Annotated in this window: 67 protein-coding genes and 1 other annotated feature (2 of these 68 only partly in view); of the genes, 5 read left to right on the forward strand and 62 right to left on the reverse strand. The window is 47.0% G+C overall.

Annotated elements, in window-relative coordinates:
* The 3 genes from dapB to CHI14_RS26325 form a co-directional block, all read right to left on the reverse strand.
* On the reverse strand, nt 1-133 hold the beginning of the coding sequence (gene dapB, locus CHI14_RS26315) for a 4-hydroxy-tetrahydrodipicolinate reductase (RefSeq protein WP_095292823.1). It extends 671 nt beyond the left edge of the window; only the first 133 of its 804 coding nucleotides appear in the window; the start codon lies at nt 131-133; its stop codon lies off the left edge, out of view.
* Between the two features lie 84 nt (nt 134-217).
* The gene (locus CHI14_RS26320) at nt 218-742 is read right to left on the reverse strand and encodes a tetratricopeptide repeat protein (protein ID WP_095292825.1); all 525 of its coding nucleotides are present in this window, start codon (nt 740-742) and stop codon (nt 218-220) included.
* A 51-nt stretch (nt 743-793) separates the two neighbouring features.
* The gene (locus CHI14_RS26325; RefSeq protein ID WP_095292827.1) at nt 794-1,123 is read right to left on the reverse strand and encodes a nucleotide pyrophosphohydrolase; all 330 of its coding nucleotides are present in this window, start codon (nt 1,121-1,123) and stop codon (nt 794-796) included.
* Between the two features lie 170 nt (nt 1,124-1,293).
* On the opposite strand from CHI14_RS26325, the gene CHI14_RS26330 reads away from it, so the two are divergent.
* Entirely contained in the window at nt 1,294-2,163 is an 870-nt protein-coding gene (locus CHI14_RS26330; RefSeq protein WP_095292828.1) for a YitT family protein, read from the forward strand.
* Nucleotides 2,164-2,256: 93 nt separating this feature from the next.
* Here CHI14_RS26330 and CHI14_RS26335 read toward each other — a convergent pair whose 3' ends face one another.
* From CHI14_RS26335 to mtrB, 32 genes are all read right to left on the reverse strand, one after another.
* Nucleotides 2,257-3,126, reverse strand: a complete 870-nt coding sequence (locus CHI14_RS26335) for a sporulation protein YpjB (protein ID WP_170948282.1) — start codon at nt 3,124-3,126, stop codon at nt 2,257-2,259.
* 60 nt (nt 3,127-3,186) lie between these two features.
* Nucleotides 3,187-3,813 carry a DUF1405 domain-containing protein gene (locus tag CHI14_RS26340; protein WP_095292832.1) on the reverse strand — a complete coding sequence of 209 codons (627 nt, stop codon included), beginning with the start codon at nt 3,811-3,813 and terminating at the stop codon, nt 3,187-3,189.
* A 113-nt stretch (nt 3,814-3,926) separates the two neighbouring features.
* Nucleotides 3,927-4,808 carry a menaquinol-cytochrome c reductase cytochrome b/c subunit gene (locus CHI14_RS26345; protein ID WP_095292834.1) on the reverse strand — a complete coding sequence of 294 codons (882 nt, stop codon included), beginning with the start codon at nt 4,806-4,808 and terminating at the stop codon, nt 3,927-3,929.
* Nucleotides 4,809-4,829: 21 nt separating this feature from the next.
* Nucleotides 4,830-5,501, reverse strand: a complete 672-nt coding sequence (gene qcrB, locus CHI14_RS26350; protein ID WP_017687726.1) for a menaquinol-cytochrome c reductase cytochrome b subunit — start codon at nt 5,499-5,501, stop codon at nt 4,830-4,832.
* Nucleotides 5,502-5,516: 15 nt separating this feature from the next.
* Nucleotides 5,517-6,059: a QcrA and Rieske domain-containing protein gene (locus CHI14_RS26355; protein ID WP_095292836.1), complete on the reverse strand. Its 543-nt coding sequence runs from the start codon at nt 6,057-6,059 to the stop codon at nt 5,517-5,519.
* 192 nt (nt 6,060-6,251) lie between these two features.
* The gene (locus tag CHI14_RS26360; protein WP_249281249.1) at nt 6,252-6,821 is read right to left on the reverse strand and encodes a DUF2487 family protein; all 570 of its coding nucleotides are present in this window, start codon (nt 6,819-6,821) and stop codon (nt 6,252-6,254) included.
* Between the two features lie 7 nt (nt 6,822-6,828).
* Entirely contained in the window at nt 6,829-7,008 is a 180-nt protein-coding gene (locus CHI14_RS26365) for an IDEAL domain-containing protein (RefSeq protein ID WP_095292837.1), read from the reverse strand.
* A 23-nt stretch (nt 7,009-7,031) separates the two neighbouring features.
* The gene (locus tag CHI14_RS26370) at nt 7,032-7,538 is read right to left on the reverse strand and encodes a gamma carbonic anhydrase family protein (protein ID WP_095292839.1); all 507 of its coding nucleotides are present in this window, start codon (nt 7,536-7,538) and stop codon (nt 7,032-7,034) included.
* 46 nt (nt 7,539-7,584) lie between these two features.
* A complete protein-coding gene (locus CHI14_RS26375; RefSeq protein ID WP_095292840.1) occupies nt 7,585-8,703 on the reverse strand; it encodes a hypothetical protein in 1,119 nt (372 codons plus the stop codon).
* A gap of 235 nt (nt 8,704-8,938) precedes the next feature.
* Nucleotides 8,939-9,538 (reverse strand): histidine phosphatase family protein, encoded by a 600-nt coding sequence (locus tag CHI14_RS26380; RefSeq protein WP_095292842.1) that lies wholly within the window; start codon nt 9,536-9,538, stop codon nt 8,939-8,941.
* A gap of 37 nt (nt 9,539-9,575) precedes the next feature.
* A complete protein-coding gene (locus CHI14_RS26385; protein WP_095292844.1) occupies nt 9,576-10,211 on the reverse strand; it encodes an anti-sigma factor family protein in 636 nt (211 codons plus the stop codon).
* Nucleotides 10,208-10,801 carry an RNA polymerase sigma factor gene (locus CHI14_RS26390; protein ID WP_095292846.1) on the reverse strand — a complete coding sequence of 198 codons (594 nt, stop codon included), beginning with the start codon at nt 10,799-10,801 and terminating at the stop codon, nt 10,208-10,210. The genes CHI14_RS26385 and CHI14_RS26390 overlap by 4 nt, the downstream gene beginning before the upstream one ends.
* 644 nt (nt 10,802-11,445) lie before the next feature.
* Nucleotides 11,446-12,540, reverse strand: coding sequence for a prephenate dehydrogenase (locus tag CHI14_RS26395; protein WP_095292848.1), 1,095 nt, complete (start codon nt 12,538-12,540; stop codon nt 11,446-11,448).
* 26 nt (nt 12,541-12,566) lie between these two features.
* Nucleotides 12,567-13,667 carry a histidinol-phosphate transaminase gene (gene hisC, locus CHI14_RS26400; protein ID WP_095292850.1) on the reverse strand — a complete coding sequence of 367 codons (1,101 nt, stop codon included), beginning with the start codon at nt 13,665-13,667 and terminating at the stop codon, nt 12,567-12,569.
* A 74-nt stretch (nt 13,668-13,741) separates the two neighbouring features.
* Entirely contained in the window at nt 13,742-14,548 is an 807-nt protein-coding gene (trpA, locus tag CHI14_RS26405; RefSeq protein WP_095292851.1) for a tryptophan synthase subunit alpha, read from the reverse strand.
* Nucleotides 14,545-15,744: a tryptophan synthase subunit beta gene (gene trpB / locus CHI14_RS26410; protein ID WP_095292853.1), complete on the reverse strand. Its 1,200-nt coding sequence runs from the start codon at nt 15,742-15,744 to the stop codon at nt 14,545-14,547. Before trpB ends, trpA begins: the two co-directional genes overlap by 4 nt.
* Nucleotides 15,741-16,367, reverse strand: a complete 627-nt coding sequence (locus CHI14_RS26415) for a phosphoribosylanthranilate isomerase (protein ID WP_249281253.1) — start codon at nt 16,365-16,367, stop codon at nt 15,741-15,743. The genes trpB and CHI14_RS26415 overlap by 4 nt, the downstream gene beginning before the upstream one ends.
* Nucleotides 16,368-16,474: 107 nt before the next feature.
* On the reverse strand, nt 16,475-17,266 hold the full coding sequence (gene trpC, locus CHI14_RS26420) for an indole-3-glycerol phosphate synthase TrpC (RefSeq protein WP_095292856.1): 792 nt from the start codon (nt 17,264-17,266) through the stop codon (nt 16,475-16,477).
* A complete protein-coding gene (trpD, locus tag CHI14_RS26425; RefSeq protein ID WP_095292949.1) occupies nt 17,256-18,329 on the reverse strand; it encodes an anthranilate phosphoribosyltransferase in 1,074 nt (357 codons plus the stop codon). The genes trpC and trpD overlap by 11 nt, the downstream gene beginning before the upstream one ends.
* 35 nt (nt 18,330-18,364) lie before the next feature.
* Entirely contained in the window at nt 18,365-19,936 is a 1,572-nt protein-coding gene (trpE, locus tag CHI14_RS26430) for an anthranilate synthase component I (RefSeq protein ID WP_095292951.1), read from the reverse strand.
* Between the two features lie 521 nt (nt 19,937-20,457).
* The gene (gene aroH / locus CHI14_RS26435; RefSeq protein WP_095292857.1) at nt 20,458-20,835 is read right to left on the reverse strand and encodes a chorismate mutase; all 378 of its coding nucleotides are present in this window, start codon (nt 20,833-20,835) and stop codon (nt 20,458-20,460) included.
* Between the two features lie 2 nt (nt 20,836-20,837).
* Nucleotides 20,838-21,935, reverse strand: a complete 1,098-nt coding sequence (aroB, locus tag CHI14_RS26440; RefSeq protein WP_095292859.1) for a 3-dehydroquinate synthase — start codon at nt 21,933-21,935, stop codon at nt 20,838-20,840.
* Between the two features lies 1 nt (nt 21,936).
* Complete coding sequence (gene aroC / locus CHI14_RS26445; RefSeq protein WP_095292861.1) at nt 21,937-23,106, reverse strand: chorismate synthase; 1,170 nt, start codon at nt 23,104-23,106, stop codon at nt 21,937-21,939.
* Between the two features lie 251 nt (nt 23,107-23,357).
* Nucleotides 23,358-24,149, reverse strand: a complete 792-nt coding sequence (locus CHI14_RS26450) for a CheR family methyltransferase (protein ID WP_095292863.1) — start codon at nt 24,147-24,149, stop codon at nt 23,358-23,360.
* Nucleotides 24,150-24,173: 24 nt separating this feature from the next.
* Nucleotides 24,174-24,617: a nucleoside-diphosphate kinase gene (ndk, locus tag CHI14_RS26455; protein WP_095292865.1), complete on the reverse strand. Its 444-nt coding sequence runs from the start codon at nt 24,615-24,617 to the stop codon at nt 24,174-24,176.
* Nucleotides 24,618-24,774: 157 nt separating this feature from the next.
* Nucleotides 24,775-25,749 (reverse strand): polyprenyl synthetase family protein, encoded by a 975-nt coding sequence (locus tag CHI14_RS26460; protein ID WP_095292868.1) that lies wholly within the window; start codon nt 25,747-25,749, stop codon nt 24,775-24,777.
* 330 nt (nt 25,750-26,079) lie between these two features.
* Complete coding sequence (locus CHI14_RS26465; RefSeq protein ID WP_095292870.1) at nt 26,080-26,697, reverse strand: UbiX family flavin prenyltransferase; 618 nt, start codon at nt 26,695-26,697, stop codon at nt 26,080-26,082.
* 2 nt (nt 26,698-26,699) lie between these two features.
* The gene (locus CHI14_RS26470; RefSeq protein ID WP_095292872.1) at nt 26,700-27,566 is read right to left on the reverse strand and encodes a UbiA-like polyprenyltransferase; all 867 of its coding nucleotides are present in this window, start codon (nt 27,564-27,566) and stop codon (nt 26,700-26,702) included.
* Nucleotides 27,559-28,287: a demethylmenaquinone methyltransferase gene (locus CHI14_RS26475; protein ID WP_095292874.1), complete on the reverse strand. Its 729-nt coding sequence runs from the start codon at nt 28,285-28,287 to the stop codon at nt 27,559-27,561. Before CHI14_RS26475 ends, CHI14_RS26470 begins: the two co-directional genes overlap by 8 nt.
* 11 nt (nt 28,288-28,298) lie before the next feature.
* Entirely contained in the window at nt 28,299-29,162 is an 864-nt protein-coding gene (locus CHI14_RS26480; protein WP_095292876.1) for a heptaprenyl diphosphate synthase component 1, read from the reverse strand.
* Between the two features lie 101 nt (nt 29,163-29,263).
* Nucleotides 29,264-29,815, reverse strand: coding sequence for a hypothetical protein (locus CHI14_RS26485; RefSeq protein WP_095292878.1), 552 nt, complete (start codon nt 29,813-29,815; stop codon nt 29,264-29,266).
* Between the two features lie 204 nt (nt 29,816-30,019).
* On the reverse strand, nt 30,020-30,241 hold the full coding sequence (gene mtrB, locus CHI14_RS26490; protein ID WP_095292880.1) for a trp RNA-binding attenuation protein MtrB: 222 nt from the start codon (nt 30,239-30,241) through the stop codon (nt 30,020-30,022).
* A gap of 149 nt (nt 30,242-30,390) precedes the next feature.
* On the opposite strand from mtrB, the gene CHI14_RS30225 reads away from it, so the two are divergent.
* Nucleotides 30,391-30,552, forward strand: a complete 162-nt coding sequence (locus CHI14_RS30225; RefSeq protein WP_164764346.1) for a hypothetical protein — start codon at nt 30,391-30,393, stop codon at nt 30,550-30,552.
* Between the two features lie 66 nt (nt 30,553-30,618).
* On the opposite strand, the gene CHI14_RS26495 is transcribed toward CHI14_RS30225, so the two are convergent.
* The 5 genes from CHI14_RS26495 to spoIVA all read right to left on the reverse strand — a co-directional run bounded on the left by CHI14_RS26495 (nt 30,619) and on the right by spoIVA (nt 36,519).
* On the reverse strand, nt 30,619-30,891 hold the full coding sequence (locus tag CHI14_RS26495; protein ID WP_024630670.1) for an HU family DNA-binding protein: 273 nt from the start codon (nt 30,889-30,891) through the stop codon (nt 30,619-30,621).
* Nucleotides 30,892-31,109: 218 nt separating this feature from the next.
* Nucleotides 31,110-32,096: an ABC transporter permease gene (locus tag CHI14_RS26500; protein WP_095292881.1), complete on the reverse strand. Its 987-nt coding sequence runs from the start codon at nt 32,094-32,096 to the stop codon at nt 31,110-31,112.
* Entirely contained in the window at nt 32,093-33,610 is a 1,518-nt protein-coding gene (locus CHI14_RS26505; protein WP_095292883.1) for a sugar ABC transporter ATP-binding protein, read from the reverse strand. Before CHI14_RS26505 ends, CHI14_RS26500 begins: the two co-directional genes overlap by 4 nt.
* Nucleotides 33,611-33,722: 112 nt before the next feature.
* Nucleotides 33,723-34,820 carry a sugar ABC transporter substrate-binding protein gene (locus tag CHI14_RS26510; protein ID WP_095292884.1) on the reverse strand — a complete coding sequence of 366 codons (1,098 nt, stop codon included), beginning with the start codon at nt 34,818-34,820 and terminating at the stop codon, nt 33,723-33,725.
* 220 nt (nt 34,821-35,040) lie between these two features.
* Nucleotides 35,041-36,519: a stage IV sporulation protein A gene (gene spoIVA / locus CHI14_RS26515; protein WP_095292886.1), complete on the reverse strand. Its 1,479-nt coding sequence runs from the start codon at nt 36,517-36,519 to the stop codon at nt 35,041-35,043.
* Nucleotides 36,520-36,976: 457 nt separating this feature from the next.
* Between spoIVA and CHI14_RS26525 the strand changes: the two genes are divergently transcribed.
* Entirely contained in the window at nt 36,977-37,366 is a 390-nt protein-coding gene (locus tag CHI14_RS26525; RefSeq protein ID WP_095292890.1) for a tautomerase family protein, read from the forward strand.
* 99 nt (nt 37,367-37,465) lie between these two features.
* Here the strand turns inward: CHI14_RS26525 and CHI14_RS26530 are convergent, their stop codons facing one another.
* From CHI14_RS26530 to CHI14_RS26610, 18 genes are all read right to left on the reverse strand, one after another.
* Nucleotides 37,466-38,242 (reverse strand): DUF3939 domain-containing protein, encoded by a 777-nt coding sequence (locus CHI14_RS26530; protein ID WP_249281251.1) that lies wholly within the window; start codon nt 38,240-38,242, stop codon nt 37,466-37,468.
* Nucleotides 38,243-38,312: 70 nt separating this feature from the next.
* Nucleotides 38,313-38,666 (reverse strand): 2Fe-2S iron-sulfur cluster-binding protein, encoded by a 354-nt coding sequence (locus CHI14_RS26535; RefSeq protein WP_095292892.1) that lies wholly within the window; start codon nt 38,664-38,666, stop codon nt 38,313-38,315.
* A gap of 16 nt (nt 38,667-38,682) precedes the next feature.
* Complete coding sequence (locus CHI14_RS26540) at nt 38,683-39,330, reverse strand: hypothetical protein (RefSeq protein ID WP_249281252.1); 648 nt, start codon at nt 39,328-39,330, stop codon at nt 38,683-38,685.
* A 55-nt stretch (nt 39,331-39,385) separates the two neighbouring features.
* A complete protein-coding gene (locus CHI14_RS26545; protein ID WP_095292896.1) occupies nt 39,386-39,565 on the reverse strand; it encodes a DUF2768 family protein in 180 nt (59 codons plus the stop codon).
* A 170-nt stretch (nt 39,566-39,735) separates the two neighbouring features.
* A complete protein-coding gene (locus CHI14_RS26550) occupies nt 39,736-40,011 on the reverse strand; it encodes a stage VI sporulation protein F (protein ID WP_056696692.1) in 276 nt (91 codons plus the stop codon).
* Nucleotides 40,012-40,111: 100 nt separating this feature from the next.
* Nucleotides 40,112-41,152, reverse strand: coding sequence for an NAD(P)H-dependent glycerol-3-phosphate dehydrogenase (locus CHI14_RS26555; protein ID WP_095292897.1), 1,041 nt, complete (start codon nt 41,150-41,152; stop codon nt 40,112-40,114).
* Entirely contained in the window at nt 41,145-41,768 is a 624-nt protein-coding gene (gene plsY, locus CHI14_RS26560) for a glycerol-3-phosphate 1-O-acyltransferase PlsY (RefSeq protein ID WP_095292899.1), read from the reverse strand. The genes CHI14_RS26555 and plsY overlap by 8 nt, the downstream gene beginning before the upstream one ends.
* 11 nt (nt 41,769-41,779) lie before the next feature.
* The gene (gene der, locus CHI14_RS26565; RefSeq protein ID WP_095292901.1) at nt 41,780-43,102 is read right to left on the reverse strand and encodes a ribosome biogenesis GTPase Der; all 1,323 of its coding nucleotides are present in this window, start codon (nt 43,100-43,102) and stop codon (nt 41,780-41,782) included.
* Between the two features lie 183 nt (nt 43,103-43,285).
* Nucleotides 43,286-44,500 (reverse strand): 30S ribosomal protein S1, encoded by a 1,215-nt coding sequence (gene rpsA / locus CHI14_RS26570; RefSeq protein WP_095292903.1) that lies wholly within the window; start codon nt 44,498-44,500, stop codon nt 43,286-43,288.
* Between the two features lie 146 nt (nt 44,501-44,646).
* Nucleotides 44,647-45,234: a lysophospholipid acyltransferase family protein gene (locus tag CHI14_RS26575; protein ID WP_095292905.1), complete on the reverse strand. Its 588-nt coding sequence runs from the start codon at nt 45,232-45,234 to the stop codon at nt 44,647-44,649.
* Nucleotides 45,231-45,935, reverse strand: coding sequence for a (d)CMP kinase (gene cmk / locus CHI14_RS26580; protein ID WP_095292907.1), 705 nt, complete (start codon nt 45,933-45,935; stop codon nt 45,231-45,233). The genes CHI14_RS26575 and cmk overlap by 4 nt, the downstream gene beginning before the upstream one ends.
* A gap of 103 nt (nt 45,936-46,038) precedes the next feature.
* Nucleotides 46,039-46,263 (reverse strand): hypothetical protein, encoded by a 225-nt coding sequence (locus tag CHI14_RS26585; RefSeq protein WP_095292909.1) that lies wholly within the window; start codon nt 46,261-46,263, stop codon nt 46,039-46,041.
* A gap of 69 nt (nt 46,264-46,332) precedes the next feature.
* Nucleotides 46,333-46,986 (reverse strand): flagellar brake protein, encoded by a 654-nt coding sequence (locus tag CHI14_RS26590; RefSeq protein WP_095292911.1) that lies wholly within the window; start codon nt 46,984-46,986, stop codon nt 46,333-46,335.
* Between the two features lie 141 nt (nt 46,987-47,127).
* Nucleotides 47,128-48,474, reverse strand: a complete 1,347-nt coding sequence (gene ypeB / locus CHI14_RS26595) for a germination protein YpeB (protein ID WP_095292913.1) — start codon at nt 48,472-48,474, stop codon at nt 47,128-47,130.
* A 108-nt stretch (nt 48,475-48,582) separates the two neighbouring features.
* Nucleotides 48,583-48,753 carry a hypothetical protein gene (locus CHI14_RS30230; RefSeq protein WP_164764345.1) on the reverse strand — a complete coding sequence of 57 codons (171 nt, stop codon included), beginning with the start codon at nt 48,751-48,753 and terminating at the stop codon, nt 48,583-48,585.
* 117 nt (nt 48,754-48,870) lie between these two features.
* Complete coding sequence (gene prsW / locus CHI14_RS26600) at nt 48,871-49,566, reverse strand: glutamic-type intramembrane protease PrsW (RefSeq protein ID WP_095292915.1); 696 nt, start codon at nt 49,564-49,566, stop codon at nt 48,871-48,873.
* 41 nt (nt 49,567-49,607) lie between these two features.
* Nucleotides 49,608-50,222 (reverse strand): genetic competence negative regulator, encoded by a 615-nt coding sequence (locus CHI14_RS26605; RefSeq protein ID WP_095292917.1) that lies wholly within the window; start codon nt 50,220-50,222, stop codon nt 49,608-49,610.
* A 187-nt stretch (nt 50,223-50,409) separates the two neighbouring features.
* Entirely contained in the window at nt 50,410-50,763 is a 354-nt protein-coding gene (locus CHI14_RS26610; RefSeq protein WP_095292919.1) for a hypothetical protein, read from the reverse strand.
* A gap of 93 nt (nt 50,764-50,856) precedes the next feature.
* Here CHI14_RS26610 and CHI14_RS26615 point away from each other — a divergent pair, with 93 nt between their 5' ends.
* Nucleotides 50,857-51,741 carry a polysaccharide deacetylase family protein gene (locus tag CHI14_RS26615; RefSeq protein ID WP_095292921.1) on the forward strand — a complete coding sequence of 295 codons (885 nt, stop codon included), beginning with the start codon at nt 50,857-50,859 and terminating at the stop codon, nt 51,739-51,741.
* Nucleotides 51,742-51,783: 42 nt separating this feature from the next.
* Here the strand turns inward: CHI14_RS26615 and CHI14_RS26620 are convergent, their stop codons facing one another.
* Genes CHI14_RS26620 through CHI14_RS26630 form a run of 3 tightly spaced genes read right to left on the reverse strand, consistent with a single transcriptional unit; the run spans nt 51,784 to nt 53,623 of the window.
* Nucleotides 51,784-52,554 (reverse strand): metallophosphoesterase, encoded by a 771-nt coding sequence (locus tag CHI14_RS26620; protein ID WP_212677029.1) that lies wholly within the window; start codon nt 52,552-52,554, stop codon nt 51,784-51,786.
* A gap of 29 nt (nt 52,555-52,583) precedes the next feature.
* Entirely contained in the window at nt 52,584-53,033 is a 450-nt protein-coding gene (locus CHI14_RS26625; RefSeq protein ID WP_095292925.1) for a hypothetical protein, read from the reverse strand.
* Nucleotides 53,030-53,623, reverse strand: coding sequence for a type II CAAX endopeptidase family protein (locus CHI14_RS26630; RefSeq protein WP_095292927.1), 594 nt, complete (start codon nt 53,621-53,623; stop codon nt 53,030-53,032). Before CHI14_RS26630 ends, CHI14_RS26625 begins: the two co-directional genes overlap by 4 nt.
* 338 nt (nt 53,624-53,961) lie before the next feature.
* Nucleotides 53,962-54,193: a binding site (T-box leader), on the forward strand.
* Nucleotides 54,194-54,390: 197 nt separating this feature from the next.
* Between CHI14_RS26630 and serA the strand changes: the two genes are divergently transcribed.
* Nucleotides 54,391-55,986: a phosphoglycerate dehydrogenase gene (gene serA / locus CHI14_RS26635; protein ID WP_095292930.1), complete on the forward strand. Its 1,596-nt coding sequence runs from the start codon at nt 54,391-54,393 to the stop codon at nt 55,984-55,986.
* 65 nt (nt 55,987-56,051) lie between these two features.
* Here serA and CHI14_RS30235 read toward each other — a convergent pair.
* Nucleotides 56,052-56,535: part of a BclA C-terminal domain-containing protein coding region (locus CHI14_RS30235; RefSeq protein ID WP_481856457.1), annotated on the reverse strand (this coding region is incomplete at its 5' end). 518 nt of the annotated region lie beyond the right edge of the window; the window shows 484 of its 1,002 annotated nt.

Genomic DNA, 56,535 nt, shown 5'->3' on the forward strand with positions numbered 1-56,535 from the left:
CATCAATACCTGCGCCGGAGCGGTTAACCGCGGCAGCAAGCTCCAGTTCCGGGTCTTGAAGAACCAGCTTCACCACTTCCCGGCCCATTCGGCCAGCCGCTCCGATTACGGCAACTCTTATTACTTCACTCATCTTGGCTGCATCTCCTCACTGTATGTTGGTTCAGTCACTAGAAAATTCATTTCGTCAGCTTTCGCTTCAGATGAAATGAATTTCTTATTGAATAGAATTCTTACGTTGCTTGATTTGTTGGTACATTTGATGCAATTGTGCGTTCTGCGGATCCAGCGCTATCGCATCACGAACAGCCTTGATTGCACGATCAAATTCATTCAAATCGCTATAGGCCAGTGCAAGCATCACATGCGCTTCGACAGACAGCGGATCAAGCTTAACCGCTTCTTTCAGCAGAGCAGCAGCCGAAACATAACGTTCGTGTGTACCGCTGCCAGCCTGTTCCAGCAAAGCCTTCGCCTGTGTACTTAGCTGTTTGGCTTCCAATGTCTGCAGATGCAGAACATATTCTTCTGTGCCACCGGACAGCTCAGCTGCCTTACGGGCATGTTCCAGTGCCGGACCAAGGTGCTGGCTGCGGGCATGTGTAATGGAACAACGGTAGTGAAGCTCCGCATGTTCCGGGTAAGCAAGAATAGCCGATTCAAACCAACGGATCGCTTGCTCAAAATCATTTTGCAAAATACAGCGGTAAGCCTGCTGCATATAATCTTCCGGCTTCATCATCCAAGCTGTCCCTCCCCAATCGGGTGATGGTACAGCATATGTAATCTACGCCTAATCGGTGTTTTTTGGAGTCCACCGATTTGCATCGCGTGTATTAAATTTATGCATGACTTTGTCGTGCGCCTGCGCCAGGTCAATCCCGAGCGAGTTGGCAAAACAAATCGTGATAAACAAAATTTCCCCAAGCTCCAGCTCAATGGAATTGTCTGCTTCAGAAGCCTTCTTCGGCTTTTCACCGAACTCGTGATTGACTTCCCGAGCTAGCTCTCCCACTTCTTCCGACATACGCGCCAGCATGGCCAGCGGACTGAAGTAGCCTTCTTTGAACTGGGAAATGTAGAGGTCAACCTCGCGCTGCATTTCTGCGATGCTTTTCTCCATGAGAACGGATTCTCCTTTTGAAATTGTGTCGTATTTGTTCCTAATATATCAGTTATTTAGTTTGACTTCCACCATCCTGAGGCACAAATCATTTTTAAAGAATCAATAAATAGGTATACTAAGATGGCAAGTATTGCTTCATCATTAATTTACATATGGAGAGGGATCTAATGAGCACTGCCAAAACCTGGATTCAAATCAAACTGATACTCCCTATTTTGCTAGGTACTGCATTGTATGCTTTTGGACTGCTGTACTTCATTATCCCTAATCAACTAATGGAGGGCGGCGTCACCGGGGTTACCGTACTGCTTAATTATGCGTTTGGCCTCTCTCCGTCTCTCACGACCCTTATTATCAACGTCCCGTTATTTCTGATCGGACTCAAGATATTGGGTGGCAGACAGATGGTCTATACAGGGGTGGGCATTGGTGCCCTTACGGTGTTTCTGTGGTTGTTTGAGAAAATGATTCACTCTGGATGGATTGAGCCGCTGCACACGGAGAACGATCTCCTGCTGGCAGCCCTTTATGCAGGTGTCACTCTCGGGGCTGGGTTGGGTATCGTATTCCGCTCAGGCGGAACGACAGGTGGTTCAGATATCATTGCACGGATTCTCAATCGAAAATATGGATGGAGCATGGGCCGAATTTTGCTCGGTATCGATTTTATTATTATCGGCATCTCACTAATCTACATACCAAAAGAAAAAATACTCTATACGCTGGTTGCCGTCTTTATCGCTTCCAAGGTCATTGACTTCATTCAGGAAGGCGCTTATTCCGCGCGGGCATTCATGATCATTAGTGACCATGCGCCTGAAATTGCTGATCTGATTACCCGGGAAATGGACCGCGGAGTAACTCTTATTCCAGCCATCGGCGCCTACTCCAAACAAGCCAAACATGTCGCTTACTGCGTTATTTCACGTCAGGAATTCAGACGACTGCAAACCATTGTCAGATCTGTTGATCCCCGTGCCTTTGTTATTATCAGCGATGTTCATGACGTTCATGGAGAAGGCTTCAAGGAATCCTGAAACCAACCGAAATACATGCAAAAAACCTCTATCCCAGGGACAGCCAATTCGCTTCCTTGCGGTATAGAGGTTATTTTGGTTCGTGGTTGATGATCAGCGCCGGAAGGGAAAGATGCCTTGCTGCTGTGCACGATACTTCCGATATCCCGCATAAGTTAGTGCGGCCACAATGACGGAAGTGATGAATAATCCTGCCGCTCTCCGGTTTGGTCCCTGAACAAATGGAACAAAAGCACTCTCATCCTTCTCACGACCAAACAATTGATTAACCAGTTCTTCACCTTGGGATATCATGCTTTGCAGCTGAGTAATATCTGGCTGTTTAGCTCCAGTCAGCCCTTTGGTATGGGATAACCAGGCGTCCAGCTGAGCGATCTCGTAGGGTTCACGACGAATCATCGCTGCCGGTCGAATGGTTTCATAGTGTTCTTCAAGCAATGCATATCGGCTGGTGAGTGCAGCTGTTTTCTCATGCTGACTCACAGCAGTGGATATGGCCTGAAGGTCATCTTTTACAATTTTATAATATTGGAGCCATAAGGGTTTGGATGGATTAGCAAGACTGTCAGCAGCGAGCCGCAGCTTGGCAGAAGCCTGCTGAAGACCGGTGTCATCACTCTTAACGCGGACAGCTGCTTGTTTTACTTCCACAATCGTTTCGGATAAGGCATGAATGCCTTCGACCGTCGTCTGACCTTCAAACGAAATATGCTCCAACCGCTCGCTAATCCGCATAATACCGTTTCTGACTTCTTCGATATTATGATCCAAGGCATGCCTGTAGAGCGATGTCGCTTCCTGATTAAGCTGCTGAATGGAACTGTTGACAAGGGCTTGTTGATCCGCTTCCCCTTCATTCCCTTCACTTTGTGCAGATACACTGTATGACAAGTTCGTCCAAAACAACAGCGCCATGAACGATACTACCAATAACCCGGTTTTGTTCCAGAACATTCTCTTCATGGACATCCCCCCCATACCAATCTATGGCAGGGCACGACCACTTAGAACAAGCTTGCAAAATCAGGTTCGTTTAGCCTGTCTTAATGCCAGCCACGCACACAGAATGCTAACCAGGGTAAGCCCGAAAGTGAAATTGCGGACACCATCCAGATGCTGATAGAGAGCACTAGGCAGCCAAGGGAAAATATCATATGTATAGTCCATCGTATCGTTCAATAACGTCCATAGACTGGCAATAAGCAGCGCAGCCCATCTGAAACCAAAAAACCTGACATAAATCAACGCTTCAATAGCCATGGCACTGTGTGAGGCGATCAGCATCCAGTCCTGCCAATGCGGCGACCCACCCTGCATCCAACCCGCGAAAATAATCGAAACGGCCCAGACCCCATATTTCACCGATGTAACCACAGCGAGAGCTTGAATAACATGTCCGATTCGGTTGAGCACCACAGATTTAGGTTTATATAGAACCCACAGAAGACCAAGGGTAAAAAACAAACTCGCTGTGGGACTGTCCGGAACAAATACAACCTGCCATAGGGGCTGTTCCTCCAGTGTTAGTTTCAGCTGATCTCCGTACCATATGTACCCATACACGGTACCCACTGCATTACACCAAAACAGAAGCCACAGAAAATACCGATTGGTCAGAAACTCCCGGCTCCAGAAAAACGATAAAGACACGTTCGCTGCCCCTTCCTTCTTATACTTTCTATTGTCTTTATGAAGCGTTAATTGGTTAAACACTCAAAAAAACCTGACCGCAACAACAGTCAGGTTTTTGGCTTAATTTGATTTTACTGTTCTGCCTTCTGTTTCGCAAGCCATTCCGCCAGGTGATTGATATCGTCGTCTGTCAGACCTTGGGCGATGGCTTGATCATACATGGGCGGCATGCCGTTATATCCCTCTTTAATAATGGTCAAGATCTCTTCCTGGCTGTGTTTGTCACCAATACCACGAAGCGAAGGTCCACTAGCTCCCTTCAAATCAGCAGCATGGCAAGAAATACAACCTGCTTTTTTGAGCGTTTCCATTGCAGGGTCATCCTTGTCAACGATGGCCACTTCTTGTTGTTGGCCCGGGGCATTGGACGTCGGTAGACCTTGTTCATGCTTCTCGTGTGCCTCTTCCTCACGCTGAATATGCTCAGGCTTCTGGCCCGTCGCTTCAAGCTCGTGCTTGTAGTGCGTCCAAGCCACATTCGTGAGATAAAATACAGAGAGGATTGACAGAACCATGAGTGATGATGCAATTGGACGTTTGTAAAACCGTCTTTCCTTGCCTGTATCCAAGAACGGGGCAAGCAGTAACGCTCCAAAAGCAACCCCGCTGACACCCAGAACACCGAGCAGGACATAATCGCCTGACGCATACGGATATTTTAGATATTGGTACAGAAAAAGGAAATACCAGTCCGGCATCGGAATTACGGATGCACTTGGATTGGCCGGATAACCAAGCGGAGCAGGTTCAGAGATGGTCAGTACCAGGATACCCACCAGCACCACAACACCAACCATCCATTCCTTCAGCAGAAAGTTAGGTATAAATGCTTCTGATTTGCCTGGATACGCTGTATAGTCCGGTGGGGTAATAAACCCTGCCCCTTTACGGACGCGTGAATCACCGACAAAGATAATCTTCTCCTGATCATCAGGCTTGTGTCCGTGAGCCATTGCGATTCCTCCCTTCTCAAGTTATAGTGGTCCCGAAATGCCCTGTCTGCGGATCATGATGAAGTGTCCGACCAGAAGCACCAGAAGCACAGCGGGAAGGAAGAAGACGTGCAGAGCAAAGAATCGTGTTAGCGTCTGTGCACCTACAATGGTTCCACCTTGAAGGAATTCTTTAATGATCGGTCCCAACCATGGGACGGTATTGGCAATTTCCAAGGTAACTTTGGTTGCAAAATAGGCTTTGTTATCCCATGGCAGCAGGTACCCGGTCAATCCAAGACCCAGCATGACGAAAAAGATCAACATGCCGACAACCCAGTTCATCTCACGGGGCGCTTTATAAGAGCCTGTAAAGAATACACGCATCGTATGTAAAAACATCATTACGATTACCAGACTGGCTCCCCAGTGGTGCATGCCGCGCACAATTTGGCCGAAAGCTACCTTGGTCTGCAGATACTCGACGCTGGCATAAGCATTGATAATATCAGGTACGTAATACATCGTAAGAAACATTCCTGAAAGAATCTGAATTACGGTAATAAAGAACGTCAATCCACCAAAGCAGTATACGAATGCGGAAAAGTGGTGAGCCGGGTTTACGTGCTCTGGAACTTCATGATCCGCAACGTCCCTCCAGATTGGCGTGATATCGAGACGCTCGTCAATCCAGTCATAGACATTTTTAAACATCTGCGTTCACGCCTCCTATTTCACTCGGGTGTTCGGAACAATCTCGCCCAGGTATACCCAGCCCTGTTCCTCCTTGACCACATATTCATCCAGCGGTTTCGGGGCTACGGCAAGATTTTTTCCTTCCTTGTCATAGTGCGCGCCATGGCAGGGGCAATGATACTCATCAGGATAATTTTTGTCACTGTTCCAGCCGACTGTACAACCCAAATGTTTACAGATCGGTGAAAGCGCATAAATCTTCCCCTGCTCATCCTTACGAATCCATGCCACAAGCGAAGCATTACTCAGGTACCAGCCATCTTGCTGCTGCAGTTCAAATGTGAATTCTTGAGGTTCGTTCGTGATTTTGCTGATCTCAGCTACTTTGACAGAAGTGCCTTCTCCCTTGTGCTGCAAAATTGGGTCCACCGCAAAACGGACCATGGGAAGAATCGCACCGGCGGCCATATAGGCTGTAGCTCCACCAAGCGTGTACGTTAAAAACTGCCTGCGTGACATTTCCGTCCGGCTTGGCGGTTTGTTCGAGGCTTCGTGCTGGTCATGCTCACTGCTCATACTGTCTCCACCCCCCTTTTTCAACCAACTCTCTCATACGTTTTCATTATCAGAAATTCCACGACTTACTAGAACATACATAATCATATAGTAGCCCTAGAACACCGTCAAGAATTTGTCACACATTTTTAAGGTTCAATTGTAAGCGTTATTAAAAAAGTGTTGATAAATTGTCACAATTTCAGTCAGATGTTAATTTTTCCACATCTCGCGTACTTTTTCCCCGACATACCCTGCTATTTTTACTTCATCTATTTCCTCAACCATTTGAGAACGATTAAAAACCAGATCTGCAGATGAAATTTTATCTTTCTCCAAAAAACCATCTGATGTCATTATCACCACATATTTGAAGCCTGAGCGCTTCATTTGCTCGCATATGGTGTTTAATGCCATTGACATTTCCGGAAAAGCGAAATGGAACGCTGGATATGTCATGACCCTTCCTTTAAACGGGACTTCAATTAGATCCAGAAAATCTCTAAGCCTCTCTAGCGCTTCCGTGGCTTCAGCCGGCGAATGATTTCCCGTAAGACCGGTGAATGGAATAAGGCATGTATCCAGATAGAGTTGCAGTTCAGCCCAGCTGTCTTGAGTCATCTCACTGAATTTCAATTCCCTATTTCCCCTCTCTATCCATTTTATTCCCATATTATATATGAGCAAACGATGTAAATCTATAGAGTTATTCATAAAATCTCTCCCTAAAAACACAAAAGGAAATGCGTAATCACGCATTTCCTTCTTATATGGTTTAATCATCAGTTAATCAGTTTATCGTTTTCAGTTCATCCGTCAGACTCCGGAAAGCTACTTCGTCTCCGGTAGCCAACGCCTTGTCGATTTCCATATACAGCTTCTCGCTACGCTGTTTACGAAGCGCTTCGTCCCACACCATCTCAGCAGCCAGCCCCAACATGACTTCATACGTAACTTTCATTTTATCCAATAGGATGCACCTCCAAAACGGATTTAAGAGCTCCTATATTCCTTACCTTTGGCAACATAACCAAGTGAAGTCCTCGACATCCGCTCAAGGTCGGCATCCGTCAATTCACGGATCACTTTGGCTGGTGTTCCCAGAGCCAGGGTATAGGGCGGAATTTTTGTATTTTGAGTTACAACAGAACCGGCCCCAATCAGTGTGTATTCACCAATTTCGGCTCCATTGAGAAGGATGGCTCCCATACCGATCAGTGAGCCTGTTCCAATGTGACAACCATGAATAATCGCGGCATGCCCCACTGAAACGTCATCTCCCAGAATCAAAGGTTGATTCGTATTCACATGTCCAACAGCATTATCCTGAATGTTACAACGTTGTCCGATCCATATTGGCGCCAGATCGGCCCGTAATACGGCATTGAACCAGACCGTAGAATCTGCAGCTAACTTCAGGTCACCTATAAGTTTGGCCCCTTCAGCTACATACACCGAAGAATGAAGCTGCGGTTGTTGACCCTTGAATGGGATTAGCATATCAGTATCACTCCTTAATTTGGGAGTGATTTTAGCAACTTGTCCCCTAAATGTCAAACACCAGAGGAGTCGTGTCACCAGACAGCGATCGGCAGGTTGCAGCAAGCCGCAAGCCCCATGCTGTCATTTGCACGGTACTCTCACCCTCCTGCTCTCCGATGCGAAGCATCCCCAGATGCAGCATCATTTTGACAACTCTCGTTTCATAGATCGTCTCCGGTGTGTCGTAATAAAACGGCTGGATTAACGGGCCAATTTGTCGGAACAAGGACTCTGCGGTGGACCACCCAGGTGCACATTCTCCTGTCCAATACACAATGGAGGACAAGTTTGGAATAGCACCTTTATAAAGTCTTAACCAAAACCTAAATAGCTGTATCATCTCGGCTGTATTCTCTGCACCCAGTTTTTCCTCGCCGGCTGAAGTCAATTTCAGCAGCCCCTGTTCTTCCCGAACAAGCCGGTGGTGGAATGCATAGTCATATAGCAATGCAAACCGGTCAGGATAATCCTTGAAGGAACGACCGTAGCCAAACCTCCATCCCGCTTTTCCAACCAATGTTTCACTGACATGAAGATGGTCCATCACCTGCTGCTGAGAACGTCGGTACATCATGCCTTCTGCGTTCAACGTAATCTCATGCTGCTGCACAAATTGCAGGAACAACTTCAGATCGTCTACCAACAGATGGTATTCATCTCGATACATCGGTGGTTCATTTGTCGTTTTAATACCTGCCTTCAGGTGAGCGGATAACACATCCCGGAACCTCATTTTCAGATCCTGGGGTACCTGGTACAGGTATTTCGTATGCTGTGTTGTTCCATTGAATAACCATCCACTCTTGGTGAACCGAACGATAAGATCTCGCGGACTAGCGCCGGACTCGCTTTCTTTTTTGTCCATCGATTGACGTGCAATGGCGACTAGTTCCTCCATACCAAAGTATTGCCGAGGATCAAATAGCAGGTTGTTCAGGAAACGCAGATGCGCCACATTAAGTTCGCTGACCTGTTGCTCAAAAAATCGTCTACTGCCCAACGTTGTGAGAATACTCTGGATGAGTTCATGTTTGGAATTGGGTTTACACTCACACTGGTAATAGTCCGCTATTCGATTAAGCTGGCCGATATCGGCAAAAGTTAGCATATCCGCTAGATTCATGGGTCCATCGCCTCGCCGTTAACTACTATTGGGCTACTGATTCGGGGCCGGAGTAGTTTGGTTTTGTAAACATGTTTGACGGAATTTCCATGATCTAAACCTCATTTACCAAATCTTTTATCTTTTTATTCATCCTATGCCCGAACTTGTCTGCTCAGAAGAAAAATGAGATGCACAGAATGATACCAAACGACAGTTTCGCTGTTTCAAAACAAAAAAAACAACCTGAGTCCAATTACTCAGATTGTTTAGCCGCATCCAATGATAAATGTCGTGTGCAATTATATAACAAGGGACTCCAGTCATCCTGTTCTTTTTCCAGGATCGTAAGTGACAGGTTTCCAATTCGTTCCGTATAGCGGTCTTTGAACAAGGCAGACAACAGGTTTGCGAGAAAAGCGCCATGAGTTACAATCAAAACATTTTTGTCTTGATACGCAGCCCACAAATCTTCTAGAAACGCTAAAGCCCGAGTCTGTATATCAATAATCTGCTCCTGGCCCAGATCCAGCGTCTCCCAATCCATTCCCCAGCGGGTAATTCGTTCTTCCGAGGTTAAACCCTCGATCTGACCGAAACCTCTTTCTTTTAAACGCGCATCTGGCTCAAGCATAGGCACGTCTAGCAATCCAGAGATAATCTCTCCTGTCTCCTGGGCCCGCGATAAACCACTGGTAATGATATAGTCCCAATGATAATCCTCTGTCAACAAACGGTGTCCCAGACGTTCTGCCTGCTGACGCCCTTCGGCATTCAATGGTATGTCTGTCTGCCCTTGGATACGCCCTGCAGCGTTCCAATCGGTAAGACCGTGACGAATAAGCCCAATTCGCATCTCATCCCTCTTTTCTATACGGCGAACGCCTGGTTAACTATGCACGCGCACCTTGTTTACGTTTGTTCGTCGTTCGATGCATTCGCCCCAGCGAAAACAAAGCCATGCCAATAGCGAGTAGTGACAAGGCCATCCAGTATCCCGGATACGTAGGTCCCATACTTACGACAAAAGGTTCAATAATGCTTCCTCTGTCGGCCCCTGGCATGTCGTACTGATACATACTTGAAGCAGTCAGATCGCTTCCAGCAACAGCTGTTTCGAGAATCCCCGTAGAAACGACGCTTTGCTGTTCAGCTTCTGATACCCCAGACTTGAACATCGCCATGTATAAGAAACTGCATAAAAAAATGGCCAGAAACGCAGCAATCCACAGCGTCATATGCTTGCGGATCGCAGCAGAGAATCGATTCACTTTTGCCTCTTCAGGTAAAAGCCACGGGGACTCCGCATAAATGCGGTCCATTACGTTGCGATTGACTCTCTCTGCCTGCTGCTCTGTCACCGGTTCTGGTATGCTGTGCAGCAGCACCTGGGCTTCTTCCCAAACTTCAAACTGCTGGGAGCACTCCTCACAACCATCCAGATGAGCATGAAAAGCAAGCCGCTGCGGATGATTTGCCGGCAAGTCCCAGATCAGTGCAAACAAGTCCTGGGCTTCATTGCAATTCATCGGTTCTTCATCCCTTCATATGGCTCGTACACCGGTTCGAAGAAATAAGGTTCCAATTGGGTTTTTACGCTTGATCTTGCTCTGAACAATAACGATTTTACAGAACTGACGCTCTGCCCAAGAATATTCGCAATCTCCTGGTAGTCTAGTTGATCATATTCACGGAGTATGATGGCAGAACGCTGCTTCTCCGGTAAGTTGTTAATGGCATCTCTAACCAGCATGACCCGCTCACTGCGCAATACAGCATGCTCTGGGGCGTTCTCGGAAGGAGCAATGGGGACAACCCCGCTCTCTTCTAAAGGAACACTGCCACTGCGCTGTTTGCGCAGCTCACTCAGTACCGTATTTCTCGCAATGGTATATAACCACGTCGAGAATGAGGCATCCACCTCGCGGAATGAGTGTAAACTGCGGAACGCCTTATAGAAAGTCTCAGAACAGAGATCTTCCGCAAGCAACTCCATATTGGAACTTTTCAACATATGATATACGAAAGCCAGTATTTTACGCTGATAACGACGCATCAGCTCGGAATATAACTCCAGGTTACCTTCCTTGATCTCTCGAATCAACTGGGAATCCGTCATTTGAGTGCGACCCCTCCTCGCCCATCCATGTGCTTCTCCCCGTTCGACTCTATCCATGTATTACCGAACAGGCACAAAAAAGTTGCGGTTCTCACCGCATAAAACAGCGTAAAGCCATATCAGGCCTCTACGCCAAAATCCCCTATGTAATGGCAATTTCCCCAACGTTTCTACATTAACAGTATTTATTGTACAACGGTCAACAGCCTCCTGGCAAATTCTTTACGATTTACAAAAAGCCCGACCTGTCATTCTTATGCCTCTTATTTCACGAGTATGACGACATAAGAACCAAATTGGCAAAATTGCACATTGCACACTCATTAGACGCAGAGAGTTCCAAAAAGGTTTCAAAATTTTAATCTTTTTATTTCAGATCCTTTTTTGGAGGATTTTATGTTCTGAATTTATGTAAGTTATAATTTAATTTAACAATTTTTTATAAAGTGTTGACAAAATGAAAACGTATACATATAATAAAAGTACAGTATGGTTTCTCTCCACTCCTATCCAATAACTGTATTGCTCCACGTGAGCAATGGCCGCTTATGTAAGCGGTCTTTTTTTTGCCCTTCTTTAAGGACGTATCGTAACAACTGTTTATCAACACAAAAAAAGAGAGCGATAGCCCTCTTTTTTCTACCTCATACCCAGACCTGATATCCTAGGGAATCCAATAAAGACTTCGCACGTTCCATATCCTCTTCCTGTCGGAATGACAAACGCATGATTCCTGGTACATCGACCCGGTTCTCGATAATCTCCAGGTTGCTCAAGTTGATATCATGTGTCCCTAGCTCTGTTGCAATCTTACCAATCATCCCTGGTGCATCCTGCACGTCTGTATACAAGTCAAACAGCGGCGAGATCATGCCTTTACGCCGTTCTGGCAATACGCTGCGGAATTCACGGGCCTGACGGAATGCATCTTCGATTCCCGGGCCATTCTCGTTCTCCAGCATATCCGTAAAAGCAGACATCTGGCTGTTCCAGTCCTTCAATAGACCAAGGAGTACTTCACGATTGCTCAGCAGGATATCACGCCATACAATCGCATCACTGGATGCAATACGCGTGATATCACGGAACCCCCCTGCTGCCAACATTTTATACAGGGGATTCGATTCATTATATTCACGTACCTGATTCACGAGCGCAACCGCGATCACATGTGGCAAATGACTGATAGCTCCCACAATATCATCATGTAATAATGGCTCAACTCGGACGATCTGTGCCCGTGTATACGCCAGTAGCTCGGATAATCGGGCATATGCCTCTTCAGGGACATGTGCCGACGGAGTCAGAACATAGTACGCGTTCTCGAAAAGCACAGCCGAAGCCGCGTCAACACCAGCACGCTCAGATCCGGCCATCGGATGACCACCAATGAAGTAGGCATCGGTCATGCGTACATGCTCAGCACAAGCCGCAATCGAAGCTTTGGTGCTGCCAACATCCGTGATGATGCATCCCTTTTTCAAGGGCAGCTTCGCCAGTTGTTGAAAATATGATTCAAGCAAACCTACCGGAACGCACAAAAAAATAAAGTCGGCATCCTGCACCGCTTCTTCCAGAGAGAGTGTAGCGTCGTCCACTACACCACTCGCTATGTACTTGTCTTTCAATTCAGGTAGATGTGCATAGCCCATTACAGTTATTCCCGGCTTGCCTTTGAAGCAAAGCGCGAGAGAACCTCCAATGAGCCCCACACCAATCATTGCAATTTTTAATTTCATGAGACCTCACTCTTTCATCGCCGGTTTTAGTGGCTTGTTGTCGCCTTCTCAGCCAGCGTGTTCTCCAATGCCGTCACAAAAGCACGGTTCTGTTCTGGTTTGCCTACAGACACACGGATGTATGTTGGATAGACTTGGAATCCAGGGCGGACAATGATCCCTTGTTTGAGCAAGGATTGGAAAGCATCCTTAGATGGCATATCCAAATCGACCAAGATGAAGTTTCCTTGCGACGCGAAGAACGGCAATCCAAGACGGGCAAACTCGTTTTGCAGATAATCACGTTCAGATGCATTCTGCTTCGCACATTCCTGAACAAATGGTTGGTCCAAAAGTGCAGCCGTTGCTGCCACCTGGCCAAAACGCGACGTGTTGAACGGTTCACGTACACGGTTAATCAGGTCGATGACCTCCGGACGTGCAATGCCATATCCAATTCGTAGTGAAGCAAGGCCATAGATTTTGGAGAATGTCCGTAAAATGACCAGGTTCGGATAACGATCCAGCATGGAAATGGTTTGTGGATACGCCTCATCCGTTACAAACTCATAATAGGCCTCATCCACCACAACCATTACATGAGCAGGTACCCGATCCATAAATGCTACAAGTTCCTGTTCAGAGATAATTGTCCCTGTAGGGTTATTCGGATTACATACCCAGATGACTTTGGTTTTATCACTTATTTCCGCGAGCATGGAGGACAGGTCATGCGTTCCATCTTGAAGCGGAACTTCAATTGTCACTGCGCCCTCAATGTCTGCATTGCTTTTGTACACGGAGAACGTCTGATCCGCCATGATTGTCTCATCGCCCGGAAGGAAGAAGGCACGGGTAATTAATGCAATAATCTCGTCTGATCCGCAGCCAAAAATAATGTTGTTTCGTTCCACGCCCAAATGCTTTGCCAGCACCCCTGTCAGCTCAACGGCGCTGCCGTCAGGATACAGACTAACATGGGCCAACTCTTTCGTAATGGCTTCCAGTACGGCAGGAGAGCTGCCGTATGGATTCTCGTTGGAGGCCAGCTTGATCACTTGCTCAAGCCCCAGTTCACGTTTCACTTCTTCAATCGGTTTGCCCGGTTGGTACACAGGCAGATTGACAATCTGGGATTTCGGTTTCAACCCGACCGCCTCCTGTAGTTAAGTTATAAGTTACATGCCGAAACATGCAGGGGAAGTAACACGTCGTTATCTCCCTATCCTTTTAATTGTGCCACAAAGTTGCGAATTTGCAACAGCCCTGCCTCACGGGTATCCGGATTCCCAAGAAGAGGGATCGCTTCTTCCACCTGACGAACGATGGCACTTCCTACAACCACCCCGTCGCAGATGCGGGAAAAACGCTCTACTTGCTCATGGCTGGAAATGCCGAACCCTACCGCTACCGGAATATCTGTCAAACTTTTCACAGTCTCAATAAAACGCTCTACTCCGTCAAAGAAGGACGCTCTTTCCCCCGTTACTCCTAGCGAAGATACGCAGTAGATAAAGCCTCGCGCTCCATTAACGATACGCTCAATCCGTGCGTTGGAAGTAGGAGCTACCAACGGAACCAGATGTACGCCTGCCGCGTCCGCTCTGCGGCGCATCTCTTCTGCTTCCTCAATGGGAAGATCCGGAATAATCATGCCGCTAATATCGTGTTTCACAAGTTCATCAAAGAACAAATCCAGTCCCGTTTGCAGTACAGGGTTGTAGTACGTAAAGAGAACAAACGGAAGCTGTACCCCAGCCTCGCGTGCCTTGGCCGCTGTTTCCATGCAAGTACGAATGGATATTTGGCTTTTCAGCGCACGCTCGGATGCGCGCTGGATGACAGGCCCATCCGCAAGCGGATCGGAATAGGGAACCCCAAGCTCCAGGATGTCAGCTCCTGCCTGTTCAAGCTCCTTGATAATATCAATTGTCGTCTCCACATCGGGGTCACCAACGGTCAGAAACGGAATAAGTGCTGTACGATTTTGTTCCTTTAAACGCAGGAAGGTCTGGTCCATCCGATTCATGACAAGTTCCCTCCTGTATATTTCATAATGGATTCCACATCTTTGTCTCCCCGACCGGACAGACAGATGACAACAATATCGTCTGCTGTAAGTTCAGGTGCAAGCTTAACGACTTGAGCCACAGCATGTGCAGATTCCAGTGCAGGAATGATACCTTCTGTGCGGCTGAGCAGCTGCAGAGCATCCAGCGCCTCCTGATCCGTAATCGGTACATACTTCGCACGTTCAATGTCCTTCAGATAGGAATGCTCCGGACCAACGCCTGGATAATCCAGACCCGCCGAGATGGAATGTGCAGGTTGAACCTGTCCATACTCATCCTGAAGCAAATAACTCATGGAACCCTGAAATACGCCATGTGTCCCTTTACTCATCGTCGCTGCGTGGAATTCAGTGTCCACACCTTTGCCGGCAGCTTCAACACCAACCAGCTTCACATCCTGATCCCCGATAAACGGGTAGAACATGCCAATTGCATTACTTCCGCCACCGACAGCGGCAACGATCACATCAGGAAGACGCCCTTCAATCTCCTGGATCTGTCTGCGCGTCTCATCCCCAATGACTCGTTGAAAGTTACGCACCATCATCGGATATGGATGTGGACCAACGACTGATCCAAGCACATAGAATGTATCCTCCACGTTGCTGACCCAGTAACGAAGAGCCTCATTCCCTGCATCCTTCAGTGTCCGTGTGCCCGACGTCACCGGAATCACTTCTGCCCCCAGCAGCTTCATCCGGAATACGTTCAGTTGTTGACGCTCTGTATCTTCTTCGCCCATGAACACTTTACATTCGAGACCAAGCAGTGCAGCAACGGTTGCCGTTGCAACACCATGCTGTCCGGCACCCGTTTCGGCGATGACTTTCTTTTTACCCATACGTTTGGCAAGCAAGCCTTGTCCGATCGCATTGTTAATTTTATGTGCACCGGTATGATTCAAATCTTCCCGCTTCAGATAGATCTTCGGTCCTCCCAGATGGCGAGACAGCTGTTCCGCATGATACAGCGGCGTCTCCCGTCCGGAATACTCACTTAGCAGATAATTTAATTCCTTATTGAATTCCTCGTCTTGAGAGTAACGATCATACGCCTCTTCCAATTCGATTAGAGCGTTCATTAGTGTCTCAGGAACAAAGCGGCCTCCGAAGGGACCGAATCGCCCGTTTTGATCCGGCAATTGATGTGTCATGCCTGCTTCACCCTTTCTACAAATGCTGTGATTTTTGCAATATCTTTCACGCCGTCAGACTCTACGCCGCTGGATACATCGACGCCGTCTGGTGCATAGGTCTGTATCAGTTGCTCTACATTATCCGGATGCAGCCCCCCTGCTACGAACAGAGCAATTCCATGTTGAATGGCCCATTCAGCATAAGCGGGAATACGATCCCACGCAAACGTCTTGCCGGAACCTCCTCCGTATAACGGATCATAGGTATCCAGTAATATGGCATCCACAACGTTTTGATAAGGATCAAGTGCCTTCTTGGCCGTATCGTTCACTTCTGCAGCTGTTTCATCTTTGGGAAAAGAAAGAGCCTTGAACACCTCGGTTCCGAAACGCTGCTTCACCAGTCCGCAAAATTCCGGAGACTCCTGTCCATGCAGCTGAATAACATCCAGGTGAGCTACTTCCATTACACTCTCCAGCGCTGTGATTGAAGGATTCACAAATACTCCTGCCAGTTTCGGACGATGAGATGTATTCCAGTCCATGAGGACCGCTCTTAACTCGGCAGCCTTACGCGCATCAATTTGGCGACGGGACTCGGCAAAGACAACACCAATGTAATCAATCGGCAAGTTTATCATCGATTTTAGCACTTCAACGTCCTGAAGTCCACAAATTTTTACGGCCGCTGCCGATTCTCTAGGCGTCCTGTTGTCTCTGCCGCCTATACCGTCATTTATGAGTTTATTCATCCTCTTGGCCCCATCAATTCGTAAACGGCTGCTTCCACATCATCCTTGCGCATCAGATGCTCACCGACTAGGATCCCTTTTACTCCGGCCTCTATTAGTGATCCTAAACGCTCTGGACCGTCAATTCCACTCTCACTGATTAACGTTACGCTATCCGGAATCAGCTTCATCAGATCAAGCGTTGTACTTAAGCTGGTTTCGAACGTCTTCAGATTACGGTTATTGATTCCAACCAGAGTTGCATGCGGAATCTCCAGTACCTGCTCCAGTTCCGTTCGGTCATGGACTTCAATTAAGACATCCAGTCCTATACTTTTGGCAAATGACAGATACTGACGGATCTGCTCCGGGGACAGGATGCTTGCAATCAGCAAAATGGCATCTGCACCAAGCAATCTTGCTTCAGCGATCTGGCGCTCATCGATAATAAAATCCTTACGCAAAAGAGGAATATTCACTGCTTGATGAATGGCCTGCAAATATTCTCCACTGCCTTGAAAGTAGGAGACGTCCGTCAATACGGAAATACAATCTGCTCCTGCCCGTTCATAGGCTAATGCAATCTCTACCGGATGAAAGTCAGGTCGAATAAGACCTTTGGATGGTGATGCTTTTTTCACTTCAGCAATAAGTCCCAGGCTCCGATTACGATTCTTCGATAACGCCCGTTCAAACCCGCGGGTAACGGGCAATGTTTCAATCTGTTTTAATGCCTCTTCCATCTGAAAGGTTTGGGCCAATACTTCAACCTCTTGCTGTTTCGTTGCTACAATTCGATCAAGATACATGACTGTACGCCTCCGTTGTGTGTATTAGCTGTTCCAATTTCATCGCTGCTTTTCCGGAATCCACAGCATTCGCGGCCATGGTCACACCTTCCGCAATGGTCTTTGCAAGACCCGAAAGGTAGATGCATGCTCCAGCATTTAACAGAACGACATCACGATACGCGCTCCGTTCTCCGTGAAAGATTCGTTTTATGATTTCGGCATTCTGGAGAGCATCTCCTCCAAGAACGGTCTCCAGCGGATGGAGCGACAACCCCATATCACGCGGGTCAATGTCGTACGTCTGAACTTCACCATTACGTAGTTCAGATACCTGAGTCGGTGCGGATATGCTGATCTCATCCAGTCCATCATGACTTGCAACGACCAGCGCTCTCTTTAGACCGAGACGATTGAGAACTTCTGCAATCATCGGCGTGCGACTACGGTCATACAGACCGAGGAGCTGCCGATCCGCGCCTGCGGGATTAGTGAGAGGACCAAGCATATTGAAGATCGTACGTACACCCAGCTCTTTGCGTGGTGCAGCCGCATGTTTCATGGAAGGATGGTACACCTGAGCGAAACAGAAGCAAATTCCGATCTCATCCAGGCATTGTCTGGCCTGTTCTCCATCCAGATGAATGTTAACACCGAGCGCTTCAAGAACATCCGCACTGCCTGCTTTACCTGAAGCAGATCGATTGCCATGCTTCGCCACACGAACAGAGACTGCTGCTGCTATGATGGCTGAGGCTGTTGAGATATTGAACTTGTGAATCCCCGATCCGCCAGTCCCGCAAGTATCGAGCAGCCCGCTACCATCAGTAAGAATCCGGCCGCCCTGTCCGCGCATCGCCTCTGCAAAACCGGTGATTTCATCCACCGTTTCCCCCTTCATTCGGAGAGCCATCAGCAACCCGCCAATCTGGGCCGGAGTCGCTTCACCCTTCATGATGGAATACATCAAGTTACGTGCTTCCGTCTGCTCGAGATGGTTACCCTCCAAAATTTTGGCAAGTCCGTCCTTCATTCCTTCGTTCTGGCTTAAGGCAGATGCGGATCTCTTGGAATCTTCATTCATCACAGGGTTCATATTCATATCCGGTCTCTCCTCTCTCAGTTCTGTACAGCCGAGGCTGGCGTTACAAAATAATCTGCATTCGCAAGTGTCAGGTGGTTATCTTTTCCTTTAGGTGGGAACATGGCCTCCGCTGTACGGATTGCTTTAAGTAATGCTTTTGCCTTGTTGACTGTTTCCTCGTATTCACTTTCAGGTACCGAGTCCCATACAATGCCTGCTCCGGCCTGCACGTACGCTTTTCCTTTTTTGAAAATGATGGTTCGAATCGTAATGCAGGCATCCATGTTACCGGAGAACCCGAGATATCCGATCGCGCCTGCGTAAGCACCGCGAGCTTCTTTTTCCAGCTCTGCAATAATCTCCATGGCACGCAGCTTCGGTGCACCTGATACCGTTCCAGCAGGGAGACACGAGAGGAATGCATCGAAGAAATCCTTGTCTTCTCTGAGCTCGCCTGTCACATTCGATACCATGTGCATGACGTGAGAATAACGCTCAATCTCCATGAACATGTCACACTTCACACTGCCAAATTTCGATACACGGCCGAGATCGTTTCGGCCCAGATCAACCAGCATGAGATGTTCCGCCCGCTCCTTCTCATCCTGCAGCAGATCGGCTGCAAGCGCACGATCCTCCGCTTCCGTTGCACCTCTTGGACGTGTGCCGGCAATTGGCCGTGTCTCCACACGATTGCCGTCCACCTTTACCAGAGCCTCTGGCGAGGTCCCGACAATGATTTCATCATCCATTTTCAAATAATACATATAGGGCGATGGGTTCAGGGTCCGAAGTACACGATACACATGAAGCGGGGAAACCTCAGTATCGATGTGGAAGCGCTGCGACAGCACGACCTGAAAAATATCACCTGCACGGATATATTCCTTGGCTTGCTCCACATTGCCGATAAATTGTTCCTTCGTTAGGTTGGAACGAATATCCCCCAGATCAACGTCTCCCGGAATGGATCGCGGATTCAGGTTTTCCCCGGGTCCCTGCTGCTGCAAGCGCTCAGCGGCCTGCTCAAGCTTCTCTGATGTCACTGCATAAGCTTTCCGGATGTCTTCATCCGTTGCCCCTTCTTTGACATGAACGTTGCCGACAAGCAGCATTTGCTGTTTCACGTGGTCAAACACAATAATCTGGTCACAGAACATGAAACGGATATCATCCATATTCAGATCATCCAGCGCATGAGCCGGAAGCTTCTCATAATATTGCAGCAGATCATATCCAAAAAAACCAATCGCTCCGCCAGTAAATGGCGGCAGTTCGTCGTCTTTGGGACTACGGTACTTGCGCAGCAGCGCTTTTAGTTCTTCAATAGGTTTGCCTGGCAGCTCGCGCTTCTGGCCAGCTTCTTCCACTTCCATCCGGCCCTTTTTGGCCGAAATCATCAGAAACGGATCCGTACCAATGAAAGAATACCTTGCCCACTGAATACCACCCTCCACACTCTCCAGCAGGAATGCCCGGTCATTCTCAGCATAACGGCGGAAAATCCGGATAGGTGTTTCCATATCAGCCAAAATCCGTTTGACTACCGGAATCAGATTGTATTCTTTCGACATTTTCAGTACTTGATTAACGTTTGGCGTTATCATCAGATCACGTCCTTTCAGATTAGGTAGAAGAAAGTCATGGGTTGTATATAACAAAAAAAACCTCTACCATCAGGTAGAGGTTCTGGGTTTATAAGCTGTAATCAACAGTTTGGTGCTTCATAAATAACAAGTCCCTATACTTCCATGCTCGATCAACAGACCAGTCTCATGAATGAACGTCCTACATCCACCAACCTGCACGTTTTGAATATGGGTTCACTAACTCTTTCTGCTTGCACATACCATCACAGAAACAAAATGGGATCTCAGCAAACAAAAATGAGCATATACCAAAACAAAACGGTGTCAATGGACACGTTTCACAATATGAGGTTCCTGTTCTTATCAATCCTGTAGCACGACGTACCGCGAATCAGTTGGCCGACCTTGTTACTCCGGCTACCACCCGCTGGACTCTGCTATATACTCCACTATCTCAGCTGCTCTCAGCTCAACTCATACTCTACTCAACTGGTTCTCACTATACAGCATTCAGAATGGTTTGACAACCACTCTATTTCTTATGAATTCGAAGGTGCAGCCAAATCAGGCCGCAGGGATTGTGCACCATTCAGGTACACATGATTGATTTCATGTTGGTCTTTGGTTGTGTTCACATGCACCATGAAACGAATGCATTGCGGCAGGGCACCCTTAACGGGTACTTCCAGTGCACACATCAAAGGTACCAATTCCCAGCCTTCCAGTTGACGAATGGCCTTCGCTGGGAAGGCAGCATCCAAATCACCCGTCATCGTAATCCAGACGCTGCAGATATCTTCCGGCTTAATATCGTTGCGGTCTACAATCTCCTGCAGCAATACCGCTGTTTCCTTCAAAATCTGTTCTTCGTTATTTTGCGTGACTGTTGTAGCCCCGCGAATTCCACGTGTTACCATCGTTATTCTGCTCCCTTCTTAAGCAATTCAATGACATCCCGAACTGCCGATACGGGCACGTCTTTCACAATTCTCGCTGCTCCAATCCGATACGGAATAATGAAGACCATATGTCCTTCACGGAATTTCTTGTCATGCATCATCGCTTCCATCAACGCATCGGTATCCAGATGTTTCGGCATGGTGACCGGTAATCGCAGGGAACGAAGCATCCGCACCGTATCTTCATATAGACCTGCAGGTGCACCAAGCTTCTCGCCCAGCAATGCCGATCCGGCCATCCCGATAGAGATGGCTTCTCCATGCAAAAACTCCCCGTAGCCAGCTATCGCTTCGATTGCGTGACCAATGGTATGGCCCAAATTCAAAAGTGCACGCTCGCCGTTTTCCCGCTCATCACGTGACACAATTTCAGCCTTGATGCCGCATCCGCGTTCCAGTCCGTATCCGAGTGCTTCCGGATCAAGCGCGAGCAACGCTTCGGCATGCTCTTCACACCAATGTGCAAACGCTTCGTCGCGAATCAGTCCGTGCTTCAGCATTTCCGATAGTCCGGCTGAAACATCGCGCGGCGGCAAGGATTGAAGTGTATCTACATCATAGAGCACAAGCTCAGGCTGATGGAATGCACCAATCATATTTTTGGCCAGCGGATGGTTAACGGCTACTTTGCCACCAACACTGCTGTCATGTGCGAGAATTGTTGTAGGTACTTGTACAAACTTGATTCCACGCATATATGTAGCCGCCACAAATCCAGCGAGATCTCCCACAACGCCTCCACCCAACGCAATAATGGCGGAACTGCGATCCAGTTTACCCTCTATGGCAGCTGTCATCATGTATTGATAAACCGATAGGGATTTGGATGTCTCTCCCGAAGGGACCACTGCCGAAACGACTGTATAGTCAGCCGCCCGGAGGATCTGTTCAAGACCAGCCAAATACTTGGGAGCCACATTCTCATCGGTAATAATGAGCAGCGGACTTTTTTTGGTCAATCCATATTGTTCAAAAAATCGAGGAGCCTCAGCGAGCAGACCACTGCCAATCAGAATGGGGTATGAGCGTTCCTCCAACTGAACTGTCAGCTGACGCATATTAGTAGCTCTCCAATTGAGCATTATAGTTGTTGTAGTTCGCGCGAATTTCCTCCATGGAATCCCCACCAAATTTCTCAAGGAATGCCTTGGCAATCTCCCATGCCACCACATGTTCCATGACTACGCTTGCTGCCGGGACGGCACAAGCATCTGAACGTTCGACTTGGGCTGTGAAGGCTTCTTTGGTATCAATATCAACGCTTTGAAGTGGTTTGTAGAGTGTCGGAATAGGTTTCATAACCCCACGAACTACGACCGGCATTCCGTTGGTCATACCGCCTTCAAATCCACCCAAACGATTGGTTGCCCGGTGGTAACCACGTTCCTCCGTGTGAAGAATTTCATCATGTACCTGGGAGCCGCGGATCGTTCCTGCTTCGAATCCGATACCGATTTCCACACCTTTAAAGGCATTAATGGACATGACACCTTGAGCAATCCGTGCATCCAGTTTGCGATCATACTGCACATGGCTTCCGAGACCGACAGGCACACCTTCAACAATGCATTCCACGATTCCTCCGATGGAGTCGCCTTCCTGCTTGATTTGATCAATGTAGGCTTCCATCTTCTTCTCCGTCTCTGCATCGGTTACTCGAACCGAGGAAGCTTCGGTTACTTCAATCAGCTCATCGATAGGCAGGTCTTGGTAAGGTGCCTCGATCTCTCCGATACGCAGTACACGCCCCGCTACCTTAATGCCAAACTCAGCCAGGAACTGACGAGCGATCGCTCCACAAGCTACACGTACCGTTGTTTCACGTGCACTGGAGCGCTCTAGAACGTTGCGCAGATCTTTCAGATTATATTTGAGTCCGCCGTTCAGGTCCGCATGTCCAGGACGAGGACGATGAACGCGGCGTTTCTCTTCATCACTGCCTTCAATAGGCTCAATATTCATAATGTTCTGCCAGTGTTTCCAGTCATTATTCTGAACGACCAGAGCTACCGGAGCTCCAGTTGTATATCCGTGACGAATGCCACCTACAAAATTGGCCTGATCTTTCTCAATCTGCATCCGGCGTCCACGGCCATATCCTTTTTGTCTACGGTGGAGCTGGAAGTTCAGTTCCTCAAAATCAATATTCAGATTGCTTGGCAATCCTTCGATAATCGCTGTCAATTGGGGTCCGTGCGTTTCCCCTGCGGTTAAATAACGTAAACTCATAATACGTTCCCCCTTTAAACTGTTAAACTGCACATTGCTAAAATCCCATAATTTCTTTGCTCATTATAGTATAGCTGACCCGCTTTGACAAGAAAGCCCGTCGTTTCCTGCCCAAAAACGAAGTTTTGGTCTGCTTGTGCTGACACAATTCGCAGCTGAAATTTACGCCCTTCTTTACCCGGAAATACAAATAACCGTCTGGACACACGTTCGTGTGTAATCCAGACGGTCAGCCAATCCGTTAACTTTATTTATTTTTTACGATAGAAGAACGTCTCCGCTGTCTCCAGACCGTATTGTCCAGGGGAGAAAATCTGTTCTGTGCTGCCTACGAATAGAATGCCGCCTGGCCGTAAACTTGCTGCAAATTTATGATACAACAGATTTTTGGCTTCCTCGGTAAAATAGATCATCACATTCCGGCACACAATCAGATCATACCCATCATCAAACGGGTCCAGCAGCAGATTCTGCTTCATAAACTTGATTGAGCTTTTGAGCTTGTCATCGATTCGATAAACCAACCCGTCCTGTTTAAAATATCGACTGGCTGTCTCTCTGGGGACATCCTTGAGCGAACGCTCCATATAACGCCCTTCCTTGGCTTTGGCCAGTGCGCCTTCGTCCAGATCACTCGCCGTAATGGAACTATCCTTAAGAATTCCCATGGTATCCAAAATCATTGCAAGTGTATAGGGCTCTTCACCAGTTGAACAAGCTGCACTCCATACCTTTACACGGCGCTTCGGACCAATCAACTCAGGAAGGATCTCGTCACGGAGCACTTCCCAGCGGTTAGGATTTCGCCAAAATTCCGAAACGTTAATCGTCATCCGATCAAGAAATTCGTAAAATAGCGACTTATCCTTCTGCATGGCATCAAAAAAATTAGAAAATGTATGAAACCCGTTTTTGTTTCGAAGTGTGGTCAGCCGTCTTTTCATCTGGCCTTCCTTGTATTGAGCAAGATCAATGCCTGTGCTCTCTTTGATTTTCCGAATAAAACCGGCATAATCCGGGTCTAGTTGTTCCTGCTCCAGCATCGTATCACCCTTCTGGCTAATAAATTACAACCAGGCTGCGATGCTCTTGTCGTACGTCACCAACTCATCTGAACTAAAGAAGTTTGCTGCTTCACGAGTGGCAGACTCCGGCGAATCTGCTCCATGAATCAGGTTATGCGGTGTGTGGCTCGCAAAGTCTCCGCGGATCGTACCGGGAGCCGCTTCCTTTACATTGGTTTTGCCGATAACAATCCGCGCAAGTGCCACAATGTCATCACCTTCCCAGACCATGGCAAATACAGGCCCGGATGTGATAAACTGCACCAGATCATCAAAAAACGGCTTTCCTTCATGTTCCGCATAATGGCGCTTGGCCTGTTCCTCTGTCATCTGAACCAGTTTCCCGGCCACCATTTTAAACCCCTTGTCTTCCAGACGGCTAACGATACGCCCAATCAAACCACGCTGCACACCATCCGGCTTCACCATCAAAAATGTACGATCCATACGCTCACTCCTCACTCACGGTTCAAAGTTAGTTCATTATGTAGACGCAATCACTTTGATTGTAACATACATGTCCAATTCCTCCCAATGAGGAATCTCACATCTATGTCTTTGGAGTAAACCCGAGTACGAAGCGGCATGATCATATCACTGCACGTTAATGAGTCCGCTTGACAACAAAATGTGCAATATCGCGCAAATTTTTGCTTGTCTTGATATTGGGCAGCTGATCCAGAGCATCGAGCGCTTTCTTCATATATCGGTCAGCCAGTGCTTCAGCTTTAGCGATTCCTTGACTTTGGCGAATCATTCCAATGGCATCCGAGGCACTTGCCCGTCCATCTTCACGCTGAACACGCGAAATCTCGTTAAGCAGCGGCTCACGAAGATCACGTTCCTGCAGAGCGTACAGGACAGGCAGCGTAATATTCCCCTGTTTCATATCACTACCTGGAGGCTTACCCAGTTGTTTCTCCGTTCCCACCAGATCAAGTACATCATCCTGAATCTGGAAGGCCATGCCCACATTATATCCGTAAGTATACAAGAGCGAAGAAACATGTTTTGGTGCGCGTGTAGCCAGAGCTCCAAGCTGGCAGCTGACTGCAATCAGCAGCGCTGTTTTGCGACGGATCCGCAGCAGGTAATTGCGAACACTCTGTCCTGTATTGAAAAAGTCACGAATCTGCTCCATCTCACCGATAGACATCTGCACCATGGCCTTCGCCAGAATACGATGGATGTCCGGATCGGACAGGCCAGCTGTCATCTGAAGTGCTTTTCCATAGATATAATCCCCGGTGTACATCGCAATACGGTTATCCCATTTGGACTTTACCGTAGGTTTGCCTCTCCGTGTCTCCGCATTATCAATAACATCGTCATGCACCAGTGAAGCAGAATGAATCAATTCCAGCGGTACCGCAATCAACTTCAGGCGTTCAATGTCATATGTACCATATTTACCGCCGAGCAGTACAAATACCGGACGCAGACGCTTCCCGCCGGCTTTGAGCAGATGTAGTGAAGTTTCACTTAGCAGTTTCTGATCTCCCTGCACACTGCGATACAATTCTTTTTCGATGTAATCCATGTCTTTTTTTAACAACCCGAAAATATCCAATAGTTTCATTCGTTCACCCGTGTCAGCGTATTATCAGTCCAAAAATCCATGCTTACCTTCCCCTCCAGCAAGTCGGGCCTGCAGGCATAACGAAAAACCAGGGCTTGCCGTTCCTGCTTGTGTTCTACTAAGTCGTACTTACTTCTTCGAATGTCATGGCTGACATCCGGGAATTAAACTCTTCGACTTGTTCTGAAACAAATCCAGAAGTTGCCGGAGCATGGGTCAAGGCTGTGGTTTCACCGAAACTCTACCATCAGCGCTCACCAATACCCCGGGATACCGGGGCTAGCAGGTCATAAACCTGCATATTAAATTCAAACTGTTATAGAAAAACGGCTAGCCCCGTTGATCCGGCTCTCCCCATCTTGCAAACAGTTGATGCTGAATGCGCAAACTATCCAGCACTTTACCTACCAAAAACAGAATCAACTCTTCCATCGTCTGAGGTTTGTGATAAAAAGCCGGCATGGCCGGAATCATTCGAACACCCAAGCGAGAGAGCTTGAGCATGTTCTCCAGATGGATCGCATGGAGCGGAGTCTCCCGTGGCACCAGAATTAGCGGCCTTGCCTCCTTCATCATGACATCCGCAGCGCGAGACATCAGATTATCTGAAGACCCCTGTGCGATGGAGGAAAGTGTGCCCATGGAGCATGGCATGATAATCATGCCATCAGCCAGGTAAGATCCGCTTGCAATCGAAGCCCCTATATCACTAACGGGATGATAGACAAGCGAACCGCCGAGGCCGCCGAATTTCTCTTCCAGCACACCTTCACGATTCGTGACATCCCAATCCATTTCTTCTTTTAAAACCCGCCAGCCGGCATTAGATATCACCAGATGGACAGTGAAATCCAGGCCGAGCAGCGTCTCAATAAGTCTTATGCCATAAATACTTCCGCTGGCTCCGGTAATTCCGACAACAAGTCGTTTATTGTCCAGCTGCTGCATGTTTATTTCACCGCCAGGTCTATCAAAGTAAAGGTAAATACGACCAGACTCAAAACACTATTCATGGTAAAGAAAGCCGTCTGTACACGACTCATATCGTTAGGCGATACAATATAGTGCTCATAGAAAAGAATACCATATGTAATCAGCATACCCGCACCATACCACCAGCTTAGATCCGTCATCAGCAGAAGCGCCAAAAATCCGATGGCTGTAATAATGTGAAAGAACTTGGCAATATTCAACGATTTGATAAGTCCGAAACGGGAAGGAATGGAATGAAGCCCCTCTTCCTGGTCGAACTCCAGGTCCTGACATGCATAAATAATATCGAAGCCCGCGGTCCAGAACACAATCGTAACGTACAGCACAATGGCTGTCCAATCCATGGACCCCGTAACAGCAACCCAGCCTCCTAGTGGAGCAAGGCCAATAGTCATTCCGAGAACAACATGGCAGAGCCATGTGAATCGTTTGGTGTATGAATACAATACCAGCATAAACACTGCGATCGGAAGTAATTGCATGGATAACACATTAAGATTGGATGAAGCCCAGAATAACAGGATAAACGAGACAATAATAAAGATAACAACCTCGCCATTTTTGAGCAGGCCCGCTGGGATGGCACGCATAGCCGTCCGCGGATTTTTGCCGTCGATCGCTTGGTCAATCATCCGGTTGAGTCCAAATGCCGCACTGCGTGCACCAACCATGGCCAGCAGTACCCACATAATCTGCATCCAGGTTGGGAACGTTCCGTTCACGACCATAGACCCGAGAATGGCACCCATAAATGCAAAAGGTAAAGCAAAAAGCGTATGTTCAATCTTGATCATTTCTAAAAAGATGCGAATTTTCCTAAACATGCTGATTCTCCTTGGTTCCAATATGCAATGCCGCGATGCCTCCGGTCAGAGGATAGGCCTGCACTTGCTTCAATCCGGTTTCTTCGAAAATGGTAGCCAGTTCCTTCCTTCCCGGGAATAATGCCAATGAATCAGGCAGCCATTTATACTGCTCATAACGTTTGGCGAACAATTTGGCAAGCCTCGGCAGTACTTGTTCAAAATAAAAATAATAAATACCTTTAAACGGCTGCCAGGTCGGCTTGGACAATTCCAGACACACAACCATGCCACCTGGTTTTACTACACGTTTCATCTCCGACAAAACCTGTCTCAGATCAGGAACATTACGAAGGCCAAACCCAATGGTAACATAATCAAATGAATTATCTTCAAAAGGAAGTGACATGGCATTCCCCTGAACAAGCGTAATCTGCTTTTGTCTGTTTACGGCATTGACCTTGTTCTGTCCCACCTCAAGCATGTTGCTGCTAAAGTCCAGTCCATGCATGTGACCTGTTTCACTTGCCTCGGCCATCGCCAGCGTCCAGTCACAGGTACCGCAGCACAGATCTAAACCTGTATCCCCTTTGGACATGTTCATTTTTTTCATTGTGAATTTGCGCCAGGCTTTGTGCCTGCGGAAACTCAGAATGTCATTCATGACATCATATTTTCCGGCTATACTCTGAAACACCGAATGGACAAACTCTTCTTTCGGTTTCGACTCTGCGCTCCCCATTTGTCTCCCCCTCAATCTTCCCTTACTGCTGCGTGTGAAGGCTCCAGATAACCCAAATAGGTTTCCAAGATGGCATGCAGCTCAGCTAATCCCCTCTGGTCTTGTTCTTCCTGCAGCAAAAGCTTTATGCGGTTTGTACTTTCGCGAAGCCTGTCCAGCAGGAGCCCATCAATTTGATACTTGACTGCCATAGCCCCACATGCCCGCATATCTGGCTCCGGCTGGCCAATCAGGTTCCGCTCATCGGCTGTACCTTGCTTGTATATATGCCAGAACGCATAGCTATGAGTGAATTTCTTCGCGTCATTCATTCGCTGCAGCTCTTCCACAACAGTCTCGCACAAGCTGAATTCAGCAAGAAGACTCTCCCATAACTTCTGATCCTTTGATCCAATCATGTCCGCAAAAGAAAGAAACAGCTGCATCTTCAGCTGTACCGTTTCATGCAAGTATTCTTCAGCCGAAACGAGAAGCTTTTTCATCCGATCATACAGCGTCATCTTGCGTACGTTGACTTCAGATACGGCACCGCTGAGCTTGCCGATCATCTCAATGCGACCCGCATGGGCAAGCAGCTGATAAAAGCGACTGCTCAAGTAATCACCAGCAAGAACGTTCAACTGGCGTGAGCGCATCTCCTGCTCTTTCCGATCCCCGGAGATCGTATCGATTCGATCATGCGTATCCATGGCCAGCTGAACGAGCGAGGTAGCCAGAGCATAGAGCTCATCATGCTCCTTTTCATCTGTACGGCCCACAAACGCCTGCAGCAGACGAGCCCGGCTATCCGGAAACGGTGGTATTTCCGTATGTTGTCGAATCATGTCGTAATCCGTATATTTTTTTGCTAGTTGGGGTACGCGATATGAATTCATTCTCAGCCTCCGAGCCTTTGCATTGTTAAACCATTTCTGCACTACAATCTTATATATTATAGCATATGTTGAACAGACACGCACTGAATCCTGCTATTCTATTACCCTTCGTTCAACAATTCGAATTGCTTCTTCCACAGATCGGTCTCCATGATGTGAAACCATTCTTTTATTTCACCGGATAGGACGGGGCTTCTCCAATTTCGAAGTGCTTCAATTGCTTCTGTTGGCCACTCATTTCTTCGTATATCAGCCGCAAGCAGCAGATGCCTTTTGTGCAGCCACTCATCTTCTGCCATGACACGAAGCAGTATTTGCTCTACGTTATCAAGACCGTGAAATCCAAGCTCGGCCACCGTCGCCATATTGTCATAAATTTCGGTGTAACTTGTTCCGGTGCCTGTCACCTTCAGATCCAGTTTCAAAATCGACTGCTTCCACTCCACTTTTGCAATCGGTGTAGTCAAATGCATGGAGCTCAGCACGTCCACCAAATTCTCGTCAGACAGTTCCAGCTTTTGCTCAGCTGCAGATACCGGTTGTACCCGCTCTCCGCCCAATGTTCGCATATGTAAGGTTTGCACAGCAACCAACAGGAAAACTGCTGCAACTGTTGCCAGCAGCGAAGCCGTCACGATCATCCGCGGTTTCATAAATGCCTCCCTGCCTTTACATGTTAGTGTAGTCTGTCCGGTAAAGGCTCATACCTCATTGTACAATGAAAAAAAGCAGGCTATGCCTGCAATTTTTCGCTCATACCCAAAGTATTGGCTCTACCCTAATCCACTTCGTGAACAGGCAGGAGATTCCCGTAAAACGATGCTTAGCTCTGATGCAACTTACTCAGAACTCATCTTTTATTCTGATTCTATTTGGCCATGCTTTGTAATCATGGTAGCCTTGCCGCGGATTTTGATCGCGGAAGTATGATTCGTAAATTGGGCAATCATGACTTCACCTTTGTCCAGCTTCTCGGTATGGTGAAAACGCGTGTCCTGTCCTCGCGTCAAACCGATCACCTGAACTCCGTTTTCCTCTGCCTTAATGACAATGTAATCACTGCCGGTTGGATGGTCCATTACGTAACGTCCCCTCTCCTAATTGTTCAATAGCGTTAATGATGATTAAGATTGATTCATTTGTCAACTGAGTTTTGCTTGTAAAGCTGCAATAATCTATGGGAAGCGGGTCATACTACAGGATATATTCCATAGAAAGGAGCCTCTGCATGAAGTATACCCCTGCAACCTTGACAGACGAGCATATTCATCAGCTACAGGACATTGAACAGCACCTTTCGGAATCAGCAGGAGAAGATCTGATATTGATCGCTTATAGCAAGCAACCGGACGACCCTGAGGACACAAAAAACAGCGAGGCACATCGTTAGAAGACAAAAGAAAAGGCCGTGAACGAGTCACGGTCCTTTCTTTGACATATGGAATATGTAGAAATCTTATTTAATTCCGTCTTTGAGCGCTTTACCTGGTTTGAATGCAGGAATTTTGCTCGCAGGAATTTCGATTTCTTCACCTGTTTGCGGGTTACGTCCTTTGCGTGCAGAACGCTCGCGAACTTCGAAGTTCCCAAAACCAACCAATTGTACTTTGTCTCCGCTTTGAAGAGCCTCAGAGATTGCTTCGAATACGGCATCAACCGCTTTCGTTACATCCTTTTTGGACAATTCAGTCGCTTCGGACACGTGTGTAATCAAGTCTGATTTGTTCATTTGTTTTCACCTCCTGAATCAATGTCCTGAATGTTATACTGTGTTTCCGTTTTAAAGCGAAATATACGTTCATACGCAAAAAATCTACGTACATCTTGAGCGTGATGAACACAATTCTCCGCCTGCGGTCAACAGTCATTTCCGGCAGAATGCCGCCTGAAACCAAGCGCGTTTCAGACGCCGAACAAATTTTATACTAATACAGACAGCACACAATTTCAAGTGCGGTTGCGGTTTAGCACGTAAAATGTCACCGCCAGGGCAAGCACAAGGACGCCACCCTTTACAATGTCATGAGTAAAATACTGAACATTCATCATGGTTAAACCGTTCACCAGTACCCCAATCAGGACCGAACCAATGAAGGTTCCGATAACATTTGGTTTACCCGCACCGAAGACAGAGAACCCTACAAACACAGCTGCTACCGATTCCATTAACAACGGAGAACCTGCATCAATTTGTCCTGATCCCACTTTGGAGGCGTAGATAATGCCCCCTATTGCAGCAAACACGCCAGCAGCCACATAAGCAAGCGTCCGCACCTTTTTCACCTTGATTCCGGACAAGCGAGCTGCCTCTTCATTGCCTCCTGTAACGTACATCTGGCGTCCGTATTTCGTATACGTCAAAAAGATATGAACACCAATGACTGCAACGAGAAGAAGGATAACTGATATGGGCATGCCGAGCCATTTCCCCTGACCAATCAGCAAGAACGTAGGATCCATCTCTCCTGCTGCCTTACTGCCATCAGGAAACTGCATATGATTATAAATGGTATACCCTTGCGCGTACGTTTTGTGAATACCTCCGATAATGTACATGGTCGCCAGCGTGGCGAGCAGATCAGGAATGCGCAGTTTTACAATCAACAAAGCATTCAGGAGACCAATGACTGCACCAATCACCAGCGGAACAATAATGACAACAGCGAGCGGCTGCTGATACCAGATCATTAACGATGCGGTTACAACCGTCGTCAATGAGACGGTAGCCCCCACCGAGAGATCGAAACCATCTACAATGAGAGATAACGTTACACCGATAGCAACAAAGGTCACAATCGATATCGACCCCAGAATGTCAGTCAGATTACTGTAGGTAAAAAAGTAAGGCAATTTGATGCCAAAAAAAGCAATAACTCCGATAATAACAATAATCGCCCCGTAGCGGAACGCAAAATCCATAGATTTGTCCTTCATACCTGCACCTCTTGTCCACCGCTTGCGTAGTATAGCAGCTGTTCTTGGTTGGTCTCGCCACGCTTGAATTCTTTTACGATTTTCCCTTCACACATCACTGCAATGCGATCTCCTATACCGAGCCCCTCGTCCAGCTCACATGTGAAATAGATGACCGCCTTGCCTGCCAAAGCCAGCTCGTTAATGATACGGAAGATGTCACTCTTTGCTCCAATATCCACACCCTTGGTAGGTTCATCAAATATAAAGACATCAGCGTCCGCATTTAGCCATTTGCCAATAGCTACTTTCTGCTGGTTACCTCCGCTCAGATACTTCACTTCCTGACGAACCGAAGGTGTTTTAATGCCGAGCTGTTGAACCAGTGATTCCGCGTTCTCCCGTTCCTTCTTGCGACTCACGAATCCGAGTGTACTAAGACGCCCGAGCAAGGGCAGGCTCAGATTTCGTTCCACATTTTCCTGGATGAGAATCCCCTGCTTGCGGCGTTCCTCGGGTACGGAAACAATGCCTGAAGCTGCAGCATCCGCGGGCTGAGAGAAGCGAAGCGGTTTATCGTTTAAGCGAATATCCCCTTTCTCCAGCTGGTCTGCTCCAATCAGAAGACGGGAGCATTCCGTTTTGCCCGCACCGACCAGACCGACAACAGCCAGGACCTCACCACGGCGTACAGACAAATCAACCCCCTTGACCCTGATCCCCCGGTGCAGTCCACGTGCTTCGAAGATTATCTCGCCAATTGGTGCTTCTGTCTTCGGAAATTCCTCTTCGAATGGCTTGCCCAGCATTTGTGTGACCAGATCATTGACAGTTAGTCCACGCGCCTCACCCGTAAATACATGCTGCCCGTCTCTCATGACGGTCACTCGATCACAGTGTCCAGTCACCTCAGCAAGCCGGTGGGTTATAAAAATGCAAGCTACTCCCCGTTCTTTTAACAGATGAACGATCCGGAAAAAGGCATCGGTTTCTTCCTGGCTCAGCGGAGCAGTCGGTTCATCAAATATAATTACCTTGGCATCCTGAATCAGGATGCGCGCCAGCAGAATCATCTGTTTCTCTGCAAGTGTAAGGTCTGCAACCTTTTTCTGAACTGCAATGTCTGCTCCTAGTTCTTTGAGTGCCTCAATAGCACGCTGCTGGAGCTTACGCGGGCTTTTCCACCATCCACCAACTGGAGAAGCCAGCTGGTCCAGCATAATGTTCTCAGCAGCCGTCAGCTGCGGTACCAGTGCAGCATCGACCTCCTGATAGACACAGTGAATCCCGTTTGCTTTAGCGTCCCCCGGTGAATTTAGACGTAAATGCTGATCATTTAAACGAATCTGGCCCTGATCCAATTGGTAGGCACCCGACAAAATTTTCATCAAGGTACTTTTCCCTGCTCCATTGGCGCCAAGCAGTGCATGAATCTCTCCACCTTTTACAGAGAAATCAACGTCTTTCAGCGCAGGAACGCCAGCAAACTGCTTATGAATATGTTCCATTTGAAGCAAAATCGGTGCAGTTGTCATGATGTAGACCTCCAATCCCTCCTTCAGGGAGTCATGCTATCCTTACAATCTGTTGTTTTACATACCTGCCTGCCAAAAAAGCGCACCTTGCGGCGCGCCTTCTAACGCTGCTTTATTTAGCAGTGATTCCGTATTCCGCCATCCAATCCTTGATGCCCTGTGTACTTCCTCCCCAACCCTCAACATATTGGGACAATTCGGAAGTAGAGATTTGTGTCTCAGGCAGTGCTTCACGTTGAACATAAACCGGATTAAGGACCACCTGATCTTCAGTCTCATCGCCGTTCAGTTTTTGATAAGCGTAACGTACCTGAACACGTCCTATGTCTGTCGGGTCTACCGCTGCGGAAGCAACCCAAGGATTTTTCGGATCCTGAATCATTTGCAAATCCTCATCACTCATATCGATACCGTAAACTTTAATTTCGTCTCGACCCGCTTGCTGGATTGCACGTGCAGCGCCTTTCGCAAACTCATCCCACGCAGCCCACACGGCTGTAATTTCGCCTTTCGGATATTGTTTCAGAATCGCTTCCATCTTGGCTTGTGTATCCAGAGCCGGGTTTTGCGCTGAGCCAAATGTGGCAATCTCCTTGATGTCCGTATTCTCCTTCATGAATTCTCCGTAAGCAATCTGGCGACGTTCCATAGGAGCGAATCCGGCCACCCATACTTTGACGATATTCCCCTGGCCGTTAATATCCTTTTTCATTTGTTCCAGTGTAAGTTCCGCCATCTTCTGGTCATCCTGAGACAGTACGGTTGCCCCTGGTACTTGGATGGCTGCATCAAAGACTACTACCGGAATGTTTTGTTCTACTGCTTTTTTCACACCCGGTTCCAGAAGCGAGTCCCCGTGATCCGTCAAGATTGCATCGAACTTCTGGTTAATTGCGCTGTCCAGCAAAGAAACCATTTTGGCTTTATCATTATCAGCAACAAACGTAGTTAGCTCACCGCCGAATTTTTCAATTTCCTCTTTTACGCCTTGTACATACTGCTGTGAGAAGGTGCCCGTGTTAAATTCCATGATTAGGGCAATTCGTTTACCACTAAGCGGGCCCGTCACTGCCTCCGTCTTGGGCTTGTCCTCTGATGCTCCGGAAGCTGGAGCTGCTGCCGGTTCTTTTTTGATCCCGCAAGCGGACAGTGCCAATGTAAATACAAGCAGAACACTTAACCATACCCATTTCGTATCTTTCTTTTTCATCTCTGTCTCCCCCTATTCGTGCACTCTCAGTGACCTTGATCACAATAGTTGAATATTAATATAACGGCTAATCCCTAGTATGTAAATGGGTTTTAACAATTTAAAGCTAAAACTCGCTAAGTTTTTCGCAAAACATGTAGTATACATCCAGTAGTACCATTTATATGAAATTAAATCATACAGCAGAAAGACCACAAGGATGGCCTTGTGGTCTTTTGTCTTACAGAATGATGGCAATCAAGCCGCCTGAACCTTCGTTGATGATCCGTCCCAATGTCTCCTGCAATTTGTACCTTGCATTGTCCGGCATCATGGCGATCTTGCCCTGAATCCCTTCGCGCACGATGGAATGCAGGGAACGACCAAACATGTCTGAATCCCACACCTTGATTGGGTCGTTCTCGAAGTCCTGCATCAGGTACCTCACCAGTTCCTCACTTTGCTTCTCCGTACCGATAATCGGTGCGAACTCGGACTCGACATCGACCCGGATCATGTGAATGGAAGGTGCAGTTGCTTTCAAACGCACACCGAATTTGGTGCCTTGGCGAATGAGCTCGGGTTCATCCAGTGCCATCTCAGCAAGCGAAGGTGCCGCAATGCCGTATCCGGTCGTTTTGACCATCTCCAAGGCTTCAGCGAAGCGATCATATTCCCGCTTGGCATGAGAGAATTCCTGCATCAGCTGCAGCAGATGATCCTTGCCTCTGATTTCAATGCCGACCACTTCCACGAGGATCTGATCGTATAATTCATCAGGTGCGTACAGATCAATTTCGGCCACACCCTGGCCCATGTTCATGCCGCTGAGTCCTGCGCGGTCAATGAACTCATACTCCATGAACTGGGACACAACCCGGTCCACGTCACGCAGTCTGCGAATGTCCTTCACCGTGTCGCGCACGGAATTTTCGTAGTTGTTCCGCAGCCAGTGGGTTTCATTCAGGACCATAACCCAGCTCGGCAGATTCACATTCACCTCATGAACAGGGAACTCATACAGGACTTCACGCAGCACGCCTGTCACATCATCTTCCGTCATCGTGGCCGCGCTTAATGTCATTACTGGAATATCATATTTAGCTGCCAATTCGCTTCGCAATTGAAGAGCCTCTTCACTGCGAGGACGGGTAGAGTTGATGATCAGTACGAACGGTTTGCCAACCTCTTTCAGTTCGGCAATAACTCGTTCTTCGGATTCCACGTAGGAACTACGGGCGATCTCGGCGATGGTGCCGTCTGTGGTAACCACCACACCCAATGTGGAATGCTCCTGAATGACTTTGCGCGTGCCAATCTCCGCTGCTTCCTGGAACGGGATTGGCTCTTCGAACCACGGCGTGGAGATCATGCGTGGACCATTTTCATCCTCATAGCCCTTTGCACCCTCCACAGCGTACCCTACACAATCCACCAAACGTACATTAACATCGAGCCCTTCAGCCACTTTGATCTGGACTGCGTTATTCGGTACGAATTTCGGCTCGGTGGTCATAATCGTTTTGCCTGCTGCACTCTGTGGAAGTTCATCCACTGCACGGGCACGATCAGCCTCGCTTGTGATGTTCGGCAGAACGATCGTTTCCATGAATCGTTTAATAAATGTTGATTTCCCCGTCCGGACTGCGCCGACAACCCCGAGATAGATATCCCCTCCGGTCCGCTCAGCTATGTCCTTAAAAATGTCCACTTTCTCCAATGAAATCCCCTCCCTAAATTACTCCGAAGGAAAAATGCTAAAGAGCATCCGCTTCGTTTTTTCAATCAGAAGACTGAAATCCCTGCAACGGTAGAGCCGCCTTTGTGAGTGCCCGGAAGTCGTCCGCCGCCGAACGTTGCATTCTGATGAAACCGGCGAAAGCGGCGTTAACTCGTACATGCAATTGGACTAGTATCATCTTATGTATCCGTATGCAGCAATATGACGCGTTTTTTTGTTTTTTTCTCAGGTCTTCAGCTCCGGGAATTTGCCCCGCTCTCGGACTGCGCGTCATTATTTCAATCTACTTTATGAACACCGGGTCGCATTTATGCTGGTTTCATTCATTTCTATTTGGGGTATCGGGCACCTGGAGTTAGAGGTATACTGTGAAGGAAACATGGTTTTAGAGCCGAGCTGAGTTAGATTGAAAACGAGATGAGAAAGGTGAGATGGCATGGCACAGATTAAAGTTTTCGGTATACGTGAGCAGTTAAATCCAATGAAAGAACAGCTTTCTATCGTGATTCATTCCGTTCTGATGGATGTGCTGGGGCTGCCAGAGAACAAAAAATTCCAACGTTACTTCCCCATGGATGCGGAAGACTTTCAGTACCCGCCAGACCGATCAGCAGCATACACCATTGTTGAAATCAGCATGTTCGAAGGAAGATCTATAGAAACAAAGAAAAATTTAATCCAGCAATTATATAAACAAATACATGAAAAACTCCTGTTGTCTATCCATGATTTGGAGATTACCATTTTCGAGACACCACGTGCACACTGGGGCATCCGTGGATTGCCCGGCGATGAACTTGAGTTGAACTACAACGTTGAGGTCTGACGTATTACCTATCCGCTTCTTTGAAGCTCCTGAGAACTTGATGCATCAACAAAAAGAGATACTCCTTGATGAGGAGTATCTCTTTTTATTGCATTTCATCTATGGTTTGACTTGTGCCACTGGAGCATTATTCTGCCACGTATAACTAACCGATTTTACAGGAACGAAATGGGAGTGCTCCAGTAAATACTCGCGCACATCATCCCCCTTCACTGGAGAACGATCCGATTTTTCCACCGCCTGCATGATGTCGAAGGCATAATCTACGTACACATTGCCTACACCGTCCATGATAAACGGTAACTCCTGACCAGAATATACACTGTTCAGTGTAACCTCTGGAGCACCTGCCTGAGCGGCTTGTTTCATATCTACAGCATACAGACCGATGTACAATTCCTCCCCGGCGGGCAGTTTGCCGTTATGTACTGATTTATACTGGTTAACCATGCGCTGTACATCATTGACCTTCTGTACCGTCTGCAGGTCCATTACTTTTACAGTGGGTGCTGTCTCTTCATTTTGAATAAGGAAGTAAGCGCTCCCACCACTTTCAAAAGCAGTACCCGGAATCTCGTCCAGATAACCTTGCTGTTTCAGCTTCGGCAGATCCACTCTGAATTTTTCATATTTTGGTGTATCCATATCCGCATTAATCATGGGCAGAATCCCCTGATCCTTCTGAAATGCCTCTACAGCACTCTGTATCCGATTCACACTCTCCCTGTATGCTATTTTGGGGTCATCGTTACCCTGGGACGGATACATGCAGCCACTTACTGTGGCAACCAGTAAAATGAGGAGAAGGCAGCGGACTCCCTGAATTCCGTACCTCCGCCACGAACTAATGAAGAGCCTATCTTTGTTTTCGTTCATCCGCATCCTCCTTCAATCTGAAGAGTCCAACGGGAAAACCCATTCCAATTGAGCTCCATTCAGGTTAGTTTCAGAACCAATCGTCATTGTCCTGCTGCTGGCGTTCCAACTGCTTACGGATTGCAGCTTTGAGCGGATCCTCCGGAACATGAACAGACACGGATCCCCTCACCTTGGCCTGACAAGCAAGACGAGTTCCTGCTTCCAGCAGGGAACCCAGTTTCCTTTGTTCAGCATCTGTAGGAGGGTGCAGAGCCTGCAGCTGATCACCATCTACTTTGACCTTGCACATTAGACAAGCGGCTTTTCCATCGCAACGGGTTGGAATCTTCACTCCTGCACGGCGTGCGGCACTGAGCAGGTTCACTCCCGCTTTTAGGCGGATGCTCTTATTTTGCGGTAAAAATGAAATCGTGTGCTCCATCCTCTTGCCTCCCCACCTATGAAGTCCATGTAAAACCAACCAACTCTTCTACCTCAGCGGAGAATCGGCTTGTCCACACATTATGTTTACCCAATGAAGCCAGTAAGGGCTGATGAAGCTGTGGATCCTTCCGAATTGCTTCGGCAATAGCCTCATAACGGTCAGCTCGACCTCTCAGCAGATTAAAAAGCAGCTCATGAGCAAGGGGCATCAATCTTAACGTGTAAGAACCAATTTGAGCCTGAGGCGCATGATGAATCAGCAGTTGTTCAATCTCAATCCGGTACCAGCTCTGCCTGGACCATACCTCGAAGCCACCTACGAGTTCAAGCGCACACTCTCCGACTTGATAATGACTCAGCAATGAAGCGTATGGCCCTGTTCGATCTATCACCGGTTTATCCAGGGCAATTCCTGGGGCAGCATGATGCAGCCCATGTGCAGCAGCCAGATCGGCATACACGTCAATATCTCTGGGAGCCTGCTGCAACTCGACCTGCTGCAGCAGCAGTCCACAGCTCCCCCCAAGAAGCCAAGTATAAGGTACTGTATTCCAGGTTTTTGCCGTTTCCAGCAACGCAGCGTGCAATTCCGGATAGCGCTCTGTAAGGCCCTCTGTTCCATGTGGTCCCAACCGGCTCACCTTCCCTTCATCCGTTTTCATTGTGTCAGTTCTATGGTGTACTTATGCGGATGTTAAGCTGCACGCAAGAATAAGATCAAGTGAGCGATGCAATTCCGCCGAAAAAACCAATCAGCATGATCAGAAACGCGATCAATGACAGAATCCCTCGCACAAAGCCTTTGGTTTTGGCTCTCGCGAAGGTTATCAGGAATACAGACAATCCCATAATCAGAATTGCAACCAATGAAAGCCACATCTTGTCCATTGCGCTCATAATCCAGCATTCTCCCCTTCTCCGTTATTCATCACTGACACGGTGACAATTGAAATTATTATAACACGAAATTCAGAGGACTTTTTCAAAAAAAGACAAAAAGAAAGCCAGCCTTAGCTGACTCATCTTTTTGTCTTGCTTGCCCACGTTGTAGAAGCAAAAACGATCTATTATTTTTTCATCATCATTTTCATTAATGATTCCATGCTGTTTGGATTCAGTCCACTTTTTTTGACCGCACTTACAATATCCTGAACTGTATCTTCAGATACCGGAACTTTCGCCATGGCGGATACTTGTTTAATCAATTGGCGCAACTGAGCTTCATTTTGCATGGTGGACGGTTTTACTGTGCTCGCCAATTTCTTGACAGCACCTTCTGTAATTGTTTTGCCCGTTTTTTTATTGATCGCTTTTAGTGCATCCTTAGAAATGTTGTTACCCATTCGTCTCCCCTCCTCCGGCAATACTCATGTGTATAGTATGAGTGTACCGATGAAAAGGTGAATGAGCTTCTTTATTTCTGGTGAGTCAAGCAATGGAGAATCAGGAGTGCCACTGTTCCCATGTTTCCAGTTTCATAACTTCCATTTCGGTCTTGGGATCTCGGCCCATAAGTGCCTCAACCGCATCGCGCGGCTCACGATCCTGAAAGAGAACATGGTATAGTTGATCCGCAATCGGCATCTGCACCCCGTACTTCTGGGAGATAAAATAGGCTGCTTTTGTCGTACGAATTCCTTCTACGACCATTCCCATGGAATTCAGTACATCCTCCAGCTTTTGTCCTTGTCCCAGCATGGAACCTGCCCGCCAATTCCGGCTATGTTGACTCGTTGCGGTAACGACCAAATCACCGATTCCTGCGAGGCCGGAAAACGTAAGAGGGTTTGCTCCCATCTCCACGCCAATCCGGGTGATCTCTGCCAATCCACGAGTCAATAGAGCGGCTTTTGCATTATCTCCGAAGTCCAGGCCATCCGACATCCCTGCACCAAGTGCGATAATATTTTTGAAGGCACCTGCCAGCTCCACGCCAAGCATATCCCGATTCGTATACACACGGAAATAGGCATTCATGAACAGGGCCTGAGCAGCATCTGCTGCAGCTTTGTCCAGTGAAGCCACAACCACCGTTGTAGGACAGCGTTTAACCACTTCTTCCGCATGACTCGGACCCGAAAGTACAACGATATGCCCTTCTTCGCATTCAAGTTCCTCAGAGATCACCGTCGACATTCGTTTGAGGCTTTCCGTTTCAAATCCCTTGGTTGCATGGATTATTAACATGTCTGGCTTATAATACGCCTTGAGTTGGTTGACTACCGAACGCATGGCTGAGGAAGGCGCAACAATCAAAACGGCCGATGCCCCTTGAACGGCATCCCCCATATTAGTCGTTGCCTGAATGCGAGGTGATAACTCTGCACCAGGTAGAAAACGACTGTTCCGATGCTGGTTGTTAATTTCGGCGGCCTGCTCTTCACCACGTGTCCACATCGTCACTTCCAGCCCATTGGCGGCCAGCACACTTGCGAGAGCGGTCCCCCAACTGCCTGCGACCAGGACGGCAACTTTTTTAGACAACGCGTTTTCCACCCCCAGGTTTATTGGCTCCTAATTTATTTTCCTGTCCTCTGGCAAGCTTCGCAATGTTGGTGCGATGTCTCCAAAAAGCAAACAGACAAATAATCAGACTTCCCCAGAATAGATTCATGGAATATCCCGGGAACACTAGGATGAAGATTGGTGTTAAAGCTACAAAAATAAGAGAACCCAGCGAAACGTAACGTGTCAAAACGATGGACAGGATTGCAAAAATTCCGGCAGAAACTGCAGGAACGAATGCAAGAGTGGCGAGTACGCCAATTGCTGTTGCAATTCCTTTTCCCCCACGGAATCGGAAGTAGAGCGGCCAGTTATGTCCTGCAATCGCTGCTATACCGCAAATTGCAGGAATCCACTCGGAGCCGTCACTGAGCCACACTCCAATCCATACAGCCGCAATACCTTTAAGAACATCCAACAGCAGCACTAGGATAGCTGGTCCTTTACCCAATATTCGCAATGTATTGGTAGCGCCTGCGTTTCCGCTGCCATGCTGACGAATGTCGATCCCCCGTATTGCCTTTGCAAGGAGGACACTAAAGCTGATTGAACCGAGCAGATAGCTCAGTACAATCGCTGCGATTGGTAAAATCACAAACTTCTCCCCTAACCTTCGTCGGACTTCCTCCGAGTAAATATGCGAATTGGCGTACCTTCAAAATCAAACGCTCCGCGGATTTTATTCTCCAGGTAACGCTCATAAGAGAAGTGCATCAATTCCGGATCGTTTACAAAAATAACCATGGTCGGCGGTTTGACAGCAACCTGTGTCACGTAGTTGATCCGCATTCTGCGTCCTTTGTCTGTAGGCGGTGGATTAATAGCCACGGCATCAGATACTACATCATTAAGCAAATGCGTCTGAACACGCATAGCATGCTGCTGAGCTACACGAGTTACCACAGGAAGCAATTTTTGTAAGCGTTGTTTTGTTTTGGCTGATAAAAAGACTACGGGAGCATAAGTCATAAACAGGAAGTGATCCCGAATTTTTTTCTCAAACTCATTCATCGTTTTATCCGTTTTATCCACCACGTCCCATTTATTCACAACGAACAGGGAAGCTTTACCGGCTTCAAATGCATAACCTGCAATGTGCTTGTCCTGTTCAATGATGCCTTCCTCGCCGTTAATAACGACCAAAACAACATCAGCACGTTCAATGGCACGCATAGCACGCATAACACTGTATTTCTCGGTAGTTTCGTACACTTTACCACGTTTACGCATACCTGCTGTATCAATCAGCACGTAACGTTGCCCATCCTTTTCGAACGGGGTATCAATGGCATCGCGCGTCGTTCCGGCTACATCGCTTACGATTACGCGTTCCTCACCCAAGATGGCATTCACCAATGAAGATTTACCAACGTTTGGACGTCCGATTAGAGCAACACGGATGACGTCTTCATCATATGTCTCTTCTTCAAGTTCAGGCAGTTTTTCAACGATCGCATCCAGCAAATCACCAATACCCGTACCATGACTTCCGGATACACCGATGGGATCTCCAAATCCAAATCCGTAAAACTCGTAAATGAGCTCACTGCGCCCAATATTATCCACTTTGTTAACGGCTACAACAATGGGCTTGCCTGAGCGGTACAACATCTCTGCGACTTCTTCGTCAGATTGCGTAATTCCTGCTTTTGCATCACACATGAATACAATAACATCCGCTTCTTCAATGGCGAGCTCTGCCTGCATCCGAATTGATTTAAGAATGACATCCTCGCCGTCGATTTCGATACCACCTGTATCGATAATACTGAATGGTTTACCGTTCCATTCACCGATTCCGTAGATCCGGTCACGGGTAATGCCCGGCTTGTCTTCCACAATGGCCAGTCTGTCGCCGATAATCCGATTAAAAATAGTGGATTTACCCACGTTCGGTCGCCCGACAATTGCCACAACGGGTCTTGCCATACATTCCACTCCTCCTGTCCATACTTACGTTACTCATCATAGCAAAAAACACATGTCTTGGCTAACCTTTCATGCCAAGAATGCTCACAATAACAACAATCGGCGAACCCGCTGGGGCTCGCCGATCTTGCTTTTATTGTTCAGCAAAATATGCAGTATAACTTAGAACCATGCATGAATAACTTATTTGAATTTGCTGAGTTTGTCACCGAAACGTTCGCCGAGTGTGATACTCATACCTTGATTGCTCAAGGAAACGTTCGGGTTGTTGATTTCTTCACGCGGAGCGTTGTTTCTAGCAGGTCTTTCAGCTTTTGGCGCTTGGGCAGGAGCTTCTTCTGTTTCTTTGATGCTCAGGCTTACACGTTGCTCAGCAGGGTTCATGTCGAGAATCTTAACTTGAACTTCCTGACCTTCTTTCAACACTTCGTGAGGAGTGCCGATGTGTTTGTGGGAAATTTGTGAAATGTGCACAAGTCCCTCAACACCAGGAGCGATTTCAACAAATGCTCCGAAATCAACCAGACGTTTAACAACACCCGTTACGATATCGCTAGTGTTAAATTTCTCGCCAGCTGTTTCCCATGGTCCCGGTTGAACAGCTTTCATGCTCAGGCTGATTTTGCCTTTTTCAGGGTCAACTTTCAGCACTTTAACGCTGACTTTGTCACCTTCGGAAAGGACATCGGATGGTTTGTCCACATGCGTCCAAGCGAGCTCGGAAACGTGAACCAGACCGTCAACTCCGCCTACATCAACGAATGCTCCGAATTGAGTCAAACGTTGTACTGTACCTTCGATAACTTGGCCTTCTTGCAGACCAGCCATAACCTCAGCTTTGTTAGCTTCGAATTCTTGCTCCAGAACGTCTTTTTGGGAAAGGATCACTTTGTTGTTCTCACGATCGATCTCTTTCACTTTAACACGCAGTGTGCGTCCTTTGTAGTCGCTGAAGTCTTCTACGAAATGGCGCTCAACCATGGAAGCCGGGATAAATCCGCGTACACCCACGTCTGCTACCAGACCGCCTTTTACTACGTCAGCTACAACAACTTCGAATACATCTTGGTCTTCAAAGTGCTTTTGCAATTGATCCCAAGCGTTTTCGCTGTCGATTGCACGTTTGGACAGAACGAGTTTTTCTTTCTCGTCGTCGATGCTAAGAACTTTAGCTTCAACTTCTTGTCCAACTTCTACTGCATCAGACGCACTGTCAACATGCAATGAGGACAGTTCGCGAATTGGAATTACACCGTCATATTTATATCCAATGCTCACATAGGCTTGGTTATCTTCCAATTTGACGATGGTTCCTTTTACAGTATCTCCTTTTTTCAAGGAAACGAATTGATCCAACTCATCTTGGGTTGCTTCTTGATTTTTCATTTCTTCCGACATGTCAAATACCCTCCTCAATTCAAAAACCCCATTATATTCAAACCTGCCTATAGCAGAGTTCAAAACACTTTCAACGCTGAATGGCTCGGATTAGTTTCCCTCAAAAATATGGAAATAATGCATTCAGACTTTCGGTGAAGAGCAAATTATTTGCTCGGTACACCTGTTTTCACCATTTCATTAATTTTGGACATAATCTTTTCAGTTGCTCTTTCCAGTGCATCACCAGAAGGATCTTCCTTAAACTCGTCCAAATTCACCGGTGCTCCATACACCACTTTCATCTTACGAAATAGCTTGTAGTTGCCGATAATAGCCGTAGGGATAACAGTAGCACCACTCCGAAGAGCAAAGCTCGCCGCACCTTTTTTGCCGATGCCTCCATCGTTGTGCCGACTCCCGGATGGGAAAATGCCGAGCACTTCACCATTGCGCAAAATGTTTAGTGAAGTTTTGATGGATTCCTTGCTAACGCCTCCACGCTTAACGGGAAACGCGCCCACAGCCTTAATGATCTTGCCAAGTACCGGAACATCAAACAATTCACTTTTGGCCATGAAGCGTACCTGCCGGCGAAGTTTAATACCTACCGTTGGAGGATCAAAGTTACTGATATGATTAGAACATAAAAGTACGCCGCCCTCTTGGGGGATATTCTCCCGTCCAACTGCTTCCAGGCGGAAAAGAATGGTGTAAATGATCCGCAGTACTGTGCTGCAAAATGTGTAAATCATAGACCAACCTCTCCTCTGACCATTGTGCAATAAGATACGATTTTGTCAACCACTTCATGAATACTCATCTTGGTTGTATCAAGAACAGTTGCGTCCTCGGCACAGCGAAGTGGGGATATTTCCCGCTCTTCATCCAATTTGTCACGTGTGGCAATGTCTCGCTCTAATTGCTTCAACGTCAGTCCTTCAGAGGGGTCCAGTTCTTTGAAGCGGCGAAGTGCGCGCTCTTCCACACTGGCAGTCATGAAGATTTTCACTTCCGCATCGGGCAATACTGTCGTTCCGATATCGCGTCCATCCATGACGACGCCCTTGCGCAAAGCCATTTGCCGCTGAGTATCCACTAATTGCGAACGCAGCCCCTCGATTTGCGCATATCGGGACACGATCCCCGTAACTTCACGGGAGCGGATTTCCGAGGTTACATCTTCCCCGTTACAGAACACTTTCTGTCCGCCCGGGTCCGGCTGTAAATCAATGACCAGTTTGTGGGCTTCCTGAAGTACCTCTGATACATTTTCCGGAGAAATCCCTTTCCGAATCATGTGTAGGGTTACCGCACGGTACATTGCGCCAGTATCGACGTAAATATAACCGAGCGCCTCTGCAACCAATCGGGCCACGGTACTTTTCCCGGCACCAGCAGGTCCGTCAATTGCAACGTTCATCTTCCCGTTCTCTGATGTGTTCTGGCTTGCCAACGGGGCATTCCTCCTCAAACGATAAGCCTCAATAAAAAAACAGGCATTGCCTGCATCGTGAAAATTATACCACACTATACACATGGATGCAAAAACAGCCAATTCATTGATGTTCCTTTTTTGTTGAATGCTCCATATGAATTGGTGTCCCCTCCATTCGGTCTATCCGGGTCACATTTTGTTTGAAATATGGAACCTGAAGCAGCAATTGGTAGATCACCAACAACAAGAATAAAACGGCAATAAGCTGAAAGAGTCTTCTTTCCATTCGTTTGGAGAACACGTAATACAGACGCTCATATCTTCGGGATGTACGTCGGTGATTCATACCCAAGCACCTCCGTTTTTCCCCTTACGTTTCCCGCCACATTTCCTTTTTATTCAAAAAAACGCACCCTTACTTCGTGCGATAATCCAGCTGCCGTTCAAAGCAGAATTTAATGATTTTTTGCCGCTCCGAGTCTGTGATCTGAGTAAACTTCAACATGCAGAGCTGTCTTCCAGACTCGAGGGTTTTAATGCGAACCACTTCGGCTTCGAAAGCCACATGCTCAATCGTTGAATTCCGATAAGGAACGAGCAGCCAGCAATTTAACTTTTGCCCTTCCGCAATCGGGAAGTTTGGTTCTCCATAAATGGACAATCCCCCGCCACCTATATCCTCGGTCAATCCCACGGCACGAGTCAGGTCTTCTGCTTGAATGGCTAGTTCAAGATTCGCATGAACACGTAGGAAGCTGCGTCGTTGTATTTTCGAAATATCATCAGGCAGCGGTTTGCGTATACGCACAAGCCTTACCACATCTTCTTCAAATCCGGTCACGTACGTATTGAAATAATGTCTGACGCCATCTTCAGTAATATAAGAGATGGACAGTTCTTCACCGAAATACAATCTTTTCAAACGACTGCTACCTTGCTGCATCGGTACTTCAATCAAAAAACTGTGATCATCCATGTCTGCTATACGGGATTTGTATTCCTTGCTCTCTTCTTTTTCATCTGCTGAGGCAATTTGGATGTGTAAAATTTCATTAATTTTCGGATACAAGCTCTTCACCGCCACCTTACTATTCATCATCGTATGTACAAGGACTATTATACCATGACCTTTCTCATAGCGGATAACAAAAAACAGACCACGAGGTGGTCTGTTTGGTAAAATTATCGAGTTTCGTTTTCCCATTAAATTTTAGGAAGTCGCATTCACAGGTTTAATTTCTTCAACTGCTTCTTCGACCCCTGTATTAGCATTGATATAAATTCGGTATTTCGTCCCGTTGATGCGTCCACCGAATTCATAACATAATACTTCCTTGCTGTAATCATTCTCAATTAATGACTTACGTGCATAGCTCTCCTCAAATTCAGGATTAAGCTTTTTGCGAGCCTGTGCTTCGGTAAGAGCCGCTTTTGGTATTTGCCGTTGTTTCTGATGCTCATAGACATAATCGCTTGCCTGGAAGCCAGTAACGTCTCCTGTGTCCAGACCGACGCGTACAGACATTTTCTCCGGATAAAGCAGGGTATCCCCTTGTTTACGAACGTACGTTAAGTTTGCTAAGTTACCATACTCATCGTAGTTTACTGCTTTCATATCTTTGTAGCCCTTATTGACAAGAAATTGATCCGCTTTGGCCATGGCATCTGAACGTGAGACCTTTTTCGCGCCAATCGGTCTAGTATCGCTGTAGGAAATCAGCATGCCCCCATTGCGGGTAAAATCCATCATCAACTTGCTTTCTTTGCCTTGATTGATTGTAGCGGTATAGGACTCCCAATCCGTACCTTTACCATTCTCCTGAACCTGGATCTTGCTGCTGTCCGCATTCGAGAATTTCGCAGCTTTACTTTGAATTTGTTCTTTTGACACCGGAATACCATCCAGCTTTTTGACTGAACGCTTTGCATAAATGCTGGATACCGAAGGGCCCCAATCCAGTTCAGGATACTCCTGTACTTTTTTGTTCACCGTGCGAAATCCATCGACAATGGTGTTATCCATCGTTTCTTCTTCTGTCGCCATAGCCGTTTCGGCATCCATCCAGCGCAAGCGGTCAGAAAGTACTTTTTGCTGGACTGCCTGCAGGTTTTTAGTGATCTCGGAGGAATTCTGGTACAGCCTTTTCAGGTTGCCCACTTCCTTCTCACTTAGTGGTTCATTGGTTAAATCACGCATGGATGCCTGATAAGCAAAGTTTGAGATACGAGAAAGGAATTCCTCCGTCTCGTTAAAAGGCAGCATGGTTAGTGGCAGTTGGTTAATCTCATTTTGCGCCTCGCTGGTAAGCCGCCACACATTCATCAGACCTTTGCGGTGCATGCCCTGGGAAGTGGAGTTCACCGCCAGTGTATTACCGATTTCAGAGTGCAGCTTGTCCATATGAAAAGACAAATCATGAAACGCACGCTGATACTGATTCTCCGCTTTGATCAAGATCGCATTTTTCTCCTGATTCTCCTGGTATCCCCACACAAGGGCACCGATCAGCAGTACTGCAAATATCGGAAACATGACTGAACTTAAACGTTTATACATCGGTAGAGTCTCCTTTCATCTGAACCACTATCTATATTGTGGATCGAAGAAAGTCCTCTTATACATCGGTTTTCCAGTCGGCACAATGTTTGACTCTTTGCCAGCTATTTAATTCATTTGAATCCAAGACGTACCGCCATCTTCCTCAATCTCAAATTGATCCCGATTATCACACAGACACTGCTTGAATCCGGTCTCAATTCGCCCTCTTTCTTTTTTTCCGCGCAGCGTAAACCGCTCTCCGCACTGTTTGCATCTGATTTTTATTTTTATCCTCATTACGCTGTCTCCGTTTCTGTTGTTCATTCCCTGGGGATTCTTTAGCTTGAAAACAAAAAAACACACCGGGGCATCAGGCGCAGTACGCGCTCCATGTCCACCAGTGTGTCCGTATTTCTATAATTTAACCTCTTCCTCCCTTTTCACAAATCGAAAAGGAGAGCGGTTGTTAGCCCGCGTAATTTTGCCCACGGCTCCATACCATAATCCCGCCATTAACGGTGCTATGAACCACAGCCAGTAGTTTGCCATCGTGTTCATGATGACATCGTACAGCGCATGCCAGAAAAATGGAAGCAGTAAGGAGAGCATCAGGAACCAGCGCTTCTTCTTGCCATCCGTAAACTTGGCGCGCCCCATGTAGTATCCCATAATCACCGCAAACATGGCGTGTCCTGACACAGGGAGTAATGCACGGAGAAACATGGCTGAGACGGATGCATTCCCCGCAAAGGCATACAAAACATTCTCCACCGTAGCAAAACCAAGTGAAACAGCAACGGCGTATAAAATACCGTCATAAGGCTCATCAAACTCCGTGTGATTATAAATAATATGGTATAACACAAACCATTTGACGAATTCCTCAACCCCGCCGGAAATGAGAATAGACTCAACGTAAGGGTTATCTCCGAGCCACAGTATCATACCTCGCTGAATAATCATTACAGGCAACACCATCAAAATACCCATGACGAATACTCTTAGTACCATATGAAGTGGCTCAGAATCATAACGGTCTTTCAGATAAAAATATGTTAACAAGGCGAGACCCGGAGCTACTGCTGCCGCTAAAACCGAAAACAAAAGCACCGAAATTCCCTCCTCTGACTAAGACGCGTTTGCAATTGAATTTAATCCTGACGTTTGAAATGGGTGCAGATCACTTCAATAGCCTGTTCAGGCATAATAACTTTACCGTACTCTTCCATTACCGCAGGCGTAACCGAAGAACCTTCACCAAATTCAGCAAGCAGCGCTATTAACGCAGCATGTTTGGTGGTGTCGACTTCGTCCGGTTCCAGATGCAGGAACCACTTATCTTTATAGGAATAAAGTCTTCCCGCATTCGTTACATGTTGACGCAGCATATGTGCAGCCTCAATCAAGATTTCAAAATCCTTAAAGGCATATACAATGGAATCGCTCTGCTCCAGTGTAACTTCCATCTCGTATACTTCTTCAGGCAGATCATCCTCATGGCCCGAACCATATTGTTGCGGATCATATTTCCCACGCGTAACAATGACCACCATTCCTTGAGCGGGAAGTGCGAATACTTCGACAGCAAGCGGACCTGTAGCATCGAACCCAAGTTCGGAATATGCCTGATCCATCATTTCAGTGAACAGTTCATGAACTTTAGGTATTTCCTGCCACATATCTTCTTTTTGTATTCCGCGCTCGCTCAGATCGTCAAAGGTCAGGAAAATCCGTATCTTATCGTGACTTAATCGTTCTATTTTCATACAGGATCTCCCCTTTATAAGCAAGTCTTATAACAGATTATGAAGCACAAAACAATATGTGCTGAAAATAAATCTATGTAGTTATGTTATCATTTTATACCTGCAAATGCACGAAGTAAAATCGACAAAAAAAGAATCAATCCACATCAAACAAGACTGTGGTTGATTCTATTCCAGTAGTTTTGGTTTATAAACCGGGTACTGTTGTGTTTGTTTGAGTCAAAATTTGCTCAACTTCACGTTTAACATCCGGATTGGTGCGAATAAAATCTTTGAGCATGTTCATGTTTTCTTCTTTTTCCTGCGGGGTAATGGCTCTTGCTGTTTTTTTCAATGCACTTTTGTGGGATTCACCATGCTCATTATTCTTAGGGCTGAATCCATCCATACCTGGAAAAGTCATTTCCATCATCTTGTGCTTGGCTTGACCCATCATGTTGCCGGACGAGAGTGAAGACAACATGGGAATTTTGCCCTTGGACAGATATGAACTGGCAGCAACACCAACTACAATCCCCCAAAAAAAGGATGACGCCTTCATTACACCAACCTCCTCTTATGTTAAGATCACAACTAGTGTTTGCGGAAGCACGACATCTCATTCCGCATAAATACAGGAAAGTGAGTTGAAATTATGTTTAAAACGGCTGCCGCAATCCTTATTGCCGCATGTCTCCTGTTGTCAGCATGTGGGGAGCAAGAAACACCTACTACCGAAAACACCACTCCTGAAAAAGAAACGGTCTCCTCTGTACAGAGTGAAGAAAACACTTCAAAAGCCGCGGAAGATGACCAATCTTCAACTCAAGACAACCTGGAGCAAACTGATGAAAAAGAACAAGAAACAGAACCAACTGAGGATAAAATGGAACAACAAATTGAGAAGACATATCATATGAATGAAAATTATTACATCAAACCCAATGATGAAAACGGTGAGAAGAAGGTCGTTCTTCTGACATTCGATGATGGCCCTAAGGAAGCAGAAATGATTAATGGATTAATTGATACACTTGACAAACATAATGCCAAAGCCATATTTTTCGTTAATGGATATCGTGTCAAAAGCCATCCGGAATTGCTAAAGCTGATTTACGAGCGTGAGCAAATTATTGGTAACCATGCTTGGGACCATGAGGATCTCAAAAAAATGTCCGCTTCCGAGGCTGCCAAGCAGGTAACGGATGTTCAGCACATCGTCAAAGAAACCATTGGTGTGGAGCCTGAATTCTTCCGCCCTCCCTTTGGTTCTGGTAATGATGCTTTGAAAGAAACCGTCAAGCAAAATGGCATGTTATACATGACTTGGTCCAACGGTTCGCTGGACTGGGACAAGAGTACTCAGAACAAACCCGATAAAGTCGTTCAGAATGTGCTTGATCAGTTAAATCCCGGAAGCAATATATTGATGCACGAGCTTCCTTGGACTGTTGAGGCCCTAGATGATTTGTTAACGAAGCTGGAGAACAAGGGATATTCTTTTGTTGACCCTCGTTCGATAGAGCTCGAAGCCAGGTGAGGATATAGATAAACAGCCCTGATCCATATAGATCAAGGCTGTTTATTTTGTTTTTATCGATTTTAAAGTAATCCTGTGCATCTCAGCTGGACAGCATAATCTGAGCGGCAAATGATTCGTTCCATAACCTCTGCTGACCAGCATTTTGCCATCCGGATCACCGTTCATCCGTTTCAAGGTGTACCATCCTCTCGACACATTCCGGTAAGCTTGGTTAAGGAAAATCGGTCCAAGAAACGGGATCACGAGTTGTCCCCCGTGTGTATGCCCACTTAAGATAAGATCAGCATAATCATGAACACTCTTCGCCTGAAGCGGATCGTGAATTAATACAATCAGGCAATCATTTCTGCCCTTTTCCGTTAGGTGATTGCTAAGTTCACGAGACCGATAATCCGCTCCGGCCAGCTTTATGCTGGAATCCCTCTTTTGAAGAGACACAACCTGATCCTGCAGAAGCCGAACCCCGGTTTCCTGAAAAATCCGGGCCAACTGAGCCGTTCCCGCATGTTTGTCATGGTTTCCATAAACCGCAAAAGCAGGGGCAATATTGGTCAGTAGTTGCATATTGTGTCGGACGATGGACCATGAAATCCCCTTCTCCGCCACATCTCCACCGATCAGAACCCAGTCCACCTGGCCCAATAATGGCTTAATGTCCTCCTGCCTCAATCTCCTCTTATGAAGGTCGGATACATACAAAATGACGCTTCCATCAAACGAAAGGGGTAAGGCGTTTATTTCAATTTCATCCTCCATGACCCTATGAAGGTGCGCTTCACGCCACATATGAACGATCAATATAAAAATCACCATCAACACAGATGCGAACCAGACCATCATTACCAAGGCCAAGGAAGAAATGTGTTTAGTGGCGGAGCCCCTTTGATGCCCCACCAGACCAGGCTGATCGTGAGTAAAACAAAAATAATGATGAGGGAGTTGACAAACCGTTTACTTAACCGCAATCGGCGAGAAGGATGAAGCTCAGTCCGGGTAGGAAGTGAACCTGCTTCCGTGACCGTTTCATCGGTCGCTTTTTGCGGAGATTTGGAACGTGCCGGAGCCCGGCTGGGGAGCACTGGGCTTTCCAGTGCTGATGCAAACGACTTGCGTTGTGATCTTGGTACGGATACGGTGGACAATGATGCCCCCGCCCCCTCCAGTGCAGCTGCCGGTTCAGCAACCAAGTTCACTTGAGGAGCCGTAGTCCGCTCGGTTTTCTCTGTTTTGTCCGAGTGACGGTGGCGCTGACTGCCATATGTCTTCATTCTGCTTAATTGCTGGTTCATGATCCCCTCCGAAAACGTATCGCTAATCCGGACACCAAATCAATAATAAAGTGACATAATATCGGTGCCCACAATGTGCCGGATTGCAAATAAATCCAACCCAATCCATAGCTAGAAACAAATACCCAACCTGTAGGAATCCAGTGGCGAAGATATCGAATATGAATTACTGCAAACAATATGCTAGTCCAGTAAGGGCCAATGGCATGCTGTATTGCTCCGCGAAACAATAATTCTTCACAAATAGCGACAATAGCTGCTATACATACGATATGCCAGATCGGGCGAGACCTGAACAGCATATCATTGATTCCTCCGTCATCCATGCTCTCCTGAGGAATGACATAAGACAGGACCAAATCCATGACGAGCATAATGCCGGCAAGACCAAGCCCCCACCAAATAAAATGAACACTTTCAGGCCAAGCAAGCACGTCGAACAAATTTCGCTTCTGCAATAAAATCCATACAACTCCAATGATCAGAGTTAAACCTTGTGTAAAGTATAGATTGATCAGAAGCAAGCGCTCGGTAAGCTGCTGTGGTTCAGCCTTCTGAATCTTGAACTTGGAAAACTTTGATTTTTTCATTGCCTGCGTCTGTCCTCTTACTAGATATTTGATGGATAACCTACTTGGGCTGCCCAATCGGATAGTATACTAAATGATAGCCAAAAATCCAAATTGGTTCAAGACCTGCCTCAAGTCCCGTTTTCCTATCCTTTGTTACCCGAATTTCGGACTCATCGTAACGTCACATTTGATTTTTTTGAATCTTTAAATTTACTACTACTTTTTATTATATGATTTAGGTATCTTCATAGTAAACTGCTGATAAATGAATGTGATCCAAGTCATCTGCATTAAAACATTTATGCCTATTGACATGGTCATGTTAGCCATGATACATTATGAAAAAATTAGTCACGTTAAACACGATGATGGAAAAAAGATGTTGCTTTGTTCTTACAGAGAGCCGATGGATGGTGCAAATCGGTGGCAGGCAATGGATCTTGAGCGTTCCTGAGTTATTGCATTGAAATTGGAGTAGGTGCAATCGGTTTAGAGCCGTTATCCTCTTCGGTCTTTATTGACCGTGAAGACTGTCGTTGCGAAGCGGCAGTGAATTAGGGTGGTACCACGACAACTCTCGTCCCTTATTGCGCAAGCAGTATGTGGATTGAGAGTTTTTTGATTTATTTTTAGGAATATACGTGGGTCCACTCTATTATTACACCCCTCCCCTCTGCTGCGACACCGCGTTGTTGGGCGGAAGGATGAACCCGGTTTTAAGGAACACCTCATTGCAGAGGTAAGTCCTTGACGATATAGATACACATACTAAGGAGGAAGAAACCATGTACAAAGTGTTAGTATCGGACCCAATCAGTGATCTGGGTATTCAGCAACTGGTGGATGCAAATGATGTTGTAGTTGAGAAAAATACCGGTCTTAGTGAAGATGAGCTTGTAGCCATTATTGGTAATTATGACGCCCTTCTCGTTCGAAGCCAAACTCGTGTTACAGATCGTATTATGGCCGCTGGAACCAATCTCAAGGTCATTGGCCGTGCAGGGGTTGGGGTGGATAACATTGACCTGGAGGCTGCCACTCAACGCGGTATCATCGTTATTAATGCGCCCGATGGGAATACCATCACGACATGTGAGCATACATTTGCCATGATGATGGCATTGGCACGTCACATCCCACAGGCATACGCCAAAACCATTCAAGGTACATGGGATCGCAAAACCTTCCTGGGTGTGGAACTCAGAAATAAAACTCTGGGTGTACTCGGAATGGGACGAATCGGCAGTGAGGTAGCCAAACGCGCCAAAGCCTTTGGTATGGATATTCTCGCATATGACCCGTTTCTGACTCAAGAACGTGCAGAGAAACTTCAAGTTAAACTGGCCAGTGTGGATGACATCATTCGCAATGCTGACTTCATGACGGTACACACTCCATTGACACCTGAAACTCGTCACATGATCTCCCGTGCACAATTTGAAATCATGAAAAAAGGCATGCGCATTATCAACTGTGCTCGTGGCGGAGTCATTGATGAAATGGCCCTTGTGGAAGCAATCGATGAAGGTATCGTTGCAGGTGCTGCATTTGACGTGTTTGAAAGCGAGCCACCAGCACAGGATCATCCTTTCCTGAACCACCCAAGTATCATCGTTACGCCTCACCTGGGTGCCTCCACCGTGGAAGCACAAGAAAATGTAGCGATTGATGTATCGGAGCAGGTACTTCATATTTTGCGGAATGAACCGTTCAAAAACGCTGTGAACATGCCAGCGGTTGCGCCAACGGTTATGAACAAACTCCAGCCGTACTTTAAGCTTGGTGAAACACTGGGTAGCTTTGCAGCCCAAATTACACAAAATGCCGTGCAAGAGATTCGAATTGACTATGCAGGTGACCTTTCAGAAGTAGATACGTCGCCACTCACTCGTTACATTGTTAAGGGCATTCTCGCCAGACATCTGGGCGGAGAAGCAAATATCGTTAACTCCATGCATCTGGCCAAAACCCGTGATCTGAATGTAGTTGTAAGCCAAACATCCACAACTAAAGGGTTTACTAACCTCATCACAGTTACGTTGGTAACGACACAGGAAGCAGAGGAACGCCGTGTAGCCGGAACGCTGCTTGCTGGTTACGGAGAACGGATCGTACGCCTGGACAAATTCCCGGTTGATATCGCTCCAGAAAGTCACCAAATTTTGATCTCCCATAACGATAAGCCAGGTATCATCGGACGGGTAGGTACGCTGCTTGGTCAAAATGATGTCAACATTGCCTCCATGCAAGTGGGACGGAAAATTATCGGTGGTGCTGCAATCATGATTCTGACTGTGGATAAAGCAGTTCCAAAAGATGTCCTTGTCCAGCTTACAGGTCTGCCTGAGCTTAATACAGCTGTTGAAATTGTTCTTGAATAGATGCCACATCGTGCATAGATAGTCAAAAGAGACGATCCCAGAAGGGTTCGTCTCTTTTTCTGTACTTAGCTTAATCGAATAATGTTAAGTGTGGCACCTGGAGGTGATAATACTGCTGTTGCAACCAAACCAAACAATTGAAGTTGAATGGTTGAACCAGCTGTGGCGGTAATAATAAAGTCGGTCGCAAGCTGGCTCAAAGAAAGAACGGGCGAGATTACACTCGGTGGAACTACAGCACCATTCAGCAGTATTCGAGATTGGACAGCGAGCGCTGCTGTAAGATTGATTTTGTAACTAATATAATAACGTCCTGCCGTAGCGAGAGTAAACGTATCACTCGTTCCATTTACGGTAATTCCGGTACCAATGTTTTGATTATTAGGCAGAGGTATAACCGTTCCGCCCAAAAGAACAAGAATTGTACCACTTGTATTCTCTGCGTATGAAGATGCTGCTGTAACTGAAGTTCCTGTTGCACCTGTGGCACCAGTGGTACCGACACCCGTCGCACCCGTCTCTCCAGTTGCACCTGTAAGTCCCGTTGGA

Source organism: Paenibacillus sp. 7516 (assembly GCF_002272715.1).
Lineage (GTDB): Bacteria > Bacillota > Bacilli > Paenibacillales > Paenibacillaceae > Paenibacillus > Paenibacillus illinoisensis_A.

What these genes read in the sequence shown, in the direction of transcription:
- CHI14_RS26320 (WP_095292825.1), bottom strand. Translation starts at nt 742, where the DNA reads ATGATGAAGCCGGAAGATTATATGCAGCAGGCTTACCGCTGTATTTTG.
- CHI14_RS26325 (WP_095292827.1), bottom strand. Translation starts at nt 1,123, where the DNA reads ATGGAGAAAAGCATCGCAGAAATGCAGCGCGAGGTTGACCTCTACATT.
- CHI14_RS26330 (WP_095292828.1), top strand. Translation starts at nt 1,294, where the DNA reads ATGAGCACTGCCAAAACCTGGATTCAAATCAAACTGATACTCCCTATT.
- CHI14_RS26335 (WP_170948282.1), bottom strand. Translation starts at nt 3,126, where the DNA reads ATGAAGAGAATGTTCTGGAACAAAACCGGGTTATTGGTAGTATCGTTC.
- CHI14_RS26345 (WP_095292834.1), bottom strand. Translation starts at nt 4,808, where the DNA reads ATGGCTCACGGACACAAGCCTGATGATCAGGAGAAGATTATCTTTGTC.
- qcrB (WP_017687726.1), bottom strand. Translation starts at nt 5,501, where the DNA reads ATGTTTAAAAATGTCTATGACTGGATTGACGAGCGTCTCGATATCACG.
- CHI14_RS26355 (WP_095292836.1), bottom strand. Translation starts at nt 6,059, where the DNA reads ATGAGCAGTGAGCATGACCAGCACGAAGCCTCGAACAAACCGCCAAGC.
- CHI14_RS26360 (WP_249281249.1), bottom strand. Translation starts at nt 6,821, where the DNA reads ATGATTAAACCATATAAGAAGGAAATGCGTGATTACGCATTTCCTTTT.
- CHI14_RS26370 (WP_095292839.1), bottom strand. Translation starts at nt 7,538, where the DNA reads ATGCTAATCCCATTCAAGGGTCAACAACCGCAGCTTCATTCTTCGGTG.
- CHI14_RS26375 (WP_095292840.1), bottom strand. Translation starts at nt 8,703, where the DNA reads ATGAATCTAGCGGATATGCTAACTTTTGCCGATATCGGCCAGCTTAAT.
- CHI14_RS26380 (WP_095292842.1), bottom strand. Translation starts at nt 9,538, where the DNA reads ATGCGAATTGGGCTTATTCGTCACGGTCTTACCGATTGGAACGCTGCA.
- CHI14_RS26385 (WP_095292844.1), bottom strand. Translation starts at nt 10,211, where the DNA reads ATGAATTGCAATGAAGCCCAGGACTTGTTTGCACTGATCTGGGACTTG.
- CHI14_RS26390 (WP_095292846.1), bottom strand. Translation starts at nt 10,801, where the DNA reads ATGACGGATTCCCAGTTGATTCGAGAGATCAAGGAAGGTAACCTGGAG.
- CHI14_RS26395 (WP_095292848.1), bottom strand. Translation starts at nt 12,540, where the DNA reads ATGAAATTAAAAATTGCAATGATTGGTGTGGGGCTCATTGGAGGTTCT.
- trpA (WP_095292851.1), bottom strand. Translation starts at nt 14,548, where the DNA reads ATGAATCGGATGGACCAGACCTTCCTGCGTTTAAAGGAACAAAATCGT.
- trpB (WP_095292853.1), bottom strand. Translation starts at nt 15,744, where the DNA reads ATGACACATCAATTGCCGGATCAAAACGGGCGATTCGGTCCCTTCGGA.
- CHI14_RS26415 (WP_249281253.1), bottom strand. Translation starts at nt 16,367, where the DNA reads ATGATAAACTTGCCGATTGATTACATTGGTGTTGTCTTTGCCGAGTCC.
- trpC (WP_095292856.1), bottom strand. Translation starts at nt 17,266, where the DNA reads ATGTATCTTGATCGAATTGTAGCAACGAAACAGCAAGAGGTTGAAGTA.
- trpD (WP_095292949.1), bottom strand. Translation starts at nt 18,329, where the DNA reads ATGAATGAAGATTCCAAGAGATCCGCATCTGCCTTAAGCCAGAACGAA.
- trpE (WP_095292951.1), bottom strand. Translation starts at nt 19,936, where the DNA reads ATGATAACGCCAAACGTTAATCAAGTACTGAAAATGTCGAAAGAATAC.
- aroH (WP_095292857.1), bottom strand. Translation starts at nt 20,835, where the DNA reads ATGGTAACACGTGGAATTCGCGGGGCTACAACAGTCACGCAAAATAAC.
- aroB (WP_095292859.1), bottom strand. Translation starts at nt 21,935, where the DNA reads ATGCGTCAGCTGACAGTTCAGTTGGAGGAACGCTCATACCCCATTCTG.
- aroC (WP_095292861.1), bottom strand. Translation starts at nt 23,106, where the DNA reads ATGAGTTTACGTTATTTAACCGCAGGGGAAACGCACGGACCCCAATTG.
- CHI14_RS26450 (WP_095292863.1), bottom strand. Translation starts at nt 24,149, where the DNA reads ATGCTGGAGCAGGAACAACTAGACCCGGATTATGCCGGTTTTATTCGG.
- ndk (WP_095292865.1), bottom strand. Translation starts at nt 24,617, where the DNA reads ATGGATCGTACATTTTTGATGGTGAAGCCGGATGGTGTGCAGCGTGGT.
- CHI14_RS26460 (WP_095292868.1), bottom strand. Translation starts at nt 25,749, where the DNA reads ATGAAACTATTGGATATTTTCGGGTTGTTAAAAAAAGACATGGATTAC.
- CHI14_RS26465 (WP_095292870.1), bottom strand. Translation starts at nt 26,697, where the DNA reads ATGCAGCAGCTGGACAATAAACGACTTGTTGTCGGAATTACCGGAGCC.
- CHI14_RS26470 (WP_095292872.1), bottom strand. Translation starts at nt 27,566, where the DNA reads ATGTTTAGGAAAATTCGCATCTTTTTAGAAATGATCAAGATTGAACAT.
- CHI14_RS26475 (WP_095292874.1), bottom strand. Translation starts at nt 28,287, where the DNA reads ATGGGGAGCGCAGAGTCGAAACCGAAAGAAGAGTTTGTCCATTCGGTG.
- CHI14_RS26480 (WP_095292876.1), bottom strand. Translation starts at nt 29,162, where the DNA reads ATGAATTCATATCGCGTACCCCAACTAGCAAAAAAATATACGGATTAC.
- CHI14_RS26485 (WP_095292878.1), bottom strand. Translation starts at nt 29,815, where the DNA reads ATGAAACCGCGGATGATCGTGACGGCTTCGCTGCTGGCAACAGTTGCA.
- mtrB (WP_095292880.1), bottom strand. Translation starts at nt 30,241, where the DNA reads ATGGACCATCCAACCGGCAGTGATTACATTGTCATTAAGGCAGAGGAA.
- CHI14_RS30225 (WP_164764346.1), top strand. Translation starts at nt 30,391, where the DNA reads ATGAAGTATACCCCTGCAACCTTGACAGACGAGCATATTCATCAGCTA.
- CHI14_RS26495 (WP_024630670.1), bottom strand. Translation starts at nt 30,891, where the DNA reads ATGAACAAATCAGACTTGATTACACACGTGTCCGAAGCGACTGAATTG.
- CHI14_RS26500 (WP_095292881.1), bottom strand. Translation starts at nt 32,096, where the DNA reads ATGAAGGACAAATCTATGGATTTTGCGTTCCGCTACGGGGCGATTATT.
- CHI14_RS26505 (WP_095292883.1), bottom strand. Translation starts at nt 33,610, where the DNA reads ATGACAACTGCACCGATTTTGCTTCAAATGGAACATATTCATAAGCAG.
- CHI14_RS26510 (WP_095292884.1), bottom strand. Translation starts at nt 34,820, where the DNA reads ATGAAAAAGAAAGATACGAAATGGGTATGGTTAAGTGTTCTGCTTGTA.
- CHI14_RS26525 (WP_095292890.1), top strand. Translation starts at nt 36,977, where the DNA reads ATGGCACAGATTAAAGTTTTCGGTATACGTGAGCAGTTAAATCCAATG.
- CHI14_RS26530 (WP_249281251.1), bottom strand. Translation starts at nt 38,242, where the DNA reads ATGAACGAAAACAAAGATAGGCTCTTCATTAGTTCGTGGCGGAGGTAC.
- CHI14_RS26535 (WP_095292892.1), bottom strand. Translation starts at nt 38,666, where the DNA reads ATGGAGCACACGATTTCATTTTTACCGCAAAATAAGAGCATCCGCCTA.
- CHI14_RS26540 (WP_249281252.1), bottom strand. Translation starts at nt 39,330, where the DNA reads ATGAAAACGGATGAAGGGAAGGTGAGCCGGTTGGGACCACATGGAACA.
- CHI14_RS26545 (WP_095292896.1), bottom strand. Translation starts at nt 39,565, where the DNA reads ATGAGCGCAATGGACAAGATGTGGCTTTCATTGGTTGCAATTCTGATT.
- CHI14_RS26550 (WP_056696692.1), bottom strand. Translation starts at nt 40,011, where the DNA reads ATGGGTAACAACATTTCTAAGGATGCACTAAAAGCGATCAATAAAAAA.
- der (WP_095292901.1), bottom strand. Translation starts at nt 43,102, where the DNA reads ATGGCAAGACCCGTTGTGGCAATTGTCGGGCGACCGAACGTGGGTAAA.
- rpsA (WP_095292903.1), bottom strand. Translation starts at nt 44,500, where the DNA reads ATGTCGGAAGAAATGAAAAATCAAGAAGCAACCCAAGATGAGTTGGAT.
- CHI14_RS26575 (WP_095292905.1), bottom strand. Translation starts at nt 45,234, where the DNA reads ATGATTTACACATTTTGCAGCACAGTACTGCGGATCATTTACACCATT.
- CHI14_RS26585 (WP_095292909.1), bottom strand. Translation starts at nt 46,263, where the DNA reads ATGAATCACCGACGTACATCCCGAAGATATGAGCGTCTGTATTACGTG.
- ypeB (WP_095292913.1), bottom strand. Translation starts at nt 48,474, where the DNA reads ATGTATAAACGTTTAAGTTCAGTCATGTTTCCGATATTTGCAGTACTG.
- CHI14_RS30230 (WP_164764345.1), bottom strand. Translation starts at nt 48,753, where the DNA reads ATGAGGATAAAAATAAAAATCAGATGCAAACAGTGCGGAGAGCGGTTT.
- CHI14_RS26605 (WP_095292917.1), bottom strand. Translation starts at nt 50,222, where the DNA reads ATGAAAATAGAACGATTAAGTCACGATAAGATACGGATTTTCCTGACC.
- CHI14_RS26610 (WP_095292919.1), bottom strand. Translation starts at nt 50,763, where the DNA reads ATGAAGGCGTCATCCTTTTTTTGGGGGATTGTAGTTGGTGTTGCTGCC.
- CHI14_RS26615 (WP_095292921.1), top strand. Translation starts at nt 50,857, where the DNA reads ATGTTTAAAACGGCTGCCGCAATCCTTATTGCCGCATGTCTCCTGTTG.
- CHI14_RS26625 (WP_095292925.1), bottom strand. Translation starts at nt 53,033, where the DNA reads ATGAACCAGCAATTAAGCAGAATGAAGACATATGGCAGTCAGCGCCAC.
- CHI14_RS26630 (WP_095292927.1), bottom strand. Translation starts at nt 53,623, where the DNA reads ATGAAAAAATCAAAGTTTTCCAAGTTCAAGATTCAGAAGGCTGAACCA.
- serA (WP_095292930.1), top strand. Translation starts at nt 54,391, where the DNA reads ATGTACAAAGTGTTAGTATCGGACCCAATCAGTGATCTGGGTATTCAG.